The 56647-nt window shown below is 45.3% G+C and carries 64 protein-coding genes, 3 pseudogenes and 1 riboswitch (2 of these 68 only partly in view); of the genes and pseudogenes, 3 read left to right on the forward strand and 64 right to left on the reverse strand.

Annotated features, from left to right (window positions below; all coding sequences use genetic code 11):
• From CLO1100_RS21305 to CLO1100_RS16495, 31 genes are all read right to left on the reverse strand, one after another.
• Positions 1-275, reverse strand: partial view of an N-6 DNA methylase gene (locus CLO1100_RS21305; RefSeq protein ID WP_202946036.1) — the start only. The gene continues 580 nt to the left of window position 1, outside the view; the window shows 275 of its 855 coding nt (coding positions 1-275); the start codon lies at positions 273-275; the stop codon falls past the left edge of the window.
• Between the two features lie 771 nt (positions 276-1046).
• Entirely contained in the window at positions 1047-1934 is an 888-nt protein-coding gene (locus tag CLO1100_RS20075; RefSeq protein ID WP_014314880.1) for a hypothetical protein, read from the reverse strand.
• Between the two features lie 209 nt (positions 1935-2143).
• The gene (locus tag CLO1100_RS16370; RefSeq protein ID WP_014314881.1) at positions 2144-2956 is read right to left on the reverse strand and encodes a hypothetical protein; all 813 of its coding nucleotides are present in this window, start codon (positions 2954-2956) and stop codon (positions 2144-2146) included.
• A gap of 57 nt (positions 2957-3013) precedes the next feature.
• On the reverse strand, positions 3014-4672 hold the full coding sequence (locus CLO1100_RS16375; protein ID WP_014314882.1) for a hypothetical protein: 1659 nt from the start codon (positions 4670-4672) through the stop codon (positions 3014-3016).
• A 97-nt stretch (positions 4673-4769) separates the two neighbouring features.
• On the reverse strand, positions 4770-5108 hold the full coding sequence (locus tag CLO1100_RS16380; protein WP_014314883.1) for a hypothetical protein: 339 nt from the start codon (positions 5106-5108) through the stop codon (positions 4770-4772).
• Positions 5109-5139: 31 nt separating this feature from the next.
• Positions 5140-5994, reverse strand: a complete 855-nt coding sequence (locus tag CLO1100_RS16385) for a DUF5677 domain-containing protein (RefSeq protein WP_148265083.1) — start codon at positions 5992-5994, stop codon at positions 5140-5142.
• A 38-nt stretch (positions 5995-6032) separates the two neighbouring features.
• Positions 6033-6485: a DNA mismatch endonuclease Vsr gene (gene vsr, locus CLO1100_RS16390; RefSeq protein ID WP_014314885.1), complete on the reverse strand. Its 453-nt coding sequence runs from the start codon at positions 6483-6485 to the stop codon at positions 6033-6035.
• A gap of 191 nt (positions 6486-6676) precedes the next feature.
• Positions 6677-7756: a response regulator gene (locus CLO1100_RS16395; protein ID WP_014314886.1), complete on the reverse strand. Its 1080-nt coding sequence runs from the start codon at positions 7754-7756 to the stop codon at positions 6677-6679.
• 13 nt (positions 7757-7769) lie between these two features.
• A complete protein-coding gene (locus CLO1100_RS16400) occupies positions 7770-10013 on the reverse strand; it encodes a sensor histidine kinase (RefSeq protein ID WP_014314887.1) in 2244 nt (747 codons plus the stop codon).
• Entirely contained in the window at positions 10013-11266 is a 1254-nt protein-coding gene (locus tag CLO1100_RS16405) for a DNA cytosine methyltransferase (protein WP_014314888.1), read from the reverse strand. The genes CLO1100_RS16400 and CLO1100_RS16405 overlap by 1 nt, the downstream gene beginning before the upstream one ends.
• 18 nt (positions 11267-11284) lie before the next feature.
• Positions 11285-11878: an HNH endonuclease signature motif containing protein gene (locus tag CLO1100_RS16410; RefSeq protein WP_014314889.1), complete on the reverse strand. Its 594-nt coding sequence runs from the start codon at positions 11876-11878 to the stop codon at positions 11285-11287.
• The gene (locus CLO1100_RS16415; protein WP_014314890.1) at positions 11853-12836 is read right to left on the reverse strand and encodes a DNA cytosine methyltransferase; all 984 of its coding nucleotides are present in this window, start codon (positions 12834-12836) and stop codon (positions 11853-11855) included. The genes CLO1100_RS16410 and CLO1100_RS16415 overlap by 26 nt, the downstream gene beginning before the upstream one ends.
• Positions 12836-13036, reverse strand: coding sequence for a helix-turn-helix domain-containing protein (locus tag CLO1100_RS16420; protein ID WP_014314891.1), 201 nt, complete (start codon positions 13034-13036; stop codon positions 12836-12838). The genes CLO1100_RS16415 and CLO1100_RS16420 overlap by 1 nt, the downstream gene beginning before the upstream one ends.
• Positions 13037-13367: 331 nt before the next feature.
• Positions 13368-15077, reverse strand: a complete 1710-nt coding sequence (gene arsA / locus CLO1100_RS16425) for an arsenical pump-driving ATPase (protein ID WP_014314892.1) — start codon at positions 15075-15077, stop codon at positions 13368-13370.
• 33 nt (positions 15078-15110) lie between these two features.
• Positions 15111-15506 (reverse strand): arsenite efflux transporter metallochaperone ArsD, encoded by a 396-nt coding sequence (arsD, locus tag CLO1100_RS16430; protein ID WP_014314893.1) that lies wholly within the window; start codon positions 15504-15506, stop codon positions 15111-15113.
• Positions 15507-15531: 25 nt separating this feature from the next.
• Positions 15532-16596 carry an ACR3 family arsenite efflux transporter gene (arsB, locus tag CLO1100_RS16435; protein WP_014314894.1) on the reverse strand — a complete coding sequence of 355 codons (1065 nt, stop codon included), beginning with the start codon at positions 16594-16596 and terminating at the stop codon, positions 15532-15534.
• A gap of 5 nt (positions 16597-16601) precedes the next feature.
• Positions 16602-18242: an FAD-dependent oxidoreductase gene (locus CLO1100_RS16440; protein WP_014314895.1), complete on the reverse strand. Its 1641-nt coding sequence runs from the start codon at positions 18240-18242 to the stop codon at positions 16602-16604.
• A 19-nt stretch (positions 18243-18261) separates the two neighbouring features.
• Positions 18262-18579: a metalloregulator ArsR/SmtB family transcription factor gene (locus CLO1100_RS16445; protein ID WP_014314896.1), complete on the reverse strand. Its 318-nt coding sequence runs from the start codon at positions 18577-18579 to the stop codon at positions 18262-18264.
• Between the two features lie 298 nt (positions 18580-18877).
• On the reverse strand, positions 18878-19345 hold the full coding sequence (locus CLO1100_RS16450) for an N-acetyltransferase family protein (protein ID WP_347455842.1): 468 nt from the start codon (positions 19343-19345) through the stop codon (positions 18878-18880).
• Between the two features lie 42 nt (positions 19346-19387).
• A complete protein-coding gene (locus CLO1100_RS16455; protein ID WP_014314898.1) occupies positions 19388-19822 on the reverse strand; it encodes a C-GCAxxG-C-C family protein in 435 nt (144 codons plus the stop codon).
• Between the two features lie 36 nt (positions 19823-19858).
• Positions 19859-20674: an arsenite methyltransferase gene (gene arsM, locus CLO1100_RS16460; protein ID WP_014314899.1), complete on the reverse strand. Its 816-nt coding sequence runs from the start codon at positions 20672-20674 to the stop codon at positions 19859-19861.
• A gap of 44 nt (positions 20675-20718) precedes the next feature.
• Complete coding sequence (locus tag CLO1100_RS16465) at positions 20719-21159, reverse strand: MarR family transcriptional regulator (protein ID WP_014314900.1); 441 nt, start codon at positions 21157-21159, stop codon at positions 20719-20721.
• Positions 21160-21437: 278 nt separating this feature from the next.
• Entirely contained in the window at positions 21438-23093 is a 1656-nt protein-coding gene (locus tag CLO1100_RS16470) for a recombinase family protein (protein ID WP_014314901.1), read from the reverse strand.
• The gene (locus CLO1100_RS20850; RefSeq protein ID WP_014314902.1) at positions 23074-23247 is read right to left on the reverse strand and encodes a hypothetical protein; all 174 of its coding nucleotides are present in this window, start codon (positions 23245-23247) and stop codon (positions 23074-23076) included. Before CLO1100_RS20850 ends, CLO1100_RS16470 begins: the two co-directional genes overlap by 20 nt.
• 19 nt (positions 23248-23266) lie before the next feature.
• Entirely contained in the window at positions 23267-24166 is a 900-nt protein-coding gene (locus CLO1100_RS16475; RefSeq protein ID WP_014314903.1) for a recombinase family protein, read from the reverse strand.
• Positions 24135-25766 carry a recombinase family protein gene (locus CLO1100_RS16480; RefSeq protein ID WP_041700493.1) on the reverse strand — a complete coding sequence of 544 codons (1632 nt, stop codon included), beginning with the start codon at positions 25764-25766 and terminating at the stop codon, positions 24135-24137. The genes CLO1100_RS16475 and CLO1100_RS16480 overlap by 32 nt, the downstream gene beginning before the upstream one ends.
• 80 nt (positions 25767-25846) lie before the next feature.
• Positions 25847-26008: an SHOCT domain-containing protein gene (locus tag CLO1100_RS20855; RefSeq protein ID WP_014314905.1), complete on the reverse strand. Its 162-nt coding sequence runs from the start codon at positions 26006-26008 to the stop codon at positions 25847-25849.
• Positions 26009-26024: 16 nt separating this feature from the next.
• Entirely contained in the window at positions 26025-26732 is a 708-nt protein-coding gene (locus CLO1100_RS16485) for a recombinase family protein (RefSeq protein ID WP_014314906.1), read from the reverse strand.
• A gap of 205 nt (positions 26733-26937) precedes the next feature.
• Positions 26938-27075 carry a hypothetical protein gene (locus CLO1100_RS20860; RefSeq protein ID WP_187288895.1) on the reverse strand — a complete coding sequence of 46 codons (138 nt, stop codon included), beginning with the start codon at positions 27073-27075 and terminating at the stop codon, positions 26938-26940.
• A 211-nt stretch (positions 27076-27286) separates the two neighbouring features.
• The gene (locus tag CLO1100_RS16490) at positions 27287-27697 is read right to left on the reverse strand and encodes a sigma-70 family RNA polymerase sigma factor (protein WP_014314907.1); all 411 of its coding nucleotides are present in this window, start codon (positions 27695-27697) and stop codon (positions 27287-27289) included.
• Between the two features lie 305 nt (positions 27698-28002).
• Complete coding sequence (locus CLO1100_RS16495; protein ID WP_242836599.1) at positions 28003-28161, reverse strand: hypothetical protein; 159 nt, start codon at positions 28159-28161, stop codon at positions 28003-28005.
• A gap of 128 nt (positions 28162-28289) precedes the next feature.
• A riboswitch (cyclic di-GMP riboswitch) is annotated at positions 28290-28377 on the reverse strand.
• Between the two features lie 244 nt (positions 28378-28621).
• Between CLO1100_RS16495 and CLO1100_RS16500 the strand changes: the two genes are divergently transcribed.
• Positions 28622-29038: a helix-turn-helix transcriptional regulator gene (locus CLO1100_RS16500; protein ID WP_014314908.1), complete on the forward strand. Its 417-nt coding sequence runs from the start codon at positions 28622-28624 to the stop codon at positions 29036-29038.
• Between the two features lie 8 nt (positions 29039-29046).
• Entirely contained in the window at positions 29047-29601 is a 555-nt protein-coding gene (locus tag CLO1100_RS16505; protein WP_242836601.1) for an ImmA/IrrE family metallo-endopeptidase, read from the forward strand.
• A 317-nt stretch (positions 29602-29918) separates the two neighbouring features.
• On the opposite strand, the gene CLO1100_RS16510 is transcribed toward CLO1100_RS16505, so the two are convergent.
• The gene (locus tag CLO1100_RS16510) at positions 29919-30101 is read right to left on the reverse strand and encodes an aspartyl-phosphate phosphatase Spo0E family protein (protein WP_014314910.1); all 183 of its coding nucleotides are present in this window, start codon (positions 30099-30101) and stop codon (positions 29919-29921) included.
• Positions 30102-30460: 359 nt separating this feature from the next.
• Between CLO1100_RS16510 and CLO1100_RS16515 the strand changes: the two genes are divergently transcribed.
• Positions 30461-30772, forward strand: coding sequence for a helix-turn-helix transcriptional regulator (locus tag CLO1100_RS16515; protein ID WP_014314911.1), 312 nt, complete (start codon positions 30461-30463; stop codon positions 30770-30772).
• 84 nt (positions 30773-30856) lie between these two features.
• On the opposite strand, the gene CLO1100_RS16520 is transcribed toward CLO1100_RS16515, so the two are convergent.
• The 32 genes and pseudogenes from CLO1100_RS16520 to CLO1100_RS16660 all read right to left on the reverse strand — a co-directional run.
• Positions 30857-31111, reverse strand: a complete 255-nt coding sequence (locus CLO1100_RS16520; protein ID WP_014314912.1) for a helix-turn-helix domain-containing protein — start codon at positions 31109-31111, stop codon at positions 30857-30859.
• An 11-nt stretch (positions 31112-31122) separates the two neighbouring features.
• The gene (locus CLO1100_RS16525; RefSeq protein WP_014314913.1) at positions 31123-32940 is read right to left on the reverse strand and encodes a VirD4-like conjugal transfer protein, CD1115 family; all 1818 of its coding nucleotides are present in this window, start codon (positions 32938-32940) and stop codon (positions 31123-31125) included.
• A 13-nt stretch (positions 32941-32953) separates the two neighbouring features.
• Positions 32954-34387, reverse strand: coding sequence for a DUF3991 domain-containing protein (locus tag CLO1100_RS16530; RefSeq protein ID WP_014314914.1), 1434 nt, complete (start codon positions 34385-34387; stop codon positions 32954-32956).
• Between the two features lie 18 nt (positions 34388-34405).
• Entirely contained in the window at positions 34406-34528 is a 123-nt protein-coding gene (locus CLO1100_RS21310) for a hypothetical protein (RefSeq protein ID WP_278244371.1), read from the reverse strand.
• 29 nt (positions 34529-34557) lie between these two features.
• Positions 34558-37463 (reverse strand): annotated as a pseudogene (gene mobP3 / locus CLO1100_RS16535) (MobP3 family relaxase).
• A 2-nt stretch (positions 37464-37465) separates the two neighbouring features.
• Complete coding sequence (locus tag CLO1100_RS16540) at positions 37466-37873, reverse strand: hypothetical protein (protein ID WP_014314917.1); 408 nt, start codon at positions 37871-37873, stop codon at positions 37466-37468.
• Positions 37874-38259: 386 nt separating this feature from the next.
• Entirely contained in the window at positions 38260-38550 is a 291-nt protein-coding gene (locus tag CLO1100_RS16545) for a hypothetical protein (protein ID WP_014314918.1), read from the reverse strand.
• Positions 38551-38564: 14 nt separating this feature from the next.
• Positions 38565-38735 (reverse strand): DUF6103 family protein, encoded by a 171-nt coding sequence (locus CLO1100_RS20865; protein ID WP_014314919.1) that lies wholly within the window; start codon positions 38733-38735, stop codon positions 38565-38567.
• 104 nt (positions 38736-38839) lie between these two features.
• Complete coding sequence (locus CLO1100_RS16550) at positions 38840-39133, reverse strand: hypothetical protein (RefSeq protein WP_041700322.1); 294 nt, start codon at positions 39131-39133, stop codon at positions 38840-38842.
• 4 nt (positions 39134-39137) lie between these two features.
• Positions 39138-40015: pseudogene (locus CLO1100_RS16555) on the reverse strand (ParM/StbA family protein).
• A gap of 31 nt (positions 40016-40046) precedes the next feature.
• Positions 40047-40415 carry a DUF6103 family protein gene (locus CLO1100_RS16560; RefSeq protein ID WP_014314921.1) on the reverse strand — a complete coding sequence of 123 codons (369 nt, stop codon included), beginning with the start codon at positions 40413-40415 and terminating at the stop codon, positions 40047-40049.
• Positions 40416-40438: 23 nt separating this feature from the next.
• Positions 40439-41596 carry a hypothetical protein gene (locus CLO1100_RS16565; RefSeq protein ID WP_014314922.1) on the reverse strand — a complete coding sequence of 386 codons (1158 nt, stop codon included), beginning with the start codon at positions 41594-41596 and terminating at the stop codon, positions 40439-40441.
• Between the two features lie 6 nt (positions 41597-41602).
• Positions 41603-42103, reverse strand: a complete 501-nt coding sequence (locus tag CLO1100_RS16570; protein ID WP_014314923.1) for a gamma-glutamylcyclotransferase family protein — start codon at positions 42101-42103, stop codon at positions 41603-41605.
• Positions 42104-42124: 21 nt separating this feature from the next.
• Positions 42125-43168: an amidoligase family protein gene (locus CLO1100_RS16575; RefSeq protein ID WP_014314924.1), complete on the reverse strand. Its 1044-nt coding sequence runs from the start codon at positions 43166-43168 to the stop codon at positions 42125-42127.
• 19 nt (positions 43169-43187) lie between these two features.
• Positions 43188-43652 (reverse strand): annotated as a pseudogene (locus tag CLO1100_RS20345) (type VI secretion protein); the annotation flags it as partial.
• Entirely contained in the window at positions 43586-43738 is a 153-nt protein-coding gene (locus tag CLO1100_RS20870; RefSeq protein ID WP_187288934.1) for a hypothetical protein, read from the reverse strand. The gene CLO1100_RS20870 and the pseudogene CLO1100_RS20345, both read right to left, overlap by 67 nt.
• Positions 43735-44034 carry a hypothetical protein gene (locus CLO1100_RS16585; RefSeq protein ID WP_014314926.1) on the reverse strand — a complete coding sequence of 100 codons (300 nt, stop codon included), beginning with the start codon at positions 44032-44034 and terminating at the stop codon, positions 43735-43737. Before CLO1100_RS16585 ends, CLO1100_RS20870 begins: the two co-directional genes overlap by 4 nt.
• 11 nt (positions 44035-44045) lie before the next feature.
• Positions 44046-45905: a DNA cytosine methyltransferase gene (locus tag CLO1100_RS16590; protein ID WP_014314927.1), complete on the reverse strand. Its 1860-nt coding sequence runs from the start codon at positions 45903-45905 to the stop codon at positions 44046-44048.
• A complete protein-coding gene (locus CLO1100_RS16595) occupies positions 45902-46462 on the reverse strand; it encodes a DUF4406 domain-containing protein (RefSeq protein ID WP_014314928.1) in 561 nt (186 codons plus the stop codon). The genes CLO1100_RS16590 and CLO1100_RS16595 overlap by 4 nt, the downstream gene beginning before the upstream one ends.
• Entirely contained in the window at positions 46459-47319 is an 861-nt protein-coding gene (locus CLO1100_RS16600; RefSeq protein WP_014314929.1) for a conjugal transfer protein TrbL family protein, read from the reverse strand. Before CLO1100_RS16600 ends, CLO1100_RS16595 begins: the two co-directional genes overlap by 4 nt.
• A 101-nt stretch (positions 47320-47420) precedes the next feature.
• Positions 47421-47765, reverse strand: a complete 345-nt coding sequence (locus tag CLO1100_RS16605; RefSeq protein WP_014314930.1) for a DUF3852 domain-containing protein — start codon at positions 47763-47765, stop codon at positions 47421-47423.
• Between the two features lie 96 nt (positions 47766-47861).
• A complete protein-coding gene (locus CLO1100_RS16610; protein ID WP_014314931.1) occupies positions 47862-49559 on the reverse strand; it encodes a hypothetical protein in 1698 nt (565 codons plus the stop codon).
• 73 nt (positions 49560-49632) lie between these two features.
• Complete coding sequence (locus tag CLO1100_RS16615) at positions 49633-50208, reverse strand: DUF6550 family protein (RefSeq protein WP_014314932.1); 576 nt, start codon at positions 50206-50208, stop codon at positions 49633-49635.
• A 91-nt stretch (positions 50209-50299) separates the two neighbouring features.
• On the reverse strand, positions 50300-50851 hold the full coding sequence (locus CLO1100_RS16620; protein WP_014314933.1) for a hypothetical protein: 552 nt from the start codon (positions 50849-50851) through the stop codon (positions 50300-50302).
• On the reverse strand, positions 50848-51243 hold the full coding sequence (locus tag CLO1100_RS16625; RefSeq protein ID WP_014314934.1) for a DUF4320 family protein: 396 nt from the start codon (positions 51241-51243) through the stop codon (positions 50848-50850). The genes CLO1100_RS16620 and CLO1100_RS16625 overlap by 4 nt, the downstream gene beginning before the upstream one ends.
• Positions 51237-51614, reverse strand: coding sequence for a DUF3848 domain-containing protein (locus tag CLO1100_RS16630; RefSeq protein WP_014314935.1), 378 nt, complete (start codon positions 51612-51614; stop codon positions 51237-51239). Before CLO1100_RS16630 ends, CLO1100_RS16625 begins: the two co-directional genes overlap by 7 nt.
• Before the next feature lie 15 nt (positions 51615-51629).
• A complete protein-coding gene (locus tag CLO1100_RS16635; RefSeq protein WP_014314936.1) occupies positions 51630-52499 on the reverse strand; it encodes a hypothetical protein in 870 nt (289 codons plus the stop codon).
• Between the two features lie 7 nt (positions 52500-52506).
• Positions 52507-53436 carry a hypothetical protein gene (locus CLO1100_RS16640; RefSeq protein WP_014314937.1) on the reverse strand — a complete coding sequence of 310 codons (930 nt, stop codon included), beginning with the start codon at positions 53434-53436 and terminating at the stop codon, positions 52507-52509.
• On the reverse strand, positions 53436-54800 hold the full coding sequence (locus tag CLO1100_RS16645) for a CpaF/VirB11 family protein (protein WP_041700495.1): 1365 nt from the start codon (positions 54798-54800) through the stop codon (positions 53436-53438). The genes CLO1100_RS16640 and CLO1100_RS16645 overlap by 1 nt, the downstream gene beginning before the upstream one ends.
• A gap of 71 nt (positions 54801-54871) precedes the next feature.
• Positions 54872-55684, reverse strand: a complete 813-nt coding sequence (locus CLO1100_RS16650; protein WP_014314939.1) for an AAA family ATPase — start codon at positions 55682-55684, stop codon at positions 54872-54874.
• Positions 55685-56557: a Flp pilus assembly protein CpaB gene (gene cpaB / locus CLO1100_RS16655; RefSeq protein WP_014314940.1), complete on the reverse strand. Its 873-nt coding sequence runs from the start codon at positions 56555-56557 to the stop codon at positions 55685-55687. It abuts the gene before it with no gap.
• Between the two features lie 13 nt (positions 56558-56570).
• Positions 56571-56647 carry the 3' portion of an A24 family peptidase gene (locus CLO1100_RS16660; protein ID WP_014314941.1) on the reverse strand. 349 nt of this gene lie beyond the right edge of the window, so only the last 77 of its 426 coding nucleotides appear in the window; the start codon falls outside the window, past its right edge — the gene reads right to left on this strand; it ends in the stop codon at positions 56571-56573.

A 56647-nucleotide genomic window follows, 5' to 3' on the forward strand; every position in this document is an offset into this window, starting at 1 on the left:
TCTTTGAGGGTTTGATTCTTCTCAAATATATAAATGTTGTATCCCTGCCCCTCATCTTTAATTAAGTTATAAAAGTCATCTTTATCCATAGTGGCAATTTTTTCTTCACCAATCTTAGCTCTTAAACCCTCAAGCATTCTAACAAGGCGGCTTTCAATCATTGCAAGTGCAAAAAACGGCATCATAAATGAAGGCCATTCAGATTCTTTAACGCCACATCCACGAAGCAGGTCAGCAGTGGCCCAGATTTTTGATTCATATTGCAGTATATTCATTTATATTAATACCTCTCTTTTCACAATTAATGAAATAGTTACAACAATGGATATAAAAATTAGTAAATCTTTATGATTAACTAACGTTATACTGTATGTTTCTCTTTCAACAGCCAGTCGTCGAATGCATTTTATAATCCCCATATAACCGTTTATTCATATTCATCTTATGTCATTCTGGATATATTAGCTTAATATAATTTCAATTATCTAATTAGCATAAAAGTACACAAAAATACAAATTTATTATACTTCAAATTCCATTTAGTCACAATAAATTTTAAAGGCTATCATTTTTTAAACGATTCTTTTGAAGCTCTTTCCTTGCTTTTTAGTTTGAATCAAAAATTAGGATTCCGTTTTTTAGTTGATAAACAATTCCGCAAAACCCCTCTCCCCTTCTGCCTACTTGTTTAATTCGCGCATTCATACACCCCCCCTACCCCCCCCCATCAAAAAAAGTGTGTCCATGGAAACATGAAACACACTTCGAAATATCCTAAAAATCCGCTAAGCCTCACTATTCAAGCCTTTTCCGCTCTATCAACGCAACTGACTCAACGTGCCTTGAGTATACAAAAAAGATGTCGCTTCAGCCTGTTACCCCCTTGGCGGCAGGGTATATTTCTGAAATAATCATCTGTAAAGCAACTTTCCAGTGATCCATAGTCCGTTTTTACATCAATTCAAGTCAAATTGTAAGCAATAAAACCTTCAAAAGCAAGTTAATCTCTTGAAGGCTTTATTTGGTACAATTTCTCACAAAACAAATTATTCCGACTCTATTCCATGTCTTTCAACCATATATTCTTTATATTTGCTATAATTCTTCATTCCACGTGATTTTCGGGTTTTTCCTACTATAGTATTATCAATCCTTTTTTGAAGATATGTACATAAGCCTTCAAAACATTCATTAGGTGTTTCGTCCCACTTAAAGCCTATCTCCCGTTTTATTGCATCATAGATCAAAGAATATTTCATTTTTTCCCCTTCAGCATTAATATTGGCCTTTTTGAAATCATGGTATATGTCGATCAAATGCTTTACATAGTTTTTCATATATGTATTGCTACCAATGGTATCCTGAATCGGACCTTTCTTAACATTAAGCTTTTTAGGGGTTTTGATTATAATGTTATTACCGATAACAGAATTCTTGTTATTGTTTGCATATACAGCATAGCTATCGCCTCCTTTATTTCCCGGTGAGAGCTGTGGATAATGCTGTGCGAATACCTTGTCATCAGACACAATTAGTCCGATAATATCCTCCCAAAAGAGTATATCTACTGAGAACAAACCTTTTTCATTATGCTGGGAGTTTAGAATATTTACTTTTTCCTGTAGTTCTGCATTTCTGCTGGTTGATGTAGCAATAAAGTAATGCTTTAACCCAGGTTTGAAGTTCTTAGCTTTTTCAATTTCTTTTTCAATCTGATCATAGGTTAATTTGGCAACTTTTTTACACTGAATTCCAATATAGTAAACCCTTTTATATTTTATATAAATATCAACTCCATGTTGAGTTTGTCCCACTCCTCCGAACAGAGTGATCATACAACCAGGCCAATTTATCCTTGAATAGCTTTCTACTAATCGTTCAAAGTCCTGCCAATTTTTAGGCTTTGGTATTTCCATATTATCAAATGTCGGCATTAGATCACCTTCCTTTATCACAACCCTAAATACTTTATATCATTTTTTGTTATCAGTCTTACCATTGTCTTTTTTTACTTGCATCAACGCTGATAACATCGCATTAACACATGCAGGACTCTCGTTGTTTCAGGTCAAGCGGATTGAGTGTGTATTACTCCAAATTGTAATTACAATTTGGAACCGTAACAATCTGTTTGATATTTTACTTAAGAATCTTGAATGATAACTTGCCCACTACTGTTTTCTGGCTGCGAGGCTATAATATATTTTTTCAACCACTCATATTTTTGAATAATGCTTTCACATCTTCTTTTCATATCACTATCCTCAGTGCTTTCTTTAATAACTAACTGTTTTCTTATCTCCTCATCAGACAAGCATGTCAGTTCATCCAGCAATAAGCAGCCTTCTAAATAATTGTGCCCTTGCTTGATACTATTAAAGTAATTCAGATAATATTGTCCATCATCATCAGTAGCAATAATTTTTCCGTTTGTTTGGTATATAATTGATTTAAAATCTTCTGGAACTTTATTTATCAAGTCACTAATAAATGCCGAAACCTGTTCTACAACAAAGCTATCAACCACTACACGAGGAAACTTAGCAATTTTACTTTCCAAATAATACGCCTTATTTATTGCTGGACCAAATAAAAGAGATCTGTTCTCCTCATAGTACACATCTCCATACGCAATCCCACCCCGACATATAAAGCGGCCTTTTAGCATTCGCTGAATTAGCTGTTCAGTATTATAAAGAGCTTGATGAAATAGATGCCCTATATCTTTTCTGGAATCGCTTATATTCTCTTTAAAGTCGTATATTATATAGGCGCAGTCAGAAAAAGTATATACATGACGTTGAGTGACTGTGTAATCTTTATCATTCTGTTGTTGTTTCTCCAGCTCACGATGAAACATTGAGTTTATTTTATAAAGTTCTTCAAAATTATCTCTATTTTGACTGCCCAATATATCCATAAAAATCACAAGCGCTTTATCGTAATGCTTGTCCATATACAACTACCTCCTATAATTCACCTAATAAACATTAGGTGTAGTTATCCTATTAACTCACCACCAATAGCTTCCGACTTTTTTCAGAGCCTTCTCATTTTCATTCTTTTCATGCTCCCGCACTCCAAACAATTCATCTTCTCTCGCTATTGTGGGATCAAACCAATCAGCTTTTTTCTTTGCCCAATCAATATATTCAATTGTTTTTTCATCCTGTATATCTGATTTTGGTTCCAATGCATTAATAAAAGCCCTGATTTTGCAAGCCATATCATAGTCTTGGGCCGCATTTATTAATTCAATAGTTTTATCAATTTCTTCATTATATCGGTCTTTACGTTCTTCACGAAGTCTTTTTTCTTCAGCTTCTTTCCTTTTGGCTTCCTCAAATGCTTCACGATTTTTTCGAATAACTTCAGACTCTTCATAAAGTTCTATCAACATATCACCAAGTCTGGATTCCACTTTTTCTTTGTCAGAATCTCTAAAATACCGGCTTTGACGAATACATATTCTTAATTTTCCATTGAAGCGGTAATCATATTTTCGAATATTAGGCTGACTTGCCCACCTATTGTGGCGCTTTGCATCCTCATAAACTATTAATTCCTGTGCTTCCTGTCTGGTGATCTCATGCTTAACTTCATCTTGGGCCTCAAATATTTCAATACTTACATGTTCATTTCTTATTGTAAGTGAAAGATCATCATTTATAGAACCACCCAACATCTCAATTTGTCGGTAAATTGTATCTAAAATACGATAAACCCTCGGTAAGGTTTCATTTGATATAACACCTGCCAGAAATGGTGGGTGATTTGTGTAGTTTTTAAAACCTTTTTGAACACCTTCCGGTTTTCTATCGTTTTTATTCCACTCTTTTACTTTAGAGTGATACGCTATAATTTTTTTATGTAATTTTGCATTTTCATCTGTTAGTTGAATTTGTTCCGCTGCAAGCAAAACTTTTTGACGTTCATTTTCCGTTAAAAAGGCAACTATCTGCTGAGGTACCACCGGTATTTTAACACCCTCAAAAGTTTTCAAACCAGTTTTTTCGGTAATCCCTTCCGCAGCGGGAAGCGGAGTCTTTTTTATTTTCTCTCCAGAGCGAATCCTTGCCCAGTATCCCCTCGGTGGCACTGGTACATTGAGTGACTTACAGACTTTATGGATTGCTACATCCGAAACACCATACTGAACCGCTACTTGAACTACTGGTTTCGCCCACACTTCATCATATAATTTCCCCCTGTTATATGTATTCCACTGGCCTGATACGGTACGATAAGACAGCTGATTATTATCATTTTCATTAATAAATTCATTCGCAGATTGTTCTTCTGCATCTTCAAGTTTCACTAGGATTTCAGGTTCTGAATTTATTTTCTCTGATACATTAATCTTTTCATTTTCACTCTTAACAACAGCAGATTTTGATGTAGAAATACGCTTAGAAAGCAGAGACTCAACATTAATCGGAAGTATCACTTGACTTTGTTCCGATACTGGTAATGGGATTTTTTCAACCAGCTTTCCGAAGCTCAATTTAGTCCAATATCCAGAAGGAGGAATAGGTACTTCTGTTTCCTTGCATAGCCTAAGCAGTTCAGTATAAGGAATATTATATTTCTTTGCAACACCAGATGCTGAGATTTCCCATATCTCATTATATAAAAATTCTCTGCCTATTTTGATAAATTGCTCCTCCAGCATAATATCCCTCTTTTCACAGATTGTCCAAACTAAGTACCTCATTCTTCCGCTTTAAACATCTTTTCAATATCCAGCGAAAATGCATATTCATATAGTTTCAGATCTCTTGTCCCGCATTTTCGCTTAATATAAAAAGCAAATCTTTTTTCATCTCTTCAAATTGAGCAATAATTGTATTAAGACTCTTTTCTATATTTTGAACCTGAACTTCAGATATTTTTCCATATTTATATGCAATCAACCTCTCCGCAATAATTTGGTAGCTCCAGCTATCAGAATACTTATCTTCATTGTGAATAGCAAATCCGATTGGCAGCAAATCATTTCTCATACCAATACTTACTGCCATTGGTGAGATACCAAGATATTCAGCTGCAATTTTACATGTTATTTTGGGAAATTTTCTTATTTCTTCATCTGTATATTTTTTTGCCATTTACCATCACCTCGAATCTTTAATATCACCTCTAATACTTCCCGTCTACAACCTGATTACTGATTTCATCAATTTCATTAAGAAATGCAAAGTTATCATTTAAATTCTTTTTGTATTGTTCTACATTTAAATTATATACTTTTGCATATTCGCTAACTCTTATGGTTCCAAGACTTAATACATTCGATATTATTCTTAATAAATGTGCCAGATCAAGTATTTGATCACCCTTTGCAGCATTATTCATTAATGCTCCTGATCTTTGCCTGAGACATTCTCCATCATAGTGAATCAAATGACTGGAAAATGAGTACGTATATAATGTAGTAGTTAATACCTCATATTTATTGTCTTTTACAATTAAATTTCCTAAAATATTTTTATAACTCCATTTTTGACTAAGTTCCTTTATCCTACTTTTTGAATACTTATCTTTTAACTCTTTTAATTCGTCTTCATCTAAAATACTAACTTGAAAAGGGTGTTTATCTACTCCTGATAATTTTAATATGCTCAAAGCCTCAACAGCTTTTCCATGATCACTTATTTTTTGCATTTCTGGAATTATGTCATAATATTCTTCTATCAAATCACTTTTCTTATCAAGATCATCTTGCATCATATAAATATATTTTATTGTTCCTTCAAATAAAGTCCTTAGTAGAATATCTGCTTCCCAAATAGCCCCATGACTAGTAAGCATTAATATGCTCTCTCCCGTTGCATATAACTGAGTAAAAAGCTCTGTTAATACCATCTGATTATATTTATTAATGTTAGCTTCCTTTTTATAGAATGGAGCTATACCAATTGTTAGATTTCTATATAACTCTATTGCTCTATAGGAAAATGTCAATGGAGCATTTATAATGCTATCACTCATCATTTAATCCTTTCATTCTGCATAAATTCTTTATCATCCGTTTATATTTCTAAAAAATTGTTAGTTTCATATTTTATAAAACCAACAATTTCTGTAAATATTTTGTTACAATAGTCTTCATCTTTTTGCATTTTCTTAATAACGCATTCCCATATAACTATAATTCTTATATTTTTGCTTAAGAGCTGTTGTATTATCTCTCTATCATGCAATTTATTTTTTTCAAGTTTAGGTATCCAAAAATCTACATTTGATTTCGGGGTATAGGCATATTTACAGTTATCATGCCTATGCCAGTAACATCCATGAATAAACAGAGCCACTTGCGCCTTAGAAAAAAACAGGTCAGGTTTTCCAGGTAAAGCTGTGAAATTGGCCCGATACCTGAACCCGTTTTTATATAGCAGAGATCTGACAAACATTTCTGGCTTTGTCTTATTGTTCTTTATTTTTGACATGTTACGGCTTCGTGCATTGGGAGATTTAATATCCATTTTACAACCTTTCAATACTTGATTTATACTTTAATCAGCATTGCTTGTCAGTATAAACATACACTATTTTCAGAAATGACCTTATTTTCTTTTCCGGCATTTCAGTAGATACACCAATTTCAACATTACCTTTCCTATATAATTAAAAAAGAGCACGATCATCCGTCAGTTCAAATGTCGCGCTCTCTCTTTTACGCAGTTTCTTTTGGGCAGACTTTTTCTACAATGGAATTCATTTCAGCTTTAAAATCAAAATCCGGTTGACCTTGACGAGCATAATATACAGAAAACCTATTCAATATACTTTTAACAAAATACTCCTGGATTTTAATGATAGGACGTTCAAATTCTGTAACGAACTCCGCAGGTGAAAAAGTTATTACTTTTCTAAAATTAATGTATCCACCACAAAACAGGCTATTTTCCGGTAGCCAATGATAATAGTCAGTATAGTTGTTCTTTATTGCATTTTCAATATTATCTTTTTTCTTATCACGCTTTTGTGCTTTATCAGCAACTTCCTGGTTAACTGAATCATGATTATCTATCTCACAAATAAGAATCCTGTCCGTTTTGATTTTTCCGCTGTGTACAGCAAGATCACAGGGAGGAGAAAGGACTATATAGTATTTTTCATCTTTATTCGAATGATAAATAGTTCCCGTTTTTATACCTTCAACCACAGGAGGCTTTATGTACATTTCTTCAGTGACATAAGCAGTTCCTTCGTTATCCATAAGTTCCTGGATATGAGAAATTGCATAGCGAAGGAGAACTTTTTCAGTATCAATACCTTGCTCCTTTTTTTCCTGCCATAGCGATATTTGTGGATACAAATTCATCCAAAAGATTTGATTCATAACCTTTTCAATAATGCCTGTCCCACCCAATACATTGAATAATCCTGTAGACGAGGCCCTATATAAAGACTTGATAATGTCCTCATATGAAGTCTCGCCTTTTTTATAAATGCGAATAGGTGAACCTTCTTCTAACTCTGTATCGGGAGTACCTGTCATAACAGCAACAGGTACTCGATATTTTTCAATTATTGCTCGAATAATTTGATTTCCATTATGGTCGCCATCTAACTTAATATCGACAATAACTCCATCATAATCATTTTTTAATTCAGCAATCCCTTTCTCATAGGACTCAGCTATACAAAGTTGAAAAGCATCTTCCCCAGCTTCAATATTCATTCTTTTCACAGTATCCTGGCAAGCTTCTGCATCTACTGCGGCATCTTCAATAAGTAAAAGTTTATACATCACAATACCCTCTCTATTCTGCGCTCACTTTAAAATGAGCACCTTTTTCGTCTTGTACTGCAGTGAGAGTTAAACCATTCCGAATTGCTGCTTCACCAGCTATGGATAATCCGAGGCCGGTACCGTTTGGTTTTGTAGTAAATTGCGGCTCAAAAATTACCCCACTTTCAAGCAGATCGTTATTAATACCTGGACCTGAATCGATATAGTCAATTACTAACTCTTTGCCAGATTTAATAGCAGTAATTATAATTTTTCGCTCTAAACATTTTTTCTCTACTATCCAAAAAATACTATTATCAAAAAGGTTTGCAAAAATAGTATATATATCTTGTTTCCAGCCACATAATTTTATATCTTCAGGGCATTGAACATCAATGATTATCTTCTCTTTGATACATTCACTTTCAAACACAGAAGCAACCCCATTCAATGCTTCAGCCAGAGAAAATTCCGACTTGGTTTCACGCCTCTTGGCCGATAATGGGTCTAACCGACCAAATAAACCTACAAATACAGAAGCATTATCAGTAATACCTGTTGTTAGTTTAATTATCTCTGCCACCGAACCCTGATCTTTATTCTGCTCAAATCTGTTACCATAGAAATGTAAATTAGGAATCTGATTTTTAAAATAATTTAAAGGGCGTCTGCCTTCATGTAAAATAATGTTTACTATTTTCCCAAGAGTTGCCTGACCTTGATATACAGCTACTGTTTTCTTGATATCCTCAATAGTCTCATTTTTCTTTATTTCCTCTTTAGTAATAATATCTGTCACTTCGCTAATAACAGTTTCAGACAGACCCGCTTTTTTCAGGGAAGATGAAACCGATGTTTTTAATGTAGAATAGTCATAAAGCTCTTCTAATTGACGTTCAATTTTTTTACCTGGTTTTGAAAGGCCAAGTTTACGTCGAAAAATGTAACGCCTTTGCTCTAACTCATTTATAATCTCACAAGTTATTTTTACTAATTGCTTATAAGCATAATTATTTTTCAATCCATCTCGAGCACTTTTTTCTTCAAGACCGGATATTTCTTCCGATTCAACATGAACATACCCGGCAACCTGATTATTACCAATTTTCATAGATGGGTTTTGTACACGTTGCTCATTAAGCTTGAGCCAATCAAAATCTGCATCACCTAAAGGGCGTATACGAAATCCATTTCGATACACACCTATACCATTTACACTATTGAGTAATTGCCTTGCTTGTAGCCTGGTTACATATTGATTAGAGGAATCATCTTTTAAGCCTCTCTGAATCAGCTGATCGATTGCTTCTCCCTCACGATCGTAAACTCGCACATCAATTGTCAATGGTCCACAAGCTGTAAAACCACAGTCAAAAGATATACTCTCAATAACGCCATTTTTTATCTTTTGATTTTCGTATGTGAGAACTCCTTTCCCGTCAGGAGAAATAGTTCCACTGATTCTGTAGTCAAATAAATCAAGTATGGGATATGGAGTTATTTCTTCTCGGATATTCTTAGTATCATCCTCAAAGAAATTATCAAAGCACAACCATATTTTAAAATTGTCATCAAAAGTACTATCCGCTTTTGGGGGAATTAATCTCTTCAACTCAAAACGAAGCAGTTTTAGCGTTTCATCGTTCCAATATTCGTTTTCACTTATATCCGAATGCATTGTCAGGATGGTTCCAGGGGCTTGCTTTATATGCTCAGTTTGAACCGGAATATCAATTTGGTCCAAATATTCATAGTTAGAGAATTCTGACCACTTTACATACAGGGTGGTCTTAACGCCCTCTTTATCAACGGTCTCTAATTGCAGGTCATCACCGAGAATACTTGCCGCATATCGACCAATCCCTTTGCGTCCCTGCATGATTCGTCCACTAGGACTTTGACGCTTTTTAAGTTTATTGGCAGTTGATGGTACCAGCCATTTGCCGATTACATCGTCAGTTGACATTCCATGTCCATGGTCTTCTATACGAATTTCAAGCCAATTCCTTTCAGGAAGTCTCCTGAAACATATGATTGCGTCAGCAGAATCTGCATCATAGCAGTTCTTGACCAGCTCTACAATCGCTGCAAACTGGTCCTGAATCAATTCCTCGCCAATAGTCAGAACATGTCTACCAGCAGGCCTTATTTCATAAGAGCTCAAATACTCACCATCAATAGCTGCTGCATCACGCAATAATTTCTCTTTTTCGATTTTTAAAGCTTTCAGTTTCTGCTCAATTTGAGAAATTTGAGTTTTCTCATTTTCACTCATTACCACACCTCCAATAAGGCCATCGCAATTTTTTCTGCAAGAAGAACCGGGACAGCGTTGCCAATTTGCTTAAATGCAGTTGTTCTCGAAGGTTTACCTGATGTTGATTCAAAGTAATAGTCATCAGGAAACGTTTGTAATCTTGCCACTTCGCGTGGCGTTAAAGAACGATTCTGCTTAATATCCGGATGAATAAAATAATGTCCGTCTTTTGAAATATGTGCAACAACCGTTTGAGAATATTGTACATCTTCAGCAACTACTTTAAATCTATCCAAAAATGAGTCCATATTCTTTTGAGATTGTAATCTTTTAGGTAAATCAAGGTAACTAAGTCGTCTTTTCTCCTTATTCCACAATTGCACAGCCCTTTTATATATTGCAAGGTCTTGGGTTGTGTTGGGACGAGAACAGTGAAATGTAACAGTTTCCTGATTTCGAGACTTTATCCCTGCATCATATAGATAACGTCCACCATATGGCAAGGTTTCTACAGGCAAAACCGTTCCTTTTCCAGCTTTTAAAGCAGGTAAATCTGAAAAAATTTCTTTCACCAAAAAAGAATGATTTATAATTGGAATTTCAGGATAGAAATCAGCATATTCTCCTCGTTTCCCTATAAGAATAATACGCTTCCTATTTTGCAAAACACCATAATCTTTAGCGTTTAGAATTTTGTATTCAGTAGAATATCCACATTCCTTGAAAAGCCGACGCATTTTATCAAAATGTAAAATTTCATCCGTATCTTTTGCAGATAGCAGACCCAATACATTTTCAAATACAAAATACCGCGGTTGATACTTTCTTAAAAATTCCGCATATAAAACATACAAATAGTTACGTTTATCCCCAATCATGCCGTTTTCATCGCGAGCTCTTCCAATTAAAGAATATGCCTGACAAGGTGGACCACCAACCATTAAATCAAGAGGTTCATCCCCTAGTAAAGCATCTACATCAGCAAAAATTTTTGCTAAGTTATCCTCAGATATTTCATAGTTTAACACTGTTCCTAATATATCCTGCGGAACTGCCTTGTAGAACTCAGCGCGCTTAATTTTTTGGTTCAGATATTCCATATATAGATCATCTTGCCCATTAGCAGTAAGCCACTTATAGGCAAGCCGAGTTTTTAAAGTATAGCAAGCTGCTACATCCATCTCAATATGTGCAACAGGAGTATAACCAGCTCTCATAAAGCCTTCAGACAGTCCACCTGCGCCTGCAAAAACATCTAAATACTTTGGCATGACTATACCTCTTTCCTGTTAAGCATTATTTTTGTTCTCTAGCAGACTTTGCGCTTGCACCGGGAACTTTTTCATTAGCCACTCCAACACTTTGAGCTGGTCTGCACCTGTAGCTCTCCTGATTTGGATCAATAATTTTTCATAAGAAGGCCTGTCCAATGTCAAATTTGAGGCTCCTTCATTACAAACACTGCAAATAGCACGAAGATTAGCGGGATCATCAGTCCCACCCATACTTTTATCAATTATGTGTCCAATATGTAAACGTGTTTTCCTTGTCGGATCATATGGATGCGGTTCACCAGCAACAGCACCACACATCTGACAAGTAAAACCATTACGATCAAGCACAAAAGCACGGGTTTCCTTACTTATTTCCCGCGCAAATGCTGGCTGCGGCTTAGGATTATCAAGAACATATTGACCGGGTTTAAGATCAGAACGATCGTGATGTGTTAATATTTGATAACCTTCTTCATTTCGAAGTTCACGCACACGACGTGCCCATTCACTAATTCCAGCAATTTCTCTTAATGTATCTGAATCTAAAACTTCTCCAATATGATTTAAAAAATACTGACGCAGTTTATCGCGTGCTCCGAGACTTTTCATTTGTGCTTCCCTCCAGATTAATTTGCTTATCTCCTTGTAAAATAGCTTTCTTTATAGCTGTACCTACTGCTTTAGCAACAGGTGGAGGAAACGCATTTCCAACTTGTCGATACGCAGGCGTTTTCTTTCCAACAAATACCCACTCAGGAGGGAATCCCTGCAGTAAACTTGCCATTTTTACAGTTAGTTTGGGGTCTCCTGTGAAGTCTTTTGCAGGTGGTATTTCATCAAGTCCATGTCCATTAATGCCAAGTTTAGACCATGCCAGTTTAGATCTGGTCGGCCCTAAATCCGCACCTCCATGTTTTTTGCTTCCGCCAACAATAGTAGGAGCAATGTTATTGGCTCGGTCAGCCCATTCCTTTGCACCTTCCCATCCATTACTCGCCATTTCATGATAGAGCGCCTGCCCTACTGTGGGGGGTGGAGCTAAAACACCCAAAGGCCATGTAAAATAATCCGCATATTTCTGCTTCAGTGCAACAAGTATGGTTCTCGGTCTTAGCTGAGGGACACCATAATGATTCGCCTGTACCAGTTCCCAAAAACATTTATAGCCCATAGATTCCAATTGCTCTTTTATATGATTGCGATAATCACTGAACTTAGGATCAAATAGTCCCCGAACATTTTCTAACATCACTGCTTTCGGATCACATTCACTTACAATTCTGAGTGCTTCGGGGAACAAATCTCTATCATCTTCATTACCTAATTGCTTGCCCGCAACAGAGAACGGTGGACAAGGAACCCCTCCCGCAACCAAATCTATACTTTTATATTTTTTTGCTTTAAACTCTCGAACATCGCCTTCTAAAACATTCCATTTAGGGCGGTTTGTCCTTAAGGTTGCACAAGCTGCTTGATCTATTTCCACTAAAACAACGTGCTTATATCCAGCCTGTTCTAGCCCCAACGCCTGTCCACCAGCCCCAGCACAAATTTCAATTGAGCGCATCAGACAATTTTCCCTCCCTTATCGATACTGGTTTTATGCAGTGTACGTTCATCATGAGGCTTTTCAGAATTAACTGGTATTGCCCATGCATTGCCTAATCGCCAGGCACCATGTATTCGGCCTTCTGCACATAAGGTTTGCACACGCCTGGGAGTAACCCCCCATTTCTCCGCAGCTTCTTTAGCTGTCATAAATTCCATAGTATCGGCTCCTAAAAAATAGTTTTATACAAAATAATTATATTCGCAACTGCGAAGAAATGCAAGTATGTTTTTAAGTATGACGGTTCCTGTCCTGGTTTACTCAAAACAGGAGACTCGTTGATTTATTGCGCTTTCTAACTTAACTGGATTTCGTTCAGTTCCTCTTTAGTCTCAGAACACTCCATGTGAAGCTGTTTTTTTTAAGACCTTATTATCTCCTGTTTCTTACAATCTAATTTAAATTGTAAGCAATAAAACCTTCAAAATCAATCTGATCTTGAAGGCTTTATTCGATACAATTTTAAAAATCGCTTCTATATAATATAATCTATTTGTTTGCCTCCCAACCAATAATGGCAAACTGTCCTTTCGTATGCTCATCGACCTTATTAATCCACTCGATTTCATTGCTCGCTTTAGCCGCTAACAATTCATTTGCTGTACCCGTCTGATATAAAGACGCATTGATTACCCACCATTCCGCTGCAATTTCCGCACGCTTCAAATCTTCTTCAAGACGCATTGCCTCATAAACTGGTGTAGCCTCTGCAAGCGTGATGATGATGACTTCAGTTTCGTCTGCATTGCGCAGTCTTGGCAGCAGCTTTTTCACCGACTCCGGAATATCACCCTGGGTGCGTTGCACTTCTCTATGATAGCTCTGAGTGGAATCCAACAGCAATAATGTGTGACCTGTTGGAGCGGTATCAATCACAACAACCTCATTTTCCGCTTTTTCAACGATCTGCGCAAATGCCCTAAAGACAGCTATTTCTTGTGTGCAGGGAGAACGCAAATCTTCTTCGATATAGGCAATGTCATCTTCAGACATAGTTTCTCGCGCCTTTGCAAGCACTTCTTCCTGATATTTCTTCAGCTCTGCATGCTCATCAATATGGCTCATGCTGATTCCACTATCTTTGCTAATGACAAACTTCAAATGCGCTGCAGGATCAGTCGTGGCAAGATGCACTTTCTTTCCTTTGGCAGATAGCCCTAAAGCAATCGCCGCCGCAATAGTGGTTTTGCCAACTCCGCCTTTGCCCATCGTAAAAATGACCTTTTTATTCGTCCTATACAAATCATCTATGACATCCTTAAGTTGCAAGATCGTTTGAGCATGTATCTTCTCATCTCGAAGGATGCAATGATCCAAAGTAAGTAATGCCCGCACATTCTCTATTCCAGTAATATTGTAGGCTCTCAGTGGTATTTGATAGGTTTTCAGTTCTTTCAAATTCTGTGGCATCTGTACCAAAGCCTTTTGCTGCATATGGTATAGACTCTCGGAAACACTGTCATTATAAGCAGTCAAAACGCCGTTAATTACAAGCACCTGATTTTTTACACCAAGGTCGGCAAGTTCTATGGACGCCCTTTCCGCTTCTTTCAGCGGCACTGCCTCCGGACGGGAAACAAGAATGAGTGTAGTGAGATTACCATCTGATAATGTTTCCACGGCTTTTTTGTATATTTCCTTTTTACTTTCAAGACCGGCAAGCTGGCCCAGGCAGGAAGCACCGTGCGTGCTTTCACTTATGAAATTGCTCCATGCCGAAGGCAATTGAAGCATACGCAAAGTATGACCTGTAGGGGCAGTATCGAATATAATGTAATCGTATTCGTTCTGAATATTTTCATCGGTAATGAAATTTGAGAATTCATTGAAAGCAGCAATCTCAATGGTGCAGGACCCTGAGAGCTGTTCTTCCATGTTCTTTATCACCACATCGGGCAGCTTGCCGCGATATGGTGCGGTGACACTTTCTCTGTATTCCGCTGCCGCTTGAATCGGATCAAGGTTTGAAACAACGAGGTTTGGCACCTCCTTGATTTCTGTCCCCTTGTTCGTAAGCTCAGTATGAAAAACATCCTGCAGGTTTGAGGCGGGATCGGTGCTGACTAAAAGCACCTTCTTCCCGCTGTCCGCAAGAGTAACGGCTGTGGCGCAAGCGGCGGAGGTTTTGCCTACGCCGCCTTTCCCTGTGAAAAACAGATATTTTGTAAGCACAATTACTTGTGGGTTAAAATTCTCCATATGGATACCCCCGAATTTCAAAATGGTTTATCATCAGCAGCACTTTCCACCTGAGCAGCCGCAGCCACCTGATTTTTTTGAAGTATCTTTTGTTGCAGCCTTTGGCTTATCTCCTAAATAATTCGGCGAAATGCCAAGCAGCTTTGAAAATTCATCATTGGTGGGGTATCTTCCTGTTATCACAATTTCACCGTCCACAACAATGGTCGGCAGCTCATCTACGCCGTTGATGTTGATAAACTCATTCACAGCCTTGTTGTTGATAAATTCCTGCGGTGCACTTGAGAGATTATACCTCTGTACTGTAATGCCGTGTTTCTTTAGTGTATTCAAAACTGTTGATATCCTGAGCAGTTCCGTGTCAACGCCTACTCCGCAAATTCCTGTTTCGCAGCACATGGCGGGTTCATAAATGAACATTTTTTTCATAGCCAAACACTCCTTTATAATTTAATTATTTGTTATCAACCGATAGTTGGGGGAACCAATGCTTTGTGTTGTTTGCAATAAACACCAGAATCAACATAACTGGTACTTCGGTAAGCACGCCTACAATGGTCGCCAGTGCAGCTGGGGAAGTAGCACCGAACAGGGAAATAGCAACCGCCACCGAAAGTTCAAAAAAGTTGGATGCACCAATCATTCCTGCCGGAGCTGCGATGTTATGAGGCAGCTTTAACCATTTTGATGCAAAATACGCAATAAAGAAAATCAGGAACGTCTGGAGAATCAACGGAATTGCAATCAAAATGATGTGCAGTGGATTCTCCAAAATAACATCGCCTTGGAACGAAAAGATGATAATCAGTGTGAGAAGCAGTCCTATAATAGTTACATTGTTAAACTTAGGTAGAAACTGCTTTTCAAAGTATTCTATACCTTTGTTTTTAATCATCAATGTCCTTGTCAGGATGCCCCCGGCGAGAGGAATCACCACAAACAGCACCACCGATAAAAGCAGGGTATCCCATGGTACGATAATACCACTGACACCAAGCAAAAAAACGACAATTGGCGTAAATGCAATCAGTATGATGAGATCGTTGGTTGCGACCTGCACCACGGTATAGGCCGGGTTCCCTTTGGTCAGATGGCTCCATACAAACACCATGGCGGTACAGGGAGCCGCTCCAAGCAGCACCGCTCCCGCAAGATACTCTTTAGCCAAATCAGCAGGTATGATTGCTTTGAATAGGACATAGAAGAAAAATGCCGCAATGCCATACATGGTAAACGGTTTAATAAGCCAGTTGGTCACCCAAGTCACAAAAAGACCTTTTGGGTTTTTTCCGACATTTTTAATGCTGGTAAAATCCACCTTCATCATCATAGGATAGATCATCAGCCAGATTAATATTGCTATGGGGATGGATACTTGTGCGTATTCAAATTCACCTAAGAAAGCCGGTATCCCTGGCATAAACTTGCCGATAAGCACTCCAGCTACCATGCAGAGAAGTACCCATATCGTAAGGTATTTCTCAAAAAATCCAATGCCCTGTGTTTTTTCTTTGCTCATTGTGTTCACTCCTCATGCAAAATGCCATATTGTTTCTGTCCACCTGAAAGGTTATAGACCTTCTTGAAACCCTTACCCAGCAGGATATTCTGCGCTGCATTTCCAGTCGTCCCCTTATTGCAGTAGGTGACGGTTATGGCATCTTTATCCATCGTTTCGGATGAGGCTCTCAATTTTTCATGGGGAATGCTTTCCGCCGTATCAACATGATTCTTTTCATATTGGGCGGAAACCCTTGCATCAATTAACGTATATTCTTCACCGGACTGCATCAGTGCGTCCAGTTCCTGCACTGTCATCAACGGCCTGCCCCTGTGAATGGCATTATCCAGTATCATGCCGGTGTACATGACAGGGTCTTTCGTTGTAGAAAACGGCGGGGCATAAGCCAAATCAAGATGGAATAAATCTTCAACTTTAGCATTGAAGGTGATTGCGGTTACAAGTACGTCGATTCTCTTATCGACACCTTCAAATCCTATAATTTGTGCACCTAAAAGTCTGCCGCTTACCTTGTCGGCTATCCCTTTGATGACCATTTCCTTTCCACCCATATATTCCGGTTTGTTGGGCTTGATATTATGGCATACCGCTATGTCGTAGCCTTGCTCCTTTGCTTCACGCTCGGAAAGGCCGGTTTGTGCTACCGTCATATCAAAAATTTTAAAGATTCCCGTACCGAGAATACCCCGGAATTCCAAATCGCTACCTGTCATGCTGTCGCCAGCGATCCTGCCGGTTTTATTGGCCGTAGATCCTAATGGCCGGTAGACTGGCTTTCCCGTTATCAAGTGGAGCTGCTCGATGCAGTCACCACAAGCATAAATATCCGGAATACTGCTCTGCATCCTGGTGTTTACGCGAATTGCACCAGCAACACCAAGCTGGATTCCCGCTGCTGCTGCCAGCTCTGTGTTGGGGCGGACGCCAGTGGATACAAGAACCATATCCGCTTTTATCTCTTTGCCATCCGACAAAAGTACGCTGCTTTCTGTTATTTCAGTGATAGAAGCGCTCGTCAATACAGAAACACCTTTTTTTCTGATGTGTTCCTCCACATATATTGCCATATCGTCATCCAGTCCCGGTGTGACCTGCGGCAGCTTTTCCAGCAGAGTTACATCCATGCCAAGCCCCTTCAGATTTTCGCATACCTCAAGTCCTATAAATCCGGTGCCTATAATAGCGGCGGACTTGGGACAGTTTGTGCCAATAAAGTCTTTTATGCGGTTCATATCATTGATGTTGCGCAAGGTGAAAACATGCTGACTGTCTGCACCCTTTATAGGGGGTACGGTAGCTCTGGCACCAGTGGCAAATACAAGTTTATCGTAATGATCGGTGATCATTTCTCCCGTTGTGAGGTTCTTAACTGTTATGTTCCTGCTGTCGGGAGAAATGGCAAGCACTTCATGCCGGATGAAAATGTCTACGTTATATTTCTTCTTAAAGAATGCAGGATCACGTGGGATCAGTTCATCCGCCTTGTCAATCTCGCCGCCGATGTAGTATGGCATGCCACAACCTGAATAAGAGATAAAACTGTCCTTCTCATAAATTACGATTTCCGCATCCTCACTGTTTCGTCTTGCCTTGGCGGCAGCGGAGGTTCCTGCGGCAACCGCACCTATAATTACAATTTTCATCGGGTGTCCTCCTTTCTGCCTATTCGAAAAAGCATCTTTTATCTACATTGCTCTGTTCAGATGCATTCATGATTCCTGCCAGCAAGTTGTACGCTGCTTCGCATCCAGCCTTGCTGAGCGAATAGTACATCCATTTTCCTTCTCGGCGGCAATTGACCACACCGGATTCGCATAAGCTTTTCATATGATGGGACAAGGTTGACTGCCCAATATGCAAATCATCTAAAAGCTGGCAAGCACACTTCTCTCCACCTTGCAGCATCTCAATAATCATCAAGCGATTTGGATCGCATAGGGCTTTAAAAACTTTTGCCATTTCGTTGTGTTTATCTTCCATGTTATTCACCTCATATCCACAAGTATCGATATGTTAATAGTATATGCAACATATCGATATGCGTCAATATGTTTTTGGAAAATTAAGCAACTGCCCTAAGGTATTCTATACCGCTTGAGCAGTTGCTCTCGACTTATTCTATGTATTAGCTTGTTCTGCAGCAAGGCTTCCTTACACTCCAACATTCCAATCTGCAAAATTCATCATAGCTCGAATTGTTGCTGCCAGGATATAAAACTATAAGCGCAAGCAACAGAAATAAAATAATAAGCATTTTCTTAATCTCCTTCTCATAAGATCATCCCACCGTTTTGCTCCTGCGTTCCATAAGCACTACATCGTGCCATTCACCGTTGGGCATTCGGCCTAACCTTTCGCGTATACCGATCTCACGAAATCCACATTTCTTGCATAATTCCCGGCTTGGGATATTCTCTTTAGTGATTGCTGCCTGTATGCTCCAGTAACCGGCTTCTTCCGAATACCGTATCAACTCTGTCAGCAACGCCGATCCTACGCCTTTGGCTCTATATTCTTTACTGATATATACGCTTGCTTCGGCAACTCCGGCATAAACGCATCTGCTGGAAACCGGGGTTAAAGCAACCCATCCTAAAATCTTGTCATCAGAACGCGCTACCAACCGGCAGGTTTGGCAATGGTCTTTATTCCATTCTTCCCAACTCGGTACTTCTCTTTGAAATGTGGCCAATCCAGTTTCTATACCAGCCGAATAGATCGCAGCTACCTGAGGCCAATCAGTCATCTGCATTTCATCAATCACAAAATCCATGAGACACCTCCCATATTAATATCCCATCCTCTCAAGGATTTCGACTGCATCGCAAATCATATCTACACAGGTCGTTTTAAACAAACCCTTTTCCATAGCAGATTTCATGCCGTCAGGTGTGGAGATATCATGACCGAGTATATCACGGCAAACGATACTGTTGTTTTTTTCTCTGAAAAGGTCACTAAACCTAACAACTTCTTTATAGCATAACAACTTGCCTTCGGTATCTTCAGGGCTATTATGTCCGTAACGCAAACTTATGACAAGGATTGCCCCTGATACTGCACCGCATACCTCACCACTTCTCATTCCTCCTCCAAATCCACAACTGATTTTTAACGCTGTTTCCTTTGGCAAGCCGTATTTCTCACTGAATACCGCAAATACGGCTTGAGAGCAGTTAAAGCCCTGGGAGAATAACATACTGGCAGACTCTTTATTATCCATTTTTGTGCACCTCATATCTGCATTATTGATTTCCTGTTATTTATACGCCTTTACATGTGCACCAGCGAAAGCTCCGTCCAGGGCATCTGCATCCAATTGGTCATAAATATCAGCAAGCGCCTTATCCTCCGCAATGCCTTTGAGGACTTCCTTGGTATAAATGTTCACAGGAGTGATCTCTATGTTTGTGAAGCCGACCTTTTTTAAAATCCGCTCATATTCCTGAACGCTTAGCGCCCCGGAAATACAGCCAACCCACATTTGGACGCTCTGTCTTACCTCATCCGGCATAGCTTTTAATTCTACGATATCCGCAATTGCCAGCCTGCCACCTTTTTTGAGAACCCGATATGCTTCTTTGAGAGCGGCTTCTTTGCTCTCGGTCAGATTGATAACGCAATTGGATGTGACGACATCAACCGCTTCATCTGCCAACGGAATATCTTCGATGTATCCTTTGATGAATTCAACATTTTTTGCCCCGTTCTTTTCCTTATTACGGTTTGCCAATTCCAGCATTTCATCTGTCATATCCAAACCATAAGCTTTTCCCGTTTCGCCAACAAACCTTGCAGAAATCAGCACATCGATTCCGCCTCCGCTACCCAAATCCAGCACTGTTTCACCTTTTTGCAAATTCGCAAGTGCAATTGGATTTGCACAGCCTAGTGAAGCATTAATCGCTTCCATTGGTAGACCTGCGATATATTCTGCTGAGTAAAGGCTGGAGTCATTGGCAGAGTCACCACAGCAATCTCCGCCACCACAGCAGGAGCTCTTTGCATTTGCAGATACCCGTTTAGCGATACCACCGTAATGTTTCTTGATTTCTTCCTGAATATTCTTTTCCATATTGACAACCTCCTAATAAATTTATTGTTTTAGTTCGGTTTCGTTTAGCAGCACTTGTTTTGCCTTACCGCATCCGATAAAAGCTGTAGGCTTTCCAGCACCTGCTCTCTTTTGCCATCCGGTATTGATCCGAAAATGCTTTTATAGTAGTTTTCCATACTTTCCTCAATGCTTCGGAATACATTCCAGCCTTTTTCGGTCAGTTGAATAATAACGTATCTTCTGTTCTCGGAGTCCAATTCACGAACAGCCAAATCATCTTCCACGAGATTATTCACGGTCCGGCTCATGGTGCTTTTGTCCAAGCCTAATAATTCGGCAAGATCAACCAGAGATATTTTTTCTTTTCTGCCGATCTCGACAATAGCATGACATTGGGTAAGCGTAACGCCGCAGCATGAGGCGTCGCTTTTCTCCAAAACACCTAAGTTCCTTGCAAGCACACGAATGAGTTCTCTGAGTATTTCACTTCCTTGGTTAATCACATTATCACCTCGGAATTATCTTAACATACAACAGTTGCAAATTGCAACAGTTAATTTTATTTTTTATTTTCTCAATTTTAAATAAGCAAGCGGACAGATTTTGTGTCTGCCTACTTTATTCATATCATTTTATACAAAATTGCTTTAGCTTTAATAAAACACATTTCATAAGCTCCCAACACGAAAGTCCTCAGCACACTGAGGACTTTCGTCTTAATAGCTTCTATTTTTGAGCAGGAACAGCTGAGCCTTTGCCATTATGCTGTTCCTGCTATGTATTAATCAAAGTATGAAATCCGTTGGTTCATCACGATTCCGGATTTGAATTGTATCTCTATCAGATCCTCCTTGACAGCCTTGATGTTCTGCAGGAGCCTCCTGACCAGGTCGTTGTCAAATTCTCTGACCTCGCAGGTGGTTTTCTTCAGACAGGTATCCATGTCGTCGAGCCTCTGCTGAAAATTCTCCGCGATTTTCTGCGCTCTTACCAGCTCAAGCTTTTTCTGCTTTAAATCCCTGATCTGCTCAGCGATCCTTTGATACTGTTCGTCAAAATCCTCTGTAATAGAGCCTTGCTTTGCATTTTGTTCGATCAAGGCCAGCATCTCTCCCTGAAGCTTTTCTATCTGTCCATCATATTCGGTGGGTACATTCTTGGTGGAGTAGCTGCCGATGACCCGGATAACATTCTCCCGGAAGGCACCCACAAATTCACCACGGTTTTCCACGACGCTGTTGATGGCGGTCATTATAGCTTCATACAGGATATCCTCTTTAAATGTAGGGGAGTGCTTGCAGTTTTTGGTCCCGTTCTTCAGGCGGTTCTCACATCGCCACACGGCGCTTTTCTGCCCATATTTCGACCACACCTGCCTTCGGTAGGGCTGGCCACATTCCTTGCATACCATGATGTCTGACAGTGCGAATTTGGAGCTGTATTTGCTTTTCTCCTTCTCCTGCTTTGCCCTTCGGGCTGCCGCAGTTTTACTAAGGCTTGCCCGCCTCGCTTTTTCCTCCTGCACCTGATAATAAAGCTCCTTGGGGATAATGGCTTCATGATCATCCTCTATGTAATATTGGGGGACGATGCCTTGATTCTTCACCCGCTTTTTGGTTAAAAAATCAATGGTATAGGTTTTTTGTTGAAGGACGTCCCCCATATATTTTTCGTTGCTCAGCATCTTGTTAATAGTTCCGGGGCACCACTTGTCTAATCCAGTGACCGTAGTGACCCCTTCGGTTTCTAAAACCTTGATAATCTCCACTATACTTTTCCCTTCCAGGTAAAGCCTGAAAATCCGTCTGACCAGCTCCGCTTCCTCCGGCACGATGACCAACTCACCGTTTTTGTCCTTAGTATAGCCTAAAAATTTATTGTGGTTGACCGACACGACACCATTCTCAAACCGTCTGACAAGGCCCCACCGGGTATTCTCACTGAGGTTCCGGCTTTCCTCCTGTGCCTGGCTGCTAAGGATGGTTATCAGAAGCTCTCCGGTACCCTCCAGTGTATTCACACCTTCCTTTTCGAAGAATACGGCGATATTCTTTTCCTTGAGCTTACGGATGTTCTGGAGGCTGTCTACCGTATTTCTAGCAAACCTGCTGACCGACTTGGTGATGATCATGTCAATTTTCCCGGCCATGCAATCCTCGATCATGGCGTTGAAGTCATCTCTCTTTTTGGTGTTGGTTGCGCTTTTGCCGTCATCGGCATATATTCCGGCGAGCTTCCAGTTTGGATTGCTCTTTATTTTTTCGGTGTAGTAGGAAACCTGGGCTTCGTAGCTGGTTTCCTGCTGCTCCAGCGTGGTGCTGACGCGGCAGTATGCTGCCACCCGCAGGGCTTTAAACTGTGGCTTTATGCTCCTGTCATACTCCGGCCTGGAGGGTATCATGGATATGTTTTTCTTTTTAGCTGTCGCTGTCTGCATCGTGTTTTTCTCCTTTCCGTCTGGATTCCATCTGTGAGTTCAAATATTCTCGCTGTGCTTCAGGACTTAATTGCTCTATGGTACCTACTCGCATATAACACACAACCCTTACTGGCTTGTCGTTAGCTCCGGCTTTACGTTTGTTTCCTTTCATGCTCTCATTCCTCCCTGGCTTAATATCCGGCTTCCATGGTTAATCCGTTGATAAATTCAAACACCAGACGGTGATCGGTGTGTACCGTGATTTGCTTGACCACCTGCAAAAACAGTTCCTCATCAAATTCTGTGAGAGGCTCTCTGCCTGAAAACGCCTGTTTCATTTTCCCGGCATTATAATCGGCGTCATCAATCTGTGCCGTTTTATAAAAAGCTTGTGCCCGTTTAAAAATAAGAGCCGGAAGCTCCTTGGACGAATACAGTCCTTCTGCTTCCAGCTCTTTAATCTGCTGATCCAATCTATTAAATTCAGGGTTATTTGGAATTGGCTCTTTCTTAGGCTTCCGGTCCAGGATTTGTATTCTTATCAATATCCGGTTTGCTACCTCTATGAAGGCTTTTTCAATCTGCTCATCCGAGAGAAAACCACACCGGCAGCATACCCGGTTTTTATAAATATATCTCTTGCATTTCCAGAGGGATCGTTCCGACGCTTTGCCACAGTGTTCGATGTACTTGCGGTAAGACTCCCCGCATTCCCCACATAGCAGTCTGCCGGTGAAGGGATATTGATGGCTTGCGCTGTTGGGCTGGATGCTTCGTCCCAGCTGTTCACAGCGTTCCTTCCTGCGGTTTTGTACCTGCTCAAACATTTCGGTTTCAATCATCTGCGGGTAAAACTCATCCCCAAGATATTTGACATTCTCCAGTATCTTACCTATGGAGCCATGATTCCAGGAGGCTTTGTTGTTGGCGTTTGGAAAGCCCATTTCGGTAAGCTGCTTTGCAAGGGCAGAGGTGGAGGTACCGGACAGATAGTCTAAAAATATTCTTTTCACAACAGCCGCCTTGGGTTCATCAAATTGTATTTTGCCGTCCACCAGCTTATATCCGATTGGCATATGCCTTTGCATCATCTTCTGCTACCTCCTTTCTGCAGGCTTCGGACAATTCCAGCAGGTTAATGAGCCGGAAGGTAATTTGTCCGTTCTTCTGTACGATGACCTTGTCTATTGACTGTAAAAATAAATCCTCACGATATTCTTCAATAACGTGAGGATTGTTTCTGATCAGCTCCAGCAACTGCTCTGTTCCGGCGACCTCTCGGTCAAATCCGTTACTGTCCAGAAGCTGGCTCCTTTTCTTTTTTGCAGCTGCAAGCTCCAGTGTCAGGGCATTTTGCCGCTCTATAAAAACAGCATGGTCGATATACCCTTTTGATACCAGTCTACTGAGTATATGCCCCTGCTCTGTCAGTTCCATAATTCGGTTGCTGCACTCTCCAATTTCCTGCTCCTGCTGTTCATCTATCCGGAGCTTTTTAAGCATATCCAGAAGGGGTATGAGGATTTCGGTATGATTGCTTACAAGCTTATTCCACATCACCGTGAAAGTCCATTGGATGTCATCCTCCCGGACTGCCTTTTGACTGCATTTGGCGCTGTCGAAAATGTGCTGGCGGCAGCACCATTGGGTTTTCTCATAGGGCTTGCCGATGTAGATTTTCTGCCTTCGGAAAAAACTGCCGCATTCGCCGCAGAGAATTTTACTGCTGAAGGCATACCGGCTTTGGTATTTCTCCAAATCATCCGCTCCTATCTGTTTTCTTCGATATTCAAAAATTTCTTTGACTGCCTCTGCCTGTTTATAGGGGATAATAGGTTCATGGTTGTCCTCAATCAGATATTGGGGAAGCTGTCCTTTGTTTCTCTGCCGCTTGAACGGCAGTACATCAGTGGTCATGGTTTTCTGCTGAAGCAGCTCACCCGTGTAAATGGGATTTAACAGCATTTCCCTTATCACGCCGTCGTTCCATTTTTCAGCCGAGCGTATGGTGGGGAGTCCTTCCTCCGATAAATCTCTAGCGATGGCATAAGCGCCTTTGCCGTTTAAATATTCACGGAAGATGCGCCGAACCACTGCCGCTTCTTCCTCCTGTATCACCAGCTCACCGTTTTCACCCTTGGTATAACCGTATGCGGGAGTTCCAATAATGAAGGTCCCATCCTGGAAGCGCTTTACCGCTGCCCATTTGTTGTTGGTGGAGGCGTTTTCCGACTCTCCCTGTGCCAGCGAGCTTAAAATGGTCAGCATCTGCTCGCTTTTCTCCGACAGGCTATTGATGTTCTCCTTTTCAAAAAAGACAGCAATCCCAAGCTCTTTTAATTTTCTAATCGCTTGAATGCTGTCTACGGTGTTTCTTGCGAAGCGGGTTACTGATTTCGTGATGATCATATCGATCTTGCCGTCCTCGCAATCCTTCATCATCCTCAAAAAGTCATCTCTTTTTTGGAGCTTTGTCCCGCTCCTTGCTTCATCGGCATAGATACCGGCAAACTGCCAGTCCTCCTGATTCTCGATCAGGGATTTGTAATATGCCAGCTGCGCTGAAAAAGAATTCTGCTGTTCACGGGAGTCGGTGCTTACTCTGCAATAGGCGCAAACCCGCTTTTTGGGCTGTAGTTGCCGGGTAATCTGTTGCTTGACAGGATCAATCTTTACTACTTTTTTTGCCATGCTTTTTCCTCCTTTCTCTTGCATTTGACCTCCTGTTAGCAACACACATTACCACACAAGCCACCATATAGCTAGTGTTTTTACGCATATACCTTAGAAAGTTCCGGCGTGAAGGTTTGACGGTTCAAAGCATCTATTTTTTTATACTCATCAGGGGTAATAATCCCGTTTCGGAGCATGATATCAAGCAGCTTTAGCGCCACCTTGTATTTCACCTCATTGGCTGTCTGATTCTTTGACATATCCCTCACCCTCCGTTCACTGCATCGAAAGAGAAGGGCTTTGGTAATCCATCTGGATTTCTCCCTCCAAAGGTGAATAAATCTGAACGCCCAGCTGATCTAAACCCTGGAGAAGCTCCAGCGTTTTTGCGGCATCCTGCCCCAGGCGGTCAAGCTTTTTTATAAGCAATATATCCATTTTCCCATCTGCGGCGGCCTTCATGACCTCCGTAAGACCGGCATGGCTGCAATCCAGGCCCCTTCCGAGATCCTCGGAGTAGCCAATCACTTCAAATCCCATTTGCTCCGCATAGTCATAAAGCTCTTTTTTCTGATTTTTTAAGCTGCCGTGGGAATCTTCCGGTGAATCGATCCGGCAATAAACCCACGCATTCTGCTGCTCTTGTTGATCCCAAAAAGCTTGAGCTTCTTCCTCGGTGGCAATGGATATATCCCTTGGCTCCTTCTCGCCTAATTGCATAGGTACCAGCTCTTTCGTGATTTCCTGCAGGAGCTCCTGATCCGGGCAGCGGTTGATAAATTCGCCATAGGTGTCCAATATCGGCCTATCCAGCGTATCCGTCAAAATGATCTTGTCAGCACGCTCCTTTTTCAACATGATAAAGCTTGCAATGTCCGACGGATACTTTTCAAAATAGTATACCTGGCGGCCTCCGTCATACCCGTATACATAACCGATAATTAATTCCTTGCTTAACAGTTCCGTTAATGCTCTTTTTTCCATTCCATTGTCCTCCTTGCATATTTTGAATTTAATCTCACAAGGGCACGGCAGGACACAATTGCCCTGCCGTGTAGTTTCTGAGATCAAATATGATCTGCTTGTTCTTCATTACAAGTTGTCGCTTCTATTCGACACTACTTCCCGAAGCGCAAAAAGCCTTTCGGCTCTTAGGGCGGCAGCATAAACGGCTTGTGGTTGGTAAGCCTCATAGGAATTTCACCTCTCCCAGGTTCTCTGCGAGCCGTCCCCATTGCGATGTCTGTGGCTGGACGGAAGTAGCATTATCACTGTCCATTTCATTGCGAAACAGCCCACCATAGGCTGTTTTATGAACGGGTATCATCGCTCGTCACCTTCGATGCCATCGGTTCGGCGGATAGTAATATCCGCAGGCAGTCATGGCGCACCCTTCAATGTCGCTGCCGTTTTTCACACGGCTGGACAGCTCATGTATCTAAGCTGCCGGATATGAAATTTCCAAAGAGCAATAGGGAATAAAAAAAATCCCCTCACTTCTTTAAGGAAAAAAGTGAGGGGTTGCACCAAAAAACTTTTTATTTTTCTAAAAGTTTTTTTAAACGGGATAATATTCGGTTCTTCCGGTTATGTATGGTCATATGGTGGATGCCTGTTTCCGCTGAAAGCTGCCGCTCGCTTTTTTCGAGATAAAACAGCGCTCGAATCAATTGGCGCTCCGCTTCATCTAACTGCATCAAACATCTTTGAAGCCTTGCAATCATATCGTTCTGAATAATTTCATCTTCTATAGAATTCTGACTGGAGGCAATTATGTATTCCAGCGAAATCCCTTTTTCCTCGGCATCCTCCAGAGAAATAGTATTATTTGTGTATCGTTCATCATCATAAATTTCATGCTCTCTATGCTGGTAATAGGCTTTATAGACCTCTTTGGTTACAGGGATGCGTTTTTTGTTGACCACCAATGTGTATTTATTTTGCTCCATGAGCTTGTCCTCCATTTCGTGAATTAATCAGGTAATCCGAAAATGAAGAACAAGGGGAGGGGCACGGCAGCAAGCTGCCGTCTTACGATTACATAAAATAAAAGCCACTTGTTTTGCTCCTTTCTGGTGGAGCCAAAACGAGTAGCTTATGAATGCAAAACCGGACGGACCTGACGCATAGCAATAGTGCTACTCGTCAGGCCCGTCCGGCATCTTTATAATCACTCCGCTTTAAAAGGGGAGGATAGCGTCAAGCTCTGGAATCGAATATCTAAATTCCTTTATTCAAATTGTGAAGTTTGTCTTTATAACACAAAGTCTGAAATCTCTTTGCTGTCATAGGCTACATTTTTGTCCAGCAAAATTGAAACCTGCGACTTGCACAAGCGGCATTTTACGTTTACAACATTACTTTCCGACTCATTCGTTTCAGCTATCAGTGCAAGTGCTTCAGAATTGGCCACTGTAATCTGCTACCCTGTGGCCACAGTTTGGACATTTGAGCTTAATCTTTCTCACCATTTCGTACCCTCCTACATATATTCTCTACCAACACAAACGCCTGCTCGTAAATGGGCAGGCGTTCGCAAAGACCGGCAACCAGGCTGTCATAGCGCAATAAACGCTTTAGACCCTAAGCTTTGCGTCCCTACCTTTTGGCAGGTTTGCCTTTAACTTCGGCTGTATTTAACTGTCATAGTAAGTAAAGCCGTCTTACTTCCTTGCAGACGGTGGTTTTTCTTAATTCCATTTATTTTTTGATCGGGCTTGTCTTTAGTAAAAAAATACCTCTTGACACCATGTGCAACATGGATTATTATAAATGTGCAGGTTATCTGCGTATTTAGAATTATATGAAATTAACTTGCACTTGTCAATAGGTAATGTGAAAATTATCTGCTTGTGCATAGAAGGGCGGTCTATATGAAATTTGGAGAAAAAATAAAGAATGCCCGCGTCGCAAAAGGCTTGACACAGGCGGAACTAGCAGAGGCTATTGGGGTATCCCTCCGCACGATAGTCAGTTATGAAAACGGAGATTCCTATCCCAAGAAACGCGAGATTTATGGGAAGCTGGCGACGGCATTAGACTTGGATACAAATTATCTGCTTACCGAAAACGAAGAATTTATCAATGAGGCTGGCGAGAAACATGGAATCAGAGGTAAGAAATATGCTCAACAGCTCGTAGCTGAGGTCAGCGGCTTATTTGCCGGCGGCAGTATGGAGGATGAGGATTTGGACGCCGTGATGCGTGCAATCACTGACGCTTACTGGATAGCCAAGGAGAAAAACAAAAAGTTTACACCCAAAAAGTATCGCAAGTCAGACAAGGCGTAGTCCGTTATTTGGACTGTTGCTGTGATAGAATTATTAAAGAGGTGATTTCATTGAGCAGAGCCCACATTTACGAATCAGCTGAAAAATATGTCCGACGCTTCGGAACTCGTGACCCTTTTGCCATAGCGGACAAGCTGGGCATCGAGGTTCTGTTTCGCAATGACTTTGCCAAGCTTAAAGGGCTTTACCGCGTAATCCAGCGTAACCGCTTCATATTTTTGAATGATCATTTGCCTGTGCAGGTACAGACCTTGGTTTGTGCCCATGAGCTCGGACATGACGCTCATCATCGGAATCTTGCTGATGACAGTCCTCTCCGTGAGTATGTCCTTTATTCCATGAATACCCGTCCAGAATATGAAGCCAATCTATTTGCGGCTTCATTGCTTCTTCCTGATAATAAGGTTCATGAATATGCCCGTGAAGGCTATGATGTTGTACAAATCGCAGCCCTGATGAACACGGATATTAACCTTATGCTGATAAAAATGGGAGATATGAATTCCAGAGGATATTTGTTCAATACAGTTTATACCCCACATTCAGACTTCTTAGGCCGATAACCGTTCTTTCTGAGGAGGTTTACAAACACGGCTGATACAAAAAGATCAGCTTTTTTGCCGGTTCCATATCAAGCCTCTCATCCAGCAATGCGGCCTTATCCCCTTTTTTATAGCAATCGATACAGTTGCTGTTTATAGCTTAACCACAACTCTTTATTGTTCTTTTTCTGTTGTTAAAAATTCCTTAGAGTGAGAAGTTCTCTTTCATAGTTCATCATGACCTCTCCCTGGGTTCACAAAAATGGCAGACCTCTCCCTAATCAAATTTTTCAAGGGTTCGGTATTCCCATCTTTCATATTCATTCGATAAACTGCCTCTATGTATTGTTGCTGCAAGCCTCCCGCTGCTTTTGTTCATAATAGGCTACTATCAACTTATCAAGCTCCTGGCTCTTTTCAAGAACCTTTGCTGTATTACGATTTTGGTTGTTTCCTATCAGTTTGTTCAACTCCATTTGCCTTATAACTATTTCTTGCGATAACGCATTCAGTTTCGACAATTATATCCCCTCTCAACAATGATATTTAAGGCATAACAATATTTTGCTGCAGCTCGTTGGACATTGATACCATATCGGGTTTGGCAGGTCATTTCTCTTTTCAAATCTTGCATGTAGTTGAGAGTGAAATTTGCCGAGTATGTTGAAATGTCAGGTACTATTCCCCACATAAATTTGCCGACATCAAATCCAATATGTTTTTATCAACTAATATTTGATGTAATGCTTGATATACTCAAATATCGACATATTTCCTACTACTATAACATATTTGATACTACTATTTCAATGTCAACAACATATCATATTCGAGTATTCACCTTGCTTTTTCATTTATGATAATGACGAGGTGATAAACTGTGTATGATCAATTTGTTCGTGACAGAATTACTCAGCTCAGGATACAAAAGGGTGTTTCCGAATATCAAATGAGCTATGACCTGGGCCATAGCAGAGGCTACATATATAATATTTCATCCGGTAAATCTCTCCCTCCACTGAAGGAGCTTTTTGCCATGTGTGATTATTTTGGAATTACGCCTGCTGAATTTTTTGATGATAAGTCCAACCATCCCGAACTGATTCAAAAAGCTATAGATGGTTTGAAAACCCTTGACGACAGCGATATCCTGATGATTCTAAGTCACATTAACCGCTTGCAGAAGAAATAAGTCCGATAGCCACTTACCAATCAGGTAAGTGGCTATTCTGTTTAAGAAGTGCCAGAGATTCAAATCTCCACTCCACATAACTATCTATATCAAATAATACATGCAGCTGCTTTTGCCGCCGTTTTCCCGCCACCTTTGCTCCTTGCGAAGCTTACCGTTTTTTTCAAGGTCGGCAAGAGCCCGTTTGACGGTACTGCGGGACAGCTTCAGTTCCCTGGCAATGGTGCCGATGGCGGGATAGCATTTGCCGTCCTTGTCGGCCCGGTCCTTCAGGTACATATACACCGCTACGGCGCGGTGGGGCAATTCTGAGGCGTAAATGGATGTAAAGTAACCCACAGCTTCACCCCCTATTCAATCCGAACAGGTGCTTTTGTCCTGATTGCACCTTCCGGTTCCTGCGCTGGTGTATGAAGCATTCCTCCCGATGCTGGCACATCTGCCTGAATATCCTCCGGCAATTCCTCGCAGGCTGCATGACGCCGGATGATTTCTTCCTCCAGTGTGTGCCGATCTGCGTATTCCACCTTTCTTGCCGACTGCTCCGGTATTTCGTAGGGCTTTCCAAAAGTGATACCCCATTCAGGGAACAGCTTCAAACGGGTGCGCATGGGATAGGCCCCTGTCTTTGTCACGATAAAATGCCCCTTGGGCATGGACTTGAGTTCATCCGGGGTCATCAGCGGCCTTTCTATCATCTGCAGGGACTGGCTTGGATCGTTTTTGCCACGGCTGACGGAGCCGCTCATAACAGTCTTGCTGCCAAGGGCCTTCGACAGTATCTGCGCAGATTCGCTGTTGGGTGCAAAACCTCCGAACACGGTATCCTGGCAATTGTCGATGATGATGGCAGCACCCTCCTTGCCGTAGTTTTTTTCCAACTGAACCAGCCCCTGTACTATCCCTACAATGGACACCCTACGCGAGCGGGAGGCTGAAAACATCATCTCTGCCGACTCTATTTTGGGTATGGTCCCAATCTCATCTAAGAACATCATCACCCTGTTGGGGAGCTTGCCGCCATGCTCGTCCGCTACCGTAAGCATCTCCCGGTAGAGCTGCTGGACAATCAGCGATATAATGAAATACTTGGTGTTATCTTCCTCCGGCATAACCAGGAAGATGGCGCTTTTTTGATTGCAAAACTTTTCCGTATCGATGGCTGTGTCAAAGCACAGCACCTGCTCCAGCTCGGAATCCAGAAATGAATTGAGCCTGGACAGCGCTGTAGAGAGAACACTCTGCATGGCCTGCTCCGCTGTGTTGAGAGCCGCCCCTGCAAACCATTTGGTTTTGTGCTCATCCGGAAGATGTGCCAGGAGCAGCTGAAACAGCGTTCTGCCCTTGATGCCGCTGGGCGCCAGCAGATCCTGAATGAGCTTGAACACCGACACGATGTGACGCTTCTTCGGTTCGCAATATTCCGCAATCAAGAGGATTACCGAGGTCAACAGTCCCTCTGCCGCATCGTAGAAGAAGGCATTCTGGCCTGCGGCAGCGCTATCAAAGCCGCCGGAGGTGATGATGGTCTTGGCAGTGATTTTGGCGTACTTCTCTGCTCTGGCCTTGTAGCCAAGGTTCTGAGGATTGGCAAGATAGGCGTCCATATAACGGTTGACCAGATGGAGCAGGTTGTTGCCGTCAGAGCGGGTGGGATTTCTTAAATCAATAACCGCTACATGATAGCCGTAATGCTCCTTTGCGATGTTTCCATAATTGCGGTACAAATCCCCTTTGGTATCGGTGGTGATGAAGCTCATACCGCAGGCACAGGCATATTCCAGGTTAGGGTACAAAAAGTTCGCTGTTTTTCCGACACCCGCCGCCCCAACCATCAAGCAATGAATGTCATCGTCATCCACCAGCGCATAACCGTGTGGAGCCATCTGATCAAACAGCGACGCCTTGCGCCAGCCGACAATCAACCCCTGTGCTTTCGGCAGGTTTTCTCCCTTGCGCCATTTTTCCGGCTCATAGGGTACTTCGTTATAGGTCTTTTTAATTTCCTGTTTCCTTGCCCAGCGTGCCGTGCCATGCTGCCCGTCGCCTACCGTCCTCGATTTGATGCCGTTTAAGGTATAGTAGTGCGCCAGAAGCGATAATAGCCCTATGACGCTGAACATGATCAGCGCTGAAGCAATCAGTATGATGATTTGGGATGTTTGCAAGAATATCCCTCCTTTACATGGTCATGATAAAATTTGCGTTTTGCTCCTGCACCGGAAGAAGAGAAGGCAGCTCCAGCTCAACAAACATCCGGGCCTTGGCACAGTCAAGGGCAAGGCGCAGATACGAACAGCTAAGCCGTTGTTTATCGTCCACACTTCGGATGCCAGCAGAACACATCTGCCTGTCAATATCCGCAAGATCCCGCCGTATGTCCTCTGCCCTGGTACGCAGCCAGCCTCTGTCCTCATGGGGGCGATAGCTGTTTTGGAGCTTTCTGATGAGCTGTTCCATGGTCACAGGCCGCTCCATCTGCCGGCATTGATGTATTAAAAGTGCCAAGGAGCCTGCCGCCATGCACTGAAGGCACTCTTTGACGGCCTCCGCATTTTCCATGGCAATCTTGGCAGAGTTAAGGAGCGGCTCCAGCACTTCAGCACACTCCCCAAGGAAGGCTTGTATATCCTTGTGCCCGGAAAGAGCCTTACATAATTCCGGCAGCTCGGCACATACCTGCGGCAGCAGCACCAGCCGGGGATGCTCTCTTGCGGGAATGGGTGTGATACCGTGTCGGGCTTTCAAGTCCTCGTTCCAGTCCTTGTGCTGTGGCTGCATGACCGAAACCATCGTATAACCTTTTCCGGTCAGAATATCCTTCAGCCGTCCTGTAGCTTCGATGCCGACCTCATCGTGGTCCAAACAAAGCGCAATGTTTTTAAATTGCGGATTCAGCTCCAGCTGCCGGAGCATGGCATGTTCCGATACTCCATCCAGTGTGACATAGCTGTGAGCCTTCCAATCCTTTGCGTGCAGAGTGATGAAGGACAGCATATCCACTGGCGCTTCAAATACATAGAGGGTGTCGCTTTTCCCGCTCCAGTGGAAGCTGTACCTGGGATCACTACCCTCTACGTTTCCTTTATAGGGTTCTCCCTGGGTGTAAGTGCCCCGCTTGTGGGCATGCCGGGGCACTCCTTTTTCATCCCGCCCTACGAATACGGCATTATGATAGTCCTTATCCTCGTAGATCAGCCTTTCATGAGCAAAATGGGATAGTATCTCACGGTCAATGAAGCGCTGCTTGATAAGATAGGCAAATACCCTGCGCATGTCGGCATTGACCTCCGGCAACATAAAATCCTTTCGGGGAGCCGGTGCACTTTTGGAGGTCTGGTTCCATTCCAGCCCATCCTCGCCTCCGAGGAGCAGCTGTACCGCTTCTGGAAAGCTCTTATCAAAAAACTGTTGTACAAAGTCTATGGCTTGGCCGCCTTCCTTACGGCTGTGGCGGAACCATTGATTGCCTCTCACCGTCACGCTGTCATAGCGTTTCCAGCGCCACTCCCTTCCGGAGCGTGCCAGCTGCTCACCCTGCCTCTGCAGAAAATCCACCAGGTCAACAGCATTGGCCCGCTGTTTCTGTTCGTCGGTAAAATGGATATATGCCATAGCGCAGCACCTCCTTTATCAGCGTTTTCGCTTTCCACAGCGGCGAAAAAAACCACCTGCGGTCTGGCAGGCGGCTGAAATGAGTTCCGGTTGGTTTTTAAGACAGGCAATTCCGTTTTCTTCTGCTGGTTGGGATGCCATTTTTTCATAGGTGTCCTCCTTTGCTTATATTAATAAGTGACGAGCTTTTGTTCGTGATCGTCCGAGGCATGTCCCTGGGCGATCTTTTTTTGTCTGATTTTTTGTCGCAGCTTGCTGTCAGTCTGCATTCCAGGTCCGGCAGAGAGCTTTCTCTGTTCCTCCTGAAAAATCCGGCTTAAATGGTGCAGGAGCCTTGTTGCTACAAGGAACAGGGAGGGAGCACGGAAGGAGTCCAAGTGGTCGAGAAAAAATTGCGCATAGAGGTTTCCCTGGCTGGCAGAAAGGGTCAGCCAGCGTATTGCTGCTTCCCGATCACGGGGAACCTCACGGCCCATCAAATAGAACTTTCCGAGAGCATATTGGGCGTACTGATTGCCCTGCTCCGCCGATAAGGTCAGCCATTCTACGGCTGCTTCCACATTTTGTGGAATATCTTCCCCGGATAGATAGAGCTTGCCTAGGGCATACTGTGCGAACATATTGTTCTGTTTTGCTGCGTTCAAAAACAGTTTACCGCCTTGTGAGTATTTTGGGGTACATCCTCACCGGCCAGATACAGCTTTGCCAGGGCATATTGGGCAAATTGGTTCCCAAGATCTGCAGAAGCTGTCAACCATTTCACCGCTACTTTTGCATCCTGTGAAATATCCACTCCGGAAAGGAACAGCTTGCCCAGAGCATAGGCCGCATAGGAATTGTCCTGCTCCGCCGACAGGGTGAACAGGGCAATGGCTTTTTCTATATCTTTCTCCACATTCCCGCCGTCACGGTAGAGCTTTCCAAGGGCGTACTGTGCCAGGCTGTTGCCGCCGTCTGCGGCTTTGGTCAGCCACTGGATGGCCTTTTCTACGTTTTGATGACCGCTGTCTGCATCCAGATAGACCTTACCCAGCATATACTGAGCATGGACATTGCCAAGTCGGGCGGCTTTTTCAAAGTAGCCAATGGCAGCCGCTACGTCTACTTCTGTTCCAGTGCCGCTATAGAGCATTTGCCCCAAACGGTACTGGAGCTTGTCATCATGGCTTTGTTCTTCCAGCCGCTGAAAGCCGTAAAAGGCTTCCTCAAATTGCAGCTCTGCTTCCTCGTTGTCCCTTGCGGTTCCGACACCGTCCCGGTACATTTTCGCCAGCTCGTAAGCTGCATAGGGCACACGCTGTCTGGCGGAGCGTCGGTATAGCTGAAAGGCCGCTTCAAAGCTTTGTTCCACACCCTGTCCCCGGTAATAAAGACCTGCAAGGGAGTATTGGGCATATTTATGGTTTTGGGAAACAGCCATATCAAACCATTCCGCTGCTTCTTCATAGTCCTGCTCTGTTCCAAGTCCTGCAGCGTACATTTTACCAATCCGGTATTCCACATACCTGTTTTCCTTCTCTGCTTCTATGTCCTGGAATGCAGAAATGGCCTTTTCGTACCAGGAGAAGGCGATTCCTTCATCCATCTCCACCCCAAGTCCATCCCCATACATCCTGCCCAGGTCATGCGTGGCAAGGGTGTTCCCATCCTCGGCTTCTTCAAGAAACAGCCGAAGGGCTTCTCCAAAATCCGGCTCTATTTCATCCGTACCATAGAGAAACCTGCGGGCCTCCTTGTAGCGCTCACTCCACGCAATATGGGGCTTTCCGAAACTATTCCTGCCAGAATCCGAAAGGGTGGTATGTTCCTGTTCGGAAGGCATGCCATCCTCATCATTCTCCGGGGCTTCATCGTTGGCCGGCTGTATTTCTTCCTCCGGCACTTCCGAATCTGATCCGGCATCATCAAAGGCTGGCTCAAACACAGCCTCTGTTATAGGTTCATCGCCTTCAAAAATAATATGGTGACTGCCGATATTCATGGCCTCGGCAATCACCATGTTTTTAATACTCTTGAATTCTTTTTGACATGAAAGTGGAAGGGGTTCCGGCAGTTCATCCCGGTAAGTGCGCAACACTTCATTTCTTAGCTCATACCATTGGGCATAAGCTTTTGCCACTCTCTCATCCTTCGCCAGCTCATCTACAATCTGATCCACTATGGATTTTAACGGCGCCTTGAGATAGCCATACTGCTTTTTTCCTGTAGTATGCTTCAACCGCTCCGCCAACCGGGACAGCAAGTCCTCCATGACGGGACTGTCGCAGGCTCCCGATTGCATCTGCGCCAGGATGTTCTTCAGCACCTCATTGCTCTGCTCAGCAAGAACACTTCTTTGAACGGTTTGTTCGGAATATATCTGAAGCAGGTCCTGCTGAAAAATATCTCTTGCCAGGCTGCTTCGCATCTTTTCGATAGCCGGTTTGGTAACATACCCCTCACGGGAATTCACCGAATACACAAGTATATGGCAGTGGGGATGGTGTCCCTCATTGTGAAAGGCTGCATACCAGTGAAGGTTCTCCGGGGCGATCTTCATCTGTTCGGCAAAAACATTCCGCTGTTTTCGCAGGAGATCCATCCATGCAGCGGCGTTATCATAACCAAGCCGGGCGGCATCCTCCCGTCGCAGGGAAATGATGGGCGTCCAGACATTTCCGGCATGATGTGCTACTTCCTCTGCCACCCTGGACAGCACCAGCGGCGCTTCCTCATCGGAAAATAGTCCGTGGCTGCCCAGCTTCTCTGCACGGGGGCGGGTAGCAATATAATTGACATAGACCTCTTGGTGAGACAGCTTATCCAGGTTTTGATCCAAGGCTGCCAAAATAAACTCCGAAGCATTTTCCATTGTCGAGTGTGCCAGATAGTCCTCATATTCAAACAGGCTTGCCGTATCAGGAAATTGCGAAAGGATATCCGTGATGAGCTGTTCCTGCTTTTTGGTAGATGGCAGCAGGCGGTTGACTTGAGGAATTTTCTCCACACCCTCCCGTGTGGCTACATACACCACCAGGTTTTCACGATGCTCTGCGGCGTTTTTGATGTATCCGCACTTGAATATGATTCTTGGCATGGCTATTCACCCTTTTGAAATTTCGTCACATCCTCAAAGGTCACCGAGCCCACCGATTTCTTAACATCGTTCACACACTTGCCGCGCAATCGGCGCAGGGTATTTTCATCCACTTCTGCGGTGGAGGCCAGGATGTTCATCATCATGGACATTTCGACAGCCAGCTTGAAGATGAGGCGGGCCATTCGGTTTTCCGATGTACTGACAATGCCCGACATAGCAGAGGTGATGGCAGTGGGTAAAAACTTCATGCCGTCCTCCGCTGAAATATATCCGCTGTAAAAACGGATCGCCTTTTCTATGAATTCACTGCGGCTTTTGCAATTGTCTTTCTCCAGAAGCGCATCCATGCTCTCAATGGTGCTGGGATAAAGCCAGAGCGGGATGCGGGTTTTGATTTCTTCAGTCATGGTTTGTCCTCCTTTTGTGTATTGCTTTCGTAACCACCTGACAGGTATACCTCAAGAAGTCCTTGTTTTCTGTGTTCCGAGGCAGTTTTTAAGAGGTTTTGACCACCCAGGAGGTGTCCAATCCCTCATTTGGGTGTACCTTCGGGAACTTCCCCGACCCGCATTGCGGGGCGGTGTGAGGCGGCAGGAGGCGCATAGCGACCACCTGCCTTTAACCCGCATCGTTTTCGACCCTATGGCTCACTCCAGTTCTGCCCTCTCCGGAGCCTTCACAAAGCCTCCACAAAGGGCGCTATCCTGTCTGCAGGTATTACGCTGCCACCTCCTTCCCCAAAGTGTGAAACAGGGGCTTATAAGCGGTAATTCGTCCTGATGATTTCTTTACCTTACAATCGCAATTCCGGTGCCTGTTCAGGACCATCCTGAGAGGGCATCTCAGAAAGCAAATACCACCTTCCATCCCTTTCACTGTAATTGCAGTTTTTATCTTCTACGACCTGCTCCTTCAGCTCATCCCAGGATATGGGCATTTCTGTTCCCGATACCCCTGCATGGGCATATAACTTATCCCGCGATATCGCTGGATGAATGGTAACATAGCCGCCTGGCGACATGATTTCAATCACCTGATCCGGGTGCTCTTGGACAAATTGTTCCAGCGTTATATACTCTTTCATTTGCCATATCCTCCTTAAATGTCGCTTTCGATGCGCTCTCGCACCTCTTTGGGAACATGCTTCTCATACAGGGCTTGAAGCAGAGCGGCCAGTTCTGTCTGCAGCTCTGCTTCATCCTTCAGATAGCAGCGGATGGCGTCAAGCTTCACGGTATTGTAACCAATTTGAATGGTTGATGCTTTCATGACAGTTTCACTCCTTTTTATATAATGGGCGGAGAAAAGTGAGCCATGTTGGTGTATTTTCCTGTGTCACAATCAAGCGGCGGCAGGAAAGTGAGCTAACATGGTTACAATTCCTCCAATGCATGAATAAGGCTGCCGGGGAGATCGGACAACTGAACATCGCTGTCTGCTCCATTCGGCTGCGTGGTTTGCGGCGGCAGCTTGATATTGGACAGTTCGTCCCTGACCGCCTGCCGGACGATCTGTCCAAGACTTTCTCTCTGATTTGCCTCCAGAATGCAGGCAACCACATATTCCGTGCGCTGCCGGCTGGCCTGACTCGCAAACAGGGACTCGGCTTCCATGTGCCTTGGGTTATCCATATCAAAGGATAGATAGTAGCGTTTTCTCTGGGACATAGGCTCACCCCATCAGGAGCTTGTAACCGTCCGCATTGGCGAAACGGTTCAGCACCGCCACAGTATTGAGATCTTTCCTGTACAGCATGGGCTTCAGCAGTTCGGCACCTCCGCCTGCGAACACAGTGGGGAGGCGTAAATCCAAGCCTCGCTCCCGCAGGGCGTTGAGTAATTCCTTACAATAGGCTGCCACAGCCTGTTCCACCACAGCTTCTATAACATTGCTGTCAGCATGCTGTATTTCTCCCCGGATAGCATCGGTGATGAGTTCTTCGGAGAGAAGAATGTCGCTTTTCTGGAGCGCATCCTGGATGCGGCTGTACAGAGTGATGGTACCCATGCGCAGGCTGGCGCAGCTTTGCCTGTCCAGCCGGAAGCCGTGAAGTGTGAGGATGTCCACTGTATACCCGCCGATGTCTATCAGCGTGATGCTGCGGTAATTCTTCAGCTGCGAATAGTACCTGCACAGCGCTGCATGTCCCTGGGCAAACACTTTGCAGTCTGCAATACGGCACCGATAGGCTGTTCCCTCAAACAGAAACGAAACATTATCGCACAGGAAGTACCTGCGGAACGCTTCCTTCTGCGTTCCATAACTGTCAATGGGAAGTCCTACGCCAAGGGCGATTTCTCCGTTGGTTGTTCCGGCCTTTTTCATGGCCTCTGCGATGGCCGGCAACGTCAGAACAAAGGCATCCTGCTCCTTGGTTTTGTCCTGCTGGAAATGCAGCCGCCGCTCACCGATGGCATAATACCTTCAAAAAACAGCTGCATCTCCGGCGTAATAAACTCCTTGTCACTGGCCGCATAGCCGGAGGCATACAGCATCCCCTCCGAGGATTTGGTGTTGTAGTTGCCGTTGTCCACACCAAGCTTGATCATGATCCGCACCCCCTTCTTTCTTTTCTGCTGTTTACATGCTCATATTCATGCCTTGGGATTCTCCCTCGGTATGGCCTTCCGTTCCTGTCTGAGGCTCCGGAGCAGGAGGTCCTCCGGCAGCGGCTTGCTCTCTTTGACGGCGGGTCTGACGCGCTGGTGGGCGCTCTCTTTCCCTTGGGGCAGAAGTCTGTTCTGCTCCTTGCACCTGCTGCTGTGACGATGCCTGTTCAACACGCATCTCCAAATACTCCCTTACCTGGGCTGGAACCACTCTTTCATAGGCTTTGTCCAAATAATCCTGCAGTTCCTTCTCAGGGGTCTGCTGTTTCTTTTCCATAAAAAATCGGAGAGCCTCCAGCTTCTCCGTTGCGAATGACAATTTCAGTTCCGTCATGCTCATAACCAATTCCTCCTTCTAATGTTTTATTCAGTGATGTATTGAATGTGTGGAATTTCCAGCCACGCCTTCCACCCTCGGCCATCAAGCTGGGTCTTAACCACACCGTATTTTGTTCCCATTGCTTCAATCACCTCCCCGTTGCCGATATAAATGCCGATATGACCTGACCTCCAGACGGCAAGACCGGGAATATCAGGCATGGTGTTGATGCTGCCCTTTACAGCGGCGGCATTGTACATTCCGTCTGCGCTCAAATCCGACATTTCGTTGGTTCCGTACTCGATTTTCTTCGTATCATGGTTGAACCAACCATAGCCTTTTATAAGTCTGACGCAGTCCGTTGTCCTGCCACCCAGCCAGTTACCGCAGATGAAGTCCTCATATGTTCCAACACCATCGGGGTATTGCTCCAGCTTGTACGCGAACAGCGAATCCGTCAACACGTCGCCATAAGTACCCCAAACATAGCCCCAGCGGGAGGCAAAGCTGTTTTCGGCATAGGCTACCAGATCCAGATTATTTTTGGATTCCGGATGAAGCAGGTTTAGTCCCTCCAGGGGGACGCCATTATTTCCGCCGTATTCAATTTCCCCGGTATACGAGCCTGCACCGCCGTAAGCAATACGCTGGTAGATTTCCTGGGCATTGGCTTTTGACTCGCTGCTGGCTGTCCTTCCTGCCGCTGTCAAGTTTGCGTATGCCGTTTCCAAACTGACCGGAACGGCAGCTCTATGGCTCTCCGAGTCTTGTTCATAGGCTACAAAGCAATCCACGAATGCACGGGCATCGGCATCGGACAGAGCCAAGCTTCCAGCGCCGAAATACAGAGAATAAAAAATGGACTTGATACGGACACTGTCTAGGGTGCCTCCATCCATCTCGGCCTCTACATCTGATACTGCTTTGTCCAATGCAGAAAAACATTCGCTCATTTGACTGATGTAAGTCCTGTATTCGGCAGGAGCAGAAGAAGCGACAACACCGCCGTTGAAACACAGATCAATAGCAGCATTGTTATGCTCCGAGGTGCCGGAGAGAAGGCTTAGTATCATGACGGTCATAAGGATAAAGGGTGTCAGGATGGCGGCGATGAGTATGCCGACGACCTTCCATGTCCTTTTGTCCGTGGCGGCTGCAATGGCGGCTTTGATTGCAATGGTAACGGCTACAGGAGCTGCCATATCTGATCACCACCATTTCATGCCGAACAGACCCTGCTCCGGTTCCTGCTCCTGCTGTTCCTGTGCCAGCCGGATGGATTTCTCCACAGCCTGCTCCAGGAATTCCGTGTCAAAGCCTGCCGATTGATAGCCCTCCATAATGGCGTTGAGATAATGGTCCGATGGTGCGCCAAAGGGACGCCCGTCGTTCATAATATACACCATTGCAGAGGTTGTCTTTCCCATGAGCTCCACAGGGAGAATTTCCTTCCGATAAAAGAAGGGAAATCCCTCATAATGGTCAAGGGCCTGCAGATCACGCTCCTTTAGGTTCCATAGAAGAACAGGCACATTAGAGCCCTTGAGAGGTTCCACTGTTGCCACGGCGCTACTGCGGCTGCCGCGGAACAGAAGCTCATAGTCCTTAAGTTCGCCGGGCCCTACCACCTTTGCGGTAGGGCAGCGAAAAGCCATCTGTGGAAGATTCAAGTTGCTTCCATAGGCAATATATAAGATTTCTGCTTTCATCGTTAATCATTCCTCCTTATACTACATATTCATAGAGAGACCGGGGCTTAGTTCCTCAGCTCCGGCCTGCTGCTGTCCATTTTCACTCGTCTGCTCCTGCTGTGCTTGTGCGGCTTCAGCCAATTCCCTTTCTTTTTTCTGCCGTATTCTTTGCTTTTGCTGTTCTGCCTGCGCCGGGTCCTTCCAGGCGATGCAGTCCTCCAGATGCTCCAGCAGGTGAAGCCTGGCGGTTTTGAATTCATCACCGATGAGTCCCAGCCGCAAAAGCCAAGTACGGAAGGTATACTTCTCGTTGGTGCTGTGGGTTTTCAATCGACTGGCGCACCGCTGGTTCAGCGCCTGTGCGGAAATGGCCAGGCAGAGCTGAATGTATGACTTGACTTTTCCTGCGTGAGTGGTGGAGTTAAAGAGCCGGAATTCAATGGTGCCCTTTTGGAACACACTGTGCAGGTTCAGGCAGTGGTAGCGGCTATCATGGTAGTGCTCACGACGCCCGTCGCTCCCTTTGTACCAGATGCGGCTGACCTCATCCAAGGTTTTCGGCTTCTTCCGGTTGAGATCCTCAAGGAAGCTCTGCTCCACCTTCTTGCAATACTGCCTTTCACGGGCCACCTCCACCTGCATGGCCTTGTAGATCATATCTTCCTTGGAGGCCATGATGTTGGTGATATTTCTCAGGGTGTTGGCATTGAAGGGAGAGGCATCTATATGAATATGGATACCGCATTTGTTGTTTACAATCGCCCCTGCCACCCTGAGCTTCCTTACCAGCTCCTGAATTGTTTCTATATCCTCATACCTGCAGATGGGACTGACCATTTCTGTCTTGTATTCCTCTGTGGCATCCACCACCGTCCTTCCGATTTTGCGCTGAGCGGTGATGCTGCTGTCATACACGAATTGCCACTTTCGCCTCTGTCCGTCCAATGCAGAATAGATTTTATAAAAGGAACCGTCATAGTTGGCGGTGGTGCCAAAATGTAAGGCAGCTATATTAGCCGCCTCCTGCCTTGTTATGCCTGTCATCTCAATTTCAATGCCGAAGCGCTGCTCCTTCATGTCCATACTTTTTCACCGCCCTCCATCATCGTCCGCCTGCCTTTCCAAAGAGCTTCGCCTTGTATTCCGGTGCTTGGACCATGAGGTTGTACCGCTCATTGCCGCACTTGTACAGGCACACGCCACGCTGGGGATACTTGATCAGGTTGTATTCTGATTCTTCCAGCTGGAGCGTGTCGGTATAGAATTTTGCATCAATGTTTCCGGCATTGAAGAGAAAGACATGGGTGGGGATGGAGAACAGCGGCTTGGTAAATTCCCGGATACCGTCAATGTTGAAGTCCTCCAGGTTCTGCGAGGAAAGAATGACAGCGCTTTCCTTCTTGCGTACACGCTTCATAAAGTTTCGTATATACTCAATGGCGGTGGGGTTGGTAAGGAACAGGTACAGCTCATCAATACTGGCAACGGTATTTCCACGGGTTAAAAGCTCATTGGCCATGTAGGAAAGCACATTAAACAGCATGGCGTTTCGGATGTTCTTGGACGCTGACCATAGGTGGAAAGACTGTACTCTGTAATAGCCTTGGTATTGATGAGCTGGCGTGTAGCCTGCTTTTTTTCTTTTCTGCTCATTTGTTCACCTGCTTTCCGCCAGACTCTATACTGTCAGGCAACAGCTCCCACTCATAGAACTGCTGCCCGGTTATAAAAAAGGCACAGGCATATCGAATAAAATCCAGTATGCTTGTGTCCTCGAAGCGAATGGTTAAAAAGGCATAAACTGCCGTAGCCACGATGGGCAACAGCAGGTGGAGCTGCGCCAGGGCGAAGACAGAGACAAGGCATCCGATGCCTATAATGCCAATGTCCCGGAGCTGCCACAGCCACAGCACCGCTTGGGACTTTAGATTATCAGGATAAATATACATTGAGATTCCTCCTATCCTTGCTTGGATTTTTGTAAAAAATAGGCGATTCCCCGGAGAACATGCTCCACGCAGGGAATCGCCACGCTATTGCCGAGGGCCTTATACCTTGAACTGTCTGAAGCATCGGGGATATCCGTCCAATAGTCAGGAAAACCTTGGAGCCGCTCGCATTCCAATGGAGTCAATCTCCGGATCAGCTTTCCAATACGGACGGGATGCACATTGTTTAAGGAATACCCACCCTCTGTTTTTGATTGCAGTGTTCCGCATAGATCTCCGTTTTCCACTCCGTTTCGGCAGTCCAGCCCAGCAACATCCATTTCACATACAAGGTCTGTTGCATCCTTGTACTGCCGAGCGCTTTGGGTACTTACCACTTCATTTTCCACATATTCGTCACTCCGCTGCTGGGAGAATACGCAGTGGCGGTCAGTTGCCGTTACAGTATAGCTGATGTCAGGCTGTACGCCCAAGCCATTGCCTCCGTCGTGATCCTGCCGGTCAATGATGTTTCCAGCAATGCAATAGGTTTCATCAGGTGTCGCTCTGGCACACACACCCTCATGAAACACAGACGGTTGAGATATGAGTGGTACATTGTTGCCTCCTGTGCCGTACCGGGCTGACATGGTTGGAGCCACCTCATGGGGGCCTGTATACCGGGAGTCAATACCATGATTCTCAAAAAGCTCAGGCTGGCTTCCCAGCACAAGCGGCGGGTGGCCGCTCATCTGTGCTCGTAATGTACCGGCAACATTGCTGCTTACTTCCATAAAGCTGCCGCCCTGATCATTAAGGCACAGGACAGACGGCACCATGTTTGTACCACTCTCCGAGGCTTTCAAAGTAGGTGCGCATTCCTCTTGATATCCGATGCCTCCTGCTTTTGAGCCCTGGCCTGCAGAAAAGGCGGCGATAAAGGTCTGCTGCTTCATTCCTGGCTGTGCCTGAATAGCACCAGCCACATTGCGAAGGTCACGCACCTCATCCCGCTGGTTGCAGGCAAAGGCAACTGTATTGTTTTCCTCTGCAGATACATGTCTGTATCTGTCGCTGTCATAAATACTCCTGCTCTGCGCATCACATGGCATCAGGGAATGCTGTCCGACATTTGAGTTCGTGCAGGACAAATTCCCGCCTGAAGCTCCAATGCCTGTTTGAGAACAAGGGGCAGTTCCTTGCCCCGTTTCTTCGCCCGCCTCAGTATCCCCAAACAGGCGGTCTTGCTTAAATAATATTTCGGGTGCGGTGTGCCCTCCAAAATCTGCGACAAGGTAGATTCTTTTGCGCCTTTGTGGGACGGACCAGTATTGAGCATCGTATACTCTCCAAGCAAGGGAGAATTGATGTCCCAATATGACCCCAGCAGATTGCCATACCCCTCCCGGAGGTCTAGGTATAGATATGCTGTTGTCAGCAATTCTGCAGGTTTCCTCCAGCACCGCCCGGAAGTCCTCTCCATCGGCACTGGAGAAAGCTCCGAGTACATTTTCCCAGACCATATACCGAGGTCGAACAGCGTCATCTGCCCTTCCGTTTGATTTATCATGGGTTCTCATCTCCTTAATCACACGAACCTGCTCCATAAACAGCCCGGAGCGTTCCCCTTGAAGTCCGGCTCTTTTTCCGGCTACCGAAAGATCCTGGTAGGGGCTGCCTCCACAGACGGCATCGACAGAAGGCAATTCGGAGCCTTTTAGCTTTGTAATATCTCCCATATGAAGCATTTCAGGGAACCGTGCTTTCGTCACGGCAATAGGGAACGGCTCAATTTCGCTGGCCCATACAGGAATAAAACCCTGTCGGACGCCTGCCAGCGGAAATCCGCCAATCCCGTCGAACAGGCTGCCGAGGGTCGGTGAGGTAATCAATACTGCAGTTTCATGCTGGAGGCAGGCGCTTCCTCAAGCTCGGTTTGTATTTCCTTTGCAAAATAAGACACGTTTGGAGTACGCATATCCTGTATTAGCTTTCGGGCTTCAGCATCAGCTTCCTCATATGTGTTAAAGGTCATCGGCTCTCCGTCCCTCTTAAGCCACGCCTCAGCGTGTCCGCAGACCGAAGCTGAACTGCGGCGTGCCCAGATACCGTATTGTTTCATGGAAATTCCTCCTTCCACTTGCTCTGCTGATATAGTTTTTATAGGTATGCCGAGCCGTTTTGCCTCCTCAATTTCATAGTTCATCCCCTGGCTGATCCTTTCTCCGCACACCCACAGTTCATCACACACAGCAAGAACCCACAGTCCCATCCGGATGCCGTGTTCTCTTTCTGCCGGAATAGCGTCATCTAAAAGCTGAGGATACAACAGGTGGACGGCAATGGGGGCACAGTTCTTCTCTATGGCATGACGGCAGGCAGCTCTGGCAAACTTGATATTTTCCTGGATATTTCCCGCATAGAGTGAACAGATATATACAAGCTTCATTTTGCCACCGCCTTCACCACGGTTCTTGTCATATTGACTGCTGTCTGTGCAGCATAAATGCTGCTCATGATATTGCCCTTGGTAGAGGTATCCAGTCCGAACTGTCCTGCGATCCTTGGGACTTCTGAGGATGCCAGCATCAGGCCAAGACCCAAAAGCATATTGCTATTAAAGACCAACAGTCCTGCAATGAGGATGGTGGCCTGCAAAAAAGCGGTGAGGCATAAGCCCACCACCTGCTTGCACCAGCTTACAAAGCCATCGATGTAGCCACGGGGAATGCTGAACATATACAGGCTGCCCACAGCAATCTGTATCAACAGAATGCCGCCCCTTTTAAGATTGGCAAAGAATACCTTGATCACTGCATAGCCCATGAGGATGAGACAGAAGATTGCTATGAGCGGATTCAGTCCAAAGCCCACTACGTTGGTCAGAGCCGCAGTTGACATGGCGCTGATCCCACCACTCCCTCCCAGGAGTCCGGCAATACCTGATGTAAAGCTGCCCTGTAGTGTAATGGATAGCTTGTAAAGCTCCACTGGAACCAAAGTGAACAGGCTTACCGCCATAAAGCCCTTGATGGCATTGATAGCAGTGTCCTTGATGCTGGCCCTGCCGGACTGTGCCTCAATGGCAAATTCAAATACCGCCACTACAAGTCCTGTCACAAAAAGCGACCAAGCCAGATAGGAAAAAAACAGTACGATAGCCTGTACCCAGCTCATCTCAAACAGCTCGGCTCCCATATTGCCCATCATGGAGAAAAACTCGCCCAGAAACCCTACGATCTGTCCATATATCCAATCCATGATCTGTCCAAGGATAAGGTCTGCTGCAAAATCCCATATGAACATTTGGCACATCACTCCTTTCTCGTAAAATAAAAAAGACACACTGTTTGACAATGTGCCTCTTAAAAACTTCTCATTTTTTTGATTTCAAATATAAGGTACGATTACATGCCGAGTATCTGCCAGATGTATAGCGGACAGGTCAAGGCAAACACAAGGCAGGCAAACAGTATCGCCGGAGCAGCCCATTCAAATTGCCCATGCTTGCGGTAGTCAAAATACGCCATCGCCAATTTTGCGAAGAAAAATACTGCCAGGATCAGATCAATGGCAGGGAATACTACCTTGTTTACCACTGTTTTGATCTGTCCTGAAGCATCGTTCCAGGTACCTTCGATTGCTCCCGCCACATCGCCTGTGGGTGGTGCCGCATATGCAGTCACACAGAACAGGCTTCCAAGGATGAGAACAACACAAAGGGCCATTAGGATTTTCTTTACTTTTTTCATGGTTTTCCACCTTTCATGTTTGTATTTTTTGAAAAAAGAAAAGACCACAAAGCCGTTTTTGCCTTGCAGTCCTGTTCTTTTCTGCTGATATTCTTGTTATGGCTTGACCGGAGCAATGTGCCAGTCTGCCCATAAGTTTCCGCTGATGGTTACTGAGTCGGTCAGATTCATGGAGAGCATTCCGGCAGGAGTCCAGCAATCCATCAGGTATGTGTAGGGTGTGTAGCTTCCGTCCGGCATCCATATTGGCGTAAAGTGAGTACGTCGGTTGTAAGTTGAGTATTTATTCCTCGCAAACTCAAACCTTGGGTTATATCCTGGCTGTGTTTTATCCAGCAGCCGCCAGTAAGACTTATACTGAAATTCAGGGAAGTAAGTCACAGCAGTCTGCGGCGAAGTCACCGCTGAGGATTGGTTGGTGCTAACACTGGCAGTGACGGTTTGATTGATACCATATCCGCTTTTCATGGTTTTACCTGATGCGGTGGGAATCTTGTCATCCGGCTTTATGCTCATGGATGCAGAAAGGCTTGCTGAATAGGAATTCCAGTCAAACTCCCACCAGCCGTGGTCACACCAATATCCGGAATCCTCCCCGGTAGAATGCCATACCCAATACGCCCTCCACCATGGACTCCATACGCCCCAGGAGGCAGAGGTTTTCTGCGCCTTGTTGGGAACAGACGGCTTGGTATAGGAACTGTTTCGATCATCCGCTGTAGGGTTCGGTGGATCGTTCTTGGAAAGGTCCACAATTTTTGCGGTGATGGTCCCCTGACCTGCGGAACCACCTCCGGACACAGACACGCGGATGGTCATGGTCTGTGGAGTGGAGGGTGTCGTCCAGCGTACCCATACCAGCTGGCTGTCGCCCTCCGGATAATATACGCCGCTTACGGTATAGTTCCGTCCTCCGATGTCGAAATAAACGATAACAGGACGATCCGGATCAGCCTGCCCGCCACGCACAGTCACCGAGGTGATAACCTCCGTATTGACCCGGTATTCATAATCGACTGTACTGACCTCTGCAGGCTCTGGCTCTGCTTCATTGAAGCGAACAATGCCAAGTCCGAGAGAGGAAATGATATCGGCATCCGCTGCCGGAGTGGTTGTGGAACCGTTCCATGCTGGATATCCAAGGTCTGAGGTTTCCAAAAACATTGCTAAAGGCAGGTTCTTATGGCTAAGGGACACCATCTTGCTCCGCAGCCCGCCGCTCAGCTTTTGATTGAAAAGCGCTGCTTCTGTAGCAGTCATGGCATACTTCACGCCGCCAAATGTCATATAGGCAATGGGTTCTAAAAGAAGCCTGTATTGCCCGTTGGTTAAAACCTCAAAATCCATTCCTGTAAGGGTTGCTATGCTCCGGATTACCTGCTCGTCGGTGAAATAGCTTTTGATCGCCGGGATGTTTCCGTTTACACTGGATGTGCTAATGATTCTCGGAAGAGCTTGAGATGGGTTCGTATAATGATATGCTCCTTGAACTGGCGCAATAGCTCTCCCATTTGTATATTGCATTTTGCTTACTTTGCCGAAATGAATAATAGAATTAACAGGTGTTCTATTTGTCAAATCAATAGGCGTCGTTACCACTGCATGATCCGTTACTCGGATCACCGTCACCCTTACACCCTCATCGCCACCGTTCCAATAATTAGTGCTTGAACCTTGACCGAGTCCGCCGCCCCCGCCGTCCACATTTCCTTCTCCATCAGCAAAGGCAGGCATTGCAGGAAAGGCAGACAGCAGCATGGCAAGCATAATCAAAAGGCTGACTATTCTTTTCATGAAATCCTCCTTAAAACACGGGAAACACAGCATTTCTGCTGTGTTTCCCGTGTTAAGCTATATTAAATTTTCATCAATCCATATCTCCGATTTTGTTGCCGTTCTCGTACATATCTTCAGCTTGTGTACCTACATTATCACCACTGTTGTCCACCCATCCGAATCCCGGTACCCATACTTGACCTTTTTCATTTTTATCTCCGGATTTTGGTGTTGAAGGCGGTGTGCTGTTCTCCGGCTTTGTGACCTTATCATGCTCCACCGGAGTTGTATTGGTTACCTTTTCGCCATCAGGCTTCTTTGCCGGATCGGTCTTGGCTTCTTCAGAGGGTTCGGCAGGCTTTGTCGGCTCTGCCTGTATGCTCTGCTCCGTGCCGATAGAATCTCCGGTATCCGCAGCCTTAGTAGGCTCTGTGGACGGCTCAACAGGCTGGACAGCTACCTCCGGCTCTTTTGCAGAGTCTGCGGCAGGTACTGCGATTTCAGAATTCACCTGTATTTCGTCTGTCGCCTGGGTAGGCGTAGGGATGGCAGCATAATCCGGTTTTTCTGATTTAAACTGCCAGGCTATTGCTATTGCAAGGATTACGCAAACTGCACCGAGTCCGGTAATCGTTATTCTTTTTTTCATTTTATCTGATAGTTTCATAGGGCTTTTACCTCCTTTTAAGAGTTTGTGAACGGGTTTAATCACACCATACTACAGGATGCTTCAGAAGTCTATGACAATCTAAACGCAACTAAAATTTCGGCATATATTTGGCCTGCACCGTGAGCTTGATGCTCATGGGCGGCAGGGATTTTCCTCCAAAGGACACCGGAACCTCAAGCCTTATGTCAGCATCGGCCAGAAAGCCTTTAGCATTATCCGGGCTGGTCGGTGCCAGGGGCATATTTTCAAGAGTGACGGAAAGCTCTGACAGCCTGAATTCCACTGTGCCTCCGGCATATTTGACATGATATCCGCTATCCTGCCGCAGTCCCAGCACTCTGTCCAGCCTATCATATATGTCGCCGTAGTCCAGACTTTCCTCAAAGCTGCCGGAAGAAGGTTGATATGCGCCGCTATATCCTTCCCGTACTCCGTGGTACACGTCATCATAGCTGTCATTTACTGTCGAAATCACGGCAGACTGCACCGCATCCCGAACACCCTGGGCGATGATCATCAACCGGATACCTTCCGATGCGACGCAAAGGAACAGCAGCAAAGCCAGAGTCACGGCAACGACAAGCGGAAAGGATGTCCCCTTTTTATCTTTCAGTATAGCACATAATTTACCAGCTGTCATTTCCAATACACCTCGCTTTTACCGCTGGCCTGCGCCTTCAGGGTAACGGGAAAGCTCCCGAAGCCTCCGAACAAGCCTAAGTCCACCTGAGTGGTTACCGTCACGGTGAATTCCTCGTTGAGCTGAAGCTTTCCGGTTTTCGACCAGGAAATGCTGGGCGTCAGCCCTGTCCTTTCGGTGAGTACCTGCGCCCGGAGAGTGGTTTCGGTGCCCACACGCCCTGCTATTTCCGCTTCCCGGCACAGTTCATTGGCATAGGCATCCAGCTTGCTCTTTGTGACGAATACCGGAAGCACGCTGACCGCCAGGGCAATGACAAGCAGGACACACAGCACAAGCACTGCCACATCTACATACCCTTCACCGCTCCGGGAACGGAGAAGCTTCAGCATAAGCGCACCCCCTCGTCCAGTACAGCGGGCTGGCAGGATGAGTCCATGGCGTAGTCTCCTTCTCCAAGCCCCTTATCCGTGATATTCCGCAGCACATGCTCCATTTCATCCCTGTGAGCCACATTCTGCTCATCCATCCAGTGATCCCTTACCAACTCCAGCGGGTTTTCAAAGCGGAGTAGGTACTCTGTATAATCCGTACTGCACCCTTCCATCAGTTCCTCATACACCAGCTTGGCCGCGGCAATTTCCGCTGCCTGTTCGATCAGCTCAGAGGCCGGTTTGCTCTGAAGCTGCTGAATATAGGTGCGGTAATTGGCTTCAATCCTTTCCTGGAGCTTTTTCTCCAGCTTCTTTCTATCCATATCCATGTGGGTTCCTCCTTCCTAAAACATGGTGCCGAGGGAATTTAAGATTTCCATCGCAATGATGACTAGATAGGTGAACAAAAAGCACATCAACATCACAAAGGAAAACACGCGGATTTTCGGCGGAATCTTCTGCGCCTGCCCCTTGAGCCGTTGTAATTCCAGGGCTTTAAAATCATGGGCCAGCATCTGGAAATATACGGTGCTGTCATCGCCACGCAGGACACCAATGAGTCCTCGAACCACATCGGACAGCATGGGCGAATTGAGTCTTGCCTCAAACCGTGTCAACGCCGCCTCATAGGAAGAGGAGCGCATGTCAGCCGTCAATACATCCAGCTCACGAACAAAAGCGGGGCCTGCGTTTTTCTTATAGCTTTCCATCATCGCCAGCACATCACGGCTGGATTTCAAGGTCTGTTCAATGGTTGCCACAAACCGTGGCAGCTCACCTTCGATCTGATCCCGTTTGATCTTCAGCTGCTCATCGGCTGCCCGGATTTCCTTGAAATATGACAGCACCGCAAGAACGGCCAGAACAGGGCTGAGCAACGGGAGCAGCATAAGGCAGGGAACAATTCCGAAAAGGATGGCTCCGGCTTTCGTTATTGCATAGGCGGTGTATACCTCCGGTGTCATAGAAAAGCCTGCCGCCTTGAGGATATTGCCCATACGGCTGCGCTTGTACTCATCCATCCGGATATGCTTTGACAACCTGACAGCTCCGGACATGAGCCAGGCTTCCGCCGTTTTGGCGGCTTTTTTGTGTCCTTTTCCTGCACCCAGCATGGCCCTGGCTGTTTTCATGGTAGGCAGCTTCAGCAGATCTGCCAGAACGAAATACAGTCCTGCGGTAAGCAGTATTCCTGTGAATATAAGTTGTTTCATGCCTGCATCACCTCCTGTACTCAATAGGCTTGGTCAATCGGATGACGAAAGCCGTGGATATAAAGATTGCTGCCGCACAGACGGCAAGGACAGCCTGCCCCGCCGCCGTATGCATCAGGGTATGGTACCAGCTTCTGTTAAGCAGGTACATGATGGGGACAGTGCCTGCCACCAGCAATGCCATGATGATAAATTCCTTCCGTGGCTCAAACACCATGTATTCCAGCTCAGAATTGACGATACGCATGTCACTGAGCTTGGCAACGATGGGTGTCAATGTGGTTTTTAGGCTGCGGTCATGCTGGCATGCGGAAACGGCGTCACACCATTCCCGGAAGACCTCGTTTTCTATCTTAGGCTTCATCGCATGAAGTGCCATATCACTGTCAGGGTTGATGAGCTTTACCTGGGCCAGAAAGCCTGCGAACACGCTTTTCACAGGCGGATTCAGATAGGGCACGCTTTCCTCCACCGCCGTCAAAATATCCTCGTTTCTCAGATACGCAGTGGTAATGATGGACAATGCCGTTTCCAGCTCTGCAGCGATATTCCTTTTATAATAGACAGCTGTCAGGCGAATGTACCAGAAGGGGATGAACATCATCCCTATAGCCAGCACAGGCACCAGGAACATATTTCCCATCAGAACAGCAAAGCTGGCTCCTGCGGCAAAGAAAAGAAGCGATACTGCACAGATAATCGAAAAGCGGTTGCTTCGCCCGGTAATTGCCAGTATCTCCTGCACCTCTGCGATTTCCCTTCGGAGAAAGGACGCTTTTTTGTGCCGGGCAGCCTCGTTGATCTCAGACCGGATGCTTTTGTCCTTCCGGGTTAGAAAACCGAAGAGACCGTCTGTAAACTCCAGCGGTGAAATACCAAGCAAAAGAAAGGCTCCGATGATGATTCCAATGCAGGCAATCAATAATGTCATGGTCATTAGTCAGTACCTCCTGCCATAAGAATTCGGTTTAAGGTATCCTGGGGCATCCCGTTTTCGAGAAAGCGCTTTTGCAGGCTCTGTGAAATACTCTGTACTGTACAGTGGCTTCCGTTTATGATGAATTTTCCATTCTCCACCCTGTTCTCTGTAATCTGGTACTGGAACAGGCTGCGGTAGCTCCTGGTTCCGTCGGGCAAGATTTCGCATTCCATAACTTCCATCAAACGGCGCTGCTTGTTTTCAAGCTGCTTGGAAAATACCACAATGGGGAACGCCTCGGTAACCAGATCCATGAGGGTGTTGTCCGCCATGTCATACTTCCTTTTGCACAGGGTGACCATACGGCGCCAGGTGGCCTCACAGGAATTGGAGTGGATGGTGGTCAGCACCGTGTGTCCTGTTCTGGCGGATTCCTGGGCTGCATAGGCTTCCGGTCCGCGCATTTCTCCAACGCATATGATTTCCGGATTGAAACGCAGAGCCATGTCCAGCAATATGTCCTGGTCAATGCTCTGCTTCTCGTTCTCGCTCATACGGGTCAGGGTGTGAATGACACTGTTGCAGACCTTTCCATCTCTTTGCCTCACCAGCGCCAGCTCACGGGAGCCGTTTTCGATAGTGAAGATTCTCTTGTTGTCGGGAATGGTAGTCAAAAGCCAGCCTGCCAGCGTGGTTTTACCGGAGCTGGTGGCACCCGCCACACAGATGGAAATGCCATACCGCAGACATTCCGCCAGAAAATCCAGCATGGCTTCGGTGGCAGTCCCACCGCTGATGAAATCCTCCTTTTTCATCGATTGGGGATTGACGATACGGATGGAAGCAGCCACACCCACGTCCTCATCCACCAGCGGTGTTTTCAAGACCGCAATACGGATGTTTTTACTTAAATGCCCCAGTATGGCAGGACTGGCATTGTCCAGTACCATTCCGGACACATGGAGCATACGGCGCACTACGTTGATGGCATGCTCCGGACTATCAAAGTGTTCCTCCAGCTTTTTGGTGGTACCGCTGCTGTACTGCACCTCGATGTCGTTCCAGGCATTGATGTCGATTTCCTCAATTCCTGCTCCAAAGATGTATTTTGTCAGGAAGGAAAACTCCGCCATCTCTGTATAGAGGGCATCCACCAGTTGCAGCTGTGTCATGCCTGCAACAGCCAGACGGTAATCCTGCACATATTTGGTGATGTACCTCTTGACCTGGGCCTTGACTTCCTCCGTGCCTCCATCGGTGATTAGTACGGCGTACTTACCTGAGATATATGCCTGTACATCGTGAAGCACCGAACTGAATTCCCTGGTTGCCCCATCAGGAGAGAAAAACAGATCCTGGTTGCTTAGCATGCTTGCAGTCATCGTTCTTGCCTGATTTTTAGAGGTATCATTGTCCTCATAGGACACTTTGTCCATCAGAAGATGATCATTTCTCATACGCCGAACACCTCCTTGGATATTTTCTCAATCTCTTTCCGGAAGCCGCGGCTGTCTTTTAGGGCCAGCTCACCAAGCAGATTTCCCGCAAGGGCCAAATTCTCCAGCTCATAGGAATGGGAGATTTTAAAGGCAACACTGCCCAATACCTGCTCGATGTGTTCTCCGGCCTGATTGGATTTTACATTGGACACCGCCTTGTACTGCTTGTCTGCATCCCACTTCTTGTCCTTAAGAAGCGGCAATTGGGAGGATAGATAGCTGATGGATTTCAGATCGCAGTTTACCAGCCGGAGAACACAATCCGCTTCCAGCAAGGAAACCGCCGACAGGATATCATGGGCAATGGTGCTGCCACAGTCAATGATGATGTACGGGGCGATATCCCGCAGATGATCGATAAGCTCGACAGCCAGCTCCTGGTTATAGGGCGGGTAGGTAAACACATTCTCACCCTTGAGCATACCGATAATGGTCAAATGGCTCAGCTTTTTATGGGTGACACAATTTTGCTTGATCAGCATTTCCGTTACATGGGTGGCGGCAAGAATGCTTCCCAGGGAACGCTCGCATTCCAGCTCGGCAGGCGGGCAGATACAAGGCAGCATGGGAGCCGTCATATCACATAAAAGCAGCACGACATTTTTTTTACGGTCAGCCAGGTACTTGGCAAGGCGCACACTGACAGTGGTTTTCCCGCTGCCGGGGCTGCCCCATACCGCCAGCACCTGAGCATCCGGCTCCTGTTCCTCTGGAATAGCCTTTGATGGATTGCGGGAGAAGATGCTCCCTTTCATGAAGTTGAGCATTTATCTTCCCTCGCTTTCGGTTGTGGTGCTTTGCGGCTCCGCAGCAGGATCGGAAGCTCCGCCGTTGTCTGCAGTACCGCTGACAGGACCATTCATATTAAAGGTGCTTCCGCTTTGATCCTGTAATGACACCGGGTGCAGGGTTTCCAGTACCTTGTCCTGAATAGCGGTGAATTTAGCGGCGTTTTCCTTGCTGCCGCGATACACCAGGGACAGATGGAGCTTGCCCTCTGCCTCCAGCTCCGCCAGGATTTTTGACTGTTCAGGGGACACCAGCAGAGTCACAGTTGCTGGGAGCTGCTTTTCCCCTTCTTCCTGTACCTTTTCTCCGGAGTCTTGTTCCGAATCGGTGTCATAACCGCTGCTGGCTGTCACACCGATGACTTCCACATAGGTCAGCTCTGGCGGGATAACGGTGGAGCCCTGCTTTTTATAGTCGGGAGCGATGACACTGACAATGTCGCCGGAGATCAGCTTACCTGACAAACCTCCTGCAAAATTTTTGATACTGACAGATATGGCCTGCTTTTCTCCGTCCAGGCTGTAAAGATAGGCGTTCTCAGAAGCTGGGATATCCGACAGCTTGGCAGGAAGAATATAGTCGCCGGAAGCGAAATCCGCTTTTGCATATTTACCCACGACATTTTCACTCTGCCGTATTACGTTCTCCGGCAGGTTGTAGCCGCCTACCTCTGCGGTCTGTACCATATTTCCGGTGATCTGCTCTCCGCTTTTTATATCCCTGACCACCCGGACGATGGAGGCTTTCTGCGATACGCTCTGATTAAACAGCGGCGTCAGGACAAAGCAGATTAACAAAGAAAGCACGATGCACAGGATACCCAGCACCGTGCGGTTTTTTATAAAGTTCATCAAATGTTCCTCCTTATAAAATGAAATAGGCTGCCAGGCAGCCGAAAGAAAGAAAAGGCGCAAGAGGATAGGCTTTAATGACCTCTTTCT

This window comes from Clostridium sp. BNL1100 (genome assembly GCF_000244875.1).
Taxonomy (GTDB): Bacteria; Bacillota; Clostridia; order Acetivibrionales; family DSM-1351; genus Ruminiclostridium.

Bases quoted from the DNA above. Each gene is read 5' to 3' on its own strand.
- CLO1100_RS16450 (WP_347455842.1), bottom strand. From the start codon at position 19,345: ATGACTGATTGGCCTCAGGTAGCTGCGATCTATTCGGCTGGTATAGAA.
- CLO1100_RS16420 (WP_014314891.1), bottom strand. From the start codon at position 13,036: ATGGAATTTATGACAGCTAAAGAAGCTGCGGAGAAATGGGGGGTTACT.
- CLO1100_RS16630 (WP_014314935.1), bottom strand. From the start codon at position 51,614: ATGGATATGGATAGAAAGAAGCTGGAGAAAAAGCTCCAGGAAAGGATT.
- CLO1100_RS16645 (WP_041700495.1), bottom strand. From the start codon at position 54,800: ATGACTGCAAGCATGCTAAGCAACCAGGATCTGTTTTTCTCTCCTGAT.
- vsr (WP_014314885.1), bottom strand. From the start codon at position 6,485: ATGGATATTAAATCTCCCAATGCACGAAGCCGTAACATGTCAAAAATA.
- CLO1100_RS16650 (WP_014314939.1), bottom strand. From the start codon at position 55,684: ATGCTCAACTTCATGAAAGGGAGCATCTTCTCCCGCAATCCATCAAAG.
- arsB (WP_014314894.1), bottom strand. From the start codon at position 16,596: ATGAGCAAAGAAAAAACACAGGGCATTGGATTTTTTGAGAAATACCTT.
- CLO1100_RS16610 (WP_014314931.1), bottom strand. From the start codon at position 49,559: ATGAAAAGAATAGTCAGCCTTTTGATTATGCTTGCCATGCTGCTGTCT.
- CLO1100_RS16545 (WP_014314918.1), bottom strand. From the start codon at position 38,550: ATGAAAGAGTATATAACGCTGGAACAATTTGTCCAAGAGCACCCGGAT.
- CLO1100_RS16530 (WP_014314914.1), bottom strand. From the start codon at position 34,387: ATGGCATATATCCATTTTACCGACGAACAGAAACAGCGGGCCAATGCT.
- CLO1100_RS16405 (WP_014314888.1), bottom strand. From the start codon at position 11,266: ATGCCAAAGTATTTAGATGTTTTTGCAGGCGCAGGTGGACTGTCTGAA.
- arsA (WP_014314892.1), bottom strand. From the start codon at position 15,077: ATGGAGAATTTTAACCCACAAGTAATTGTGCTTACAAAATATCTGTTT.
- CLO1100_RS16475 (WP_014314903.1), bottom strand. From the start codon at position 24,166: ATGATGCAAAGGCATATGCCAATCGGATATAAGCTGGTGGACGGCAAA.
- CLO1100_RS16605 (WP_014314930.1), bottom strand. From the start codon at position 47,765: ATGAAAAAAGTAAAGAAAATCCTAATGGCCCTTTGTGTTGTTCTCATC.
- CLO1100_RS20855 (WP_014314905.1), bottom strand. From the start codon at position 26,008: ATGTCAAAGAATCAGACAGCCAATGAGGTGAAATACAAGGTGGCGCTA.
- CLO1100_RS16395 (WP_014314886.1), bottom strand. From the start codon at position 7,756: ATGTATAAACTTTTACTTATTGAAGATGCCGCAGTAGATGCAGAAGCT.
- CLO1100_RS20870 (WP_187288934.1), bottom strand. From the start codon at position 43,738: ATGAGCAGAAAAGAAAAAAAGCAGGCTACACGCCAGCTCATCAATACC.
- CLO1100_RS20075 (WP_014314880.1), bottom strand. From the start codon at position 1,934: ATGCCGACATTTGATAATATGGAAATACCAAAGCCTAAAAATTGGCAG.
- CLO1100_RS16400 (WP_014314887.1), bottom strand. From the start codon at position 10,013: ATGAGTGAAAATGAGAAAACTCAAATTTCTCAAATTGAGCAGAAACTG.
- CLO1100_RS16595 (WP_014314928.1), bottom strand. From the start codon at position 46,462: ATGAAGCTTGTATATATCTGTTCACTCTATGCGGGAAATATCCAGGAA.
- CLO1100_RS16480 (WP_041700493.1), bottom strand. From the start codon at position 25,766: ATGGCAAAAAAAGTAGTAAAGATTGATCCTGTCAAGCAACAGATTACC.
- CLO1100_RS16635 (WP_014314936.1), bottom strand. From the start codon at position 52,499: ATGAAACAACTTATATTCACAGGAATACTGCTTACCGCAGGACTGTAT.
- arsD (WP_014314893.1), bottom strand. From the start codon at position 15,506: ATGAAAAAAATGTTCATTTATGAACCCGCCATGTGCTGCGAAACAGGA.
- CLO1100_RS16415 (WP_014314890.1), bottom strand. From the start codon at position 12,836: ATGCGCTCAATTGAAATTTGTGCTGGGGCTGGTGGACAGGCGTTGGGG.
- CLO1100_RS16455 (WP_014314898.1), bottom strand. From the start codon at position 19,822: ATGGATAATAAAGAGTCTGCCAGTATGTTATTCTCCCAGGGCTTTAAC.
- CLO1100_RS16620 (WP_014314933.1), bottom strand. From the start codon at position 50,851: ATGACAGCTGGTAAATTATGTGCTATACTGAAAGATAAAAAGGGGACA.
- CLO1100_RS16445 (WP_014314896.1), bottom strand. From the start codon at position 18,579: ATGGAAGATAAACACAACGAAATGGCAAAAGTTTTTAAAGCCCTATGC.
- CLO1100_RS16550 (WP_041700322.1), bottom strand. From the start codon at position 39,133: ATGTCCCAGAGAAAACGCTACTATCTATCCTTTGATATGGATAACCCA.
- CLO1100_RS16560 (WP_014314921.1), bottom strand. From the start codon at position 40,415: ATGAGCATGACGGAACTGAAATTGTCATTCGCAACGGAGAAGCTGGAG.
- CLO1100_RS16375 (WP_014314882.1), bottom strand. From the start codon at position 4,672: ATGCTGGAGGAGCAATTTATCAAAATAGGCAGAGAATTTTTATATAAT.
- CLO1100_RS16575 (WP_014314924.1), bottom strand. From the start codon at position 43,168: ATGGACATGAAGGAGCAGCGCTTCGGCATTGAAATTGAGATGACAGGC.
- CLO1100_RS16385 (WP_148265083.1), bottom strand. From the start codon at position 5,994: ATGATGAGTGATAGCATTATAAATGCTCCATTGACATTTTCCTATAGA.
- CLO1100_RS16370 (WP_014314881.1), bottom strand. From the start codon at position 2,956: ATGGACAAGCATTACGATAAAGCGCTTGTGATTTTTATGGATATATTG.
- CLO1100_RS16540 (WP_014314917.1), bottom strand. From the start codon at position 37,873: ATGACTGAAGAAATCAAAACCCGCATCCCGCTCTGGCTTTATCCCAGC.
- arsM (WP_014314899.1), bottom strand. From the start codon at position 20,674: ATGGAAAAGAATATTCAGGAAGAAATCAAGAAACATTACGGTGGTATC.
- CLO1100_RS16470 (WP_014314901.1), bottom strand. From the start codon at position 23,093: ATGCAGACAGCGACAGCTAAAAAGAAAAACATATCCATGATACCCTCC.
- CLO1100_RS16625 (WP_014314934.1), bottom strand. From the start codon at position 51,243: ATGCTGAAGCTTCTCCGTTCCCGGAGCGGTGAAGGGTATGTAGATGTG.
- CLO1100_RS16600 (WP_014314929.1), bottom strand. From the start codon at position 47,319: ATGTTCATATGGGATTTTGCAGCAGACCTTATCCTTGGACAGATCATG.
- CLO1100_RS16565 (WP_014314922.1), bottom strand. From the start codon at position 41,596: ATGGCAGCTCCTGTAGCCGTTACCATTGCAATCAAAGCCGCCATTGCA.
- cpaB (WP_014314940.1), bottom strand. From the start codon at position 56,557: ATGAACTTTATAAAAAACCGCACGGTGCTGGGTATCCTGTGCATCGTG.
- CLO1100_RS16485 (WP_014314906.1), bottom strand. From the start codon at position 26,732: ATGGAAAAAAGAGCATTAACGGAACTGTTAAGCAAGGAATTAATTATC.
- CLO1100_RS16440 (WP_014314895.1), bottom strand. From the start codon at position 18,242: ATGAAAATTGTAATTATAGGTGCGGTTGCCGCAGGAACCTCCGCTGCC.
- CLO1100_RS16380 (WP_014314883.1), bottom strand. From the start codon at position 5,108: ATGGCAAAAAAATATACAGATGAAGAAATAAGAAAATTTCCCAAAATA.
- CLO1100_RS20860 (WP_187288895.1), bottom strand. From the start codon at position 27,075: ATGATACCCGTTCATAAAACAGCCTATGGTGGGCTGTTTCGCAATGAA.
- CLO1100_RS16500 (WP_014314908.1), top strand. From the start codon at position 28,622: ATGAAATTTGGAGAAAAAATAAAGAATGCCCGCGTCGCAAAAGGCTTG.
- CLO1100_RS21310 (WP_278244371.1), bottom strand. From the start codon at position 34,528: ATGGCATCCCAACCAGCAGAAGAAAACGGAATTGCCTGTCTTAAAAAC.
- CLO1100_RS16490 (WP_014314907.1), bottom strand. From the start codon at position 27,697: ATGGAGCAAAATAAATACACATTGGTGGTCAACAAAAAACGCATCCCT.
- CLO1100_RS16615 (WP_014314932.1), bottom strand. From the start codon at position 50,208: ATGAAACTATCAGATAAAATGAAAAAAAGAATAACGATTACCGGACTC.
- CLO1100_RS20865 (WP_014314919.1), bottom strand. From the start codon at position 38,735: ATGAAAGCATCAACCATTCAAATTGGTTACAATACCGTGAAGCTTGAC.
- CLO1100_RS16410 (WP_014314889.1), bottom strand. From the start codon at position 11,878: ATGAAAAGTCTCGGAGCACGCGATAAACTGCGTCAGTATTTTTTAAAT.
- CLO1100_RS16640 (WP_014314937.1), bottom strand. From the start codon at position 53,436: ATGACCATGACATTATTGATTGCCTGCATTGGAATCATCATCGGAGCC.
- CLO1100_RS16585 (WP_014314926.1), bottom strand. From the start codon at position 44,034: ATGTATATTTATCCTGATAATCTAAAGTCCCAAGCGGTGCTGTGGCTG.
- CLO1100_RS20850 (WP_014314902.1), bottom strand. From the start codon at position 23,247: ATGAAAGGAAACAAACGTAAAGCCGGAGCTAACGACAAGCCAGTAAGG.
- CLO1100_RS16570 (WP_014314923.1), bottom strand. From the start codon at position 42,103: ATGAAAGCAGAAATCTTATATATTGCCTATGGAAGCAACTTGAATCTT.